Source organism: Roseburia sp. AF20-18LB (assembly GCF_003461185.1).
GTDB classification, from domain to species: domain Bacteria; phylum Bacillota; class Clostridia; order Lachnospirales; family Lachnospiraceae; genus Roseburia_C; species Roseburia_C amylophila.
In genome coordinates this window covers 57,672-115,342 of record NZ_QTWP01000001.1, presented here as the reverse complement: position 1 = coordinate 115,342, position 57,671 = coordinate 57,672, and the positions used below count along the sequence as shown (strand labels likewise).

Here is a 57,671-nt window from a genome sequence, read left to right as displayed (position 1 = left end):
GCCAATATTTTCAGTTCAGCTACTTCTTCTTTTTTCTTCTCTTCTGAAACGTGAGTGTATAAATCGGTTGTCATTGCCAATATTGAGTGACCTAAGAGTTTCTGCACTACCTGTTGGTCTACTCCATTTTCATAACACCTTGTAGCGTATGTATGTCGCAGAGTGTGACAGGTAAACAGTTCAAATATCTTCGGCTCTCTCTTTTCTTCCTTTGCCAGTTCAATCTCTATTAGCGCTATATTGGCTCCACAGGAATACGGCAGAGTTGCTTTCAATATAAAAACCTCTGCCGCATAACCTCTATAGCCAATTTGATTATTAAACAGTGCTCGCTCGATTCTATTTATCCTCGATCCCCCGAATCGTTATCTGCGTAAGATGGCAATCGACGGCTACATCGTCAACACAGATACAACTCCTCTGAAGAAACAGTATGAGGAAATGCACAAGATTGGCATAAATATCAACCAGATTGCAAAAAAGGTAAATACCACCGGAGATCTATATCCGGAAGAAATGCAAGAATTGAAAGAGATGGTGAAAGAACTATGGCATATATTAAGATCTTCCCCATTAAAGTAACAGACAAGAAAGCTCTGGACTATATCACGAATCCAGACAAGACTGATGAAAAACTGCTGGTTTCCAGTTTTGGCTGTTCCCCGGAAACTGCTGATCTCGAATTTTCCATGACTAGAGAAATGGCAAAAAAGAATGGAATGGACAAAGGTGATAACCTGGCATTTCATCTGATCCAGTCATTTAAACCTGGAGAAGTTGATGCCGAAACTGCCCATCGCTTAGGACAGCAATTTGCAGCCGAAGTACTGAAAGGAAAATATGAATACGTGATCAGTACCCATGTTGATAAAAAGCACATTCATAACCATATCATCTTCAACGCTGCAAGCTTTGTTGATCATCACAAGTATGTTTCCAATAAGCGGAGCTACCATAAACTCTGCAGAATCAGTAATCGTATCTGCCTGGAAAATGGACTTGCCACCAGTATGCCAACCGGAGAAAAAGGAAAAAGCTATAAAGAGAACATGGAATATCATCGTGGCACCAGTTGGAAAGCCAAGCTACGTGTTGCAGTTGATAAAGCAATCTGGACTTCCATCAACTATGAGGAATTTCTACAAAAAATGCAGTTAGCTGGATATGAAGTCCGGCAGGGAAAGCATCTTTCTTTCCGTGCACCGGAACAAAAAAATTTCACTTATATGAAATCTCTGGGAAGTTATTATACGGAAGAAAACGTCCGCATCCGCTTAGCTAAAAATCGTAGCAAAGTGAAAACTCCAAAACATCTGTCCAGAGAAGCTCGCCTGTATATCAATATCTCCACGTATGTAACGACTGGCAATCGAGAAGGATTTGAACATTGGGCAAAACTCAATAATCTAAAAGAGGCAGCCCGCACCTTCAACTATCTTTCAGAAAATAACCTACTGAATTATGAGGATTTCAGGTAGCATGTTTCTGATGTTGATGCTTCTGTTAAAGCGGCTGATCAGAGAATAGCACACATCACCAGTGAGCTAAGCACGCAGAAAGTCATTCAGAAACACTGTGATTCTTACCGGCTCTGCCGTAAAGTGATAGAAGATTGCAAATCTGCAAAAAATCCAAAAGAATACCGTTCCAAGCATCTGGCAGAATACCAACTCCACGATTCACTAAAAAAAGAGCTTCAGGATCTCGGTGTTACCAAAATCCCTAGCTCTGAAAAAATCCAGAAGCGGATTGAAAATCTTGAATCTGAACAAGCTGCTACCGTCCGGGAAAAACAGAAATTACAGAAAAAGCAGAAAACACTGGATATCATTCAGCAAAATTTCTCTGTGCTGCTCGATGCTCCTGAAATCAATTCAGACTTACTTCCGGCAAAACGGGAACCTGTTTCTGTCACAAGAGATAAATAAGATTGCACTGACAACTCAATTATTCTCTTCCAAATCTTCCCAAGGTTTCAGACCCATTTCCTCCCAGGTGACACCATACGGTGCACCTCCGGAGGTATAACCGGCAATAACGAAAAATCTGTCATCTTGCAAGATTTCTTCTTTAGCCAGATTATCTCTTGTTTCTTGTTTCCGTCTTGCTCGCCTCTGCTGCTTCTTTTGTTTCGCAACAGCTGCTTTTTCTTCCGGCGTTTTCTTATGTTTTTTTGCCATAAGTGTTTCTATTATAATTCCATTCTGAATGTCTCTCAGGATACGTTCTTCATAACTCTTTTCACGCTTTTCAACAATTTTATAAAATTCTTCATATTCCGTTTTAGGAGCAAGCGATTGAACTGCCGTAAACAAACTTTTGCATATATCATTCATTTCAGTAGCATCCGGCATTCGCTGATTCTCAAGATAAAACTTCAAGTGCATTTTGTATGTTTTATCTGCTATTGCACTCTTCTGTTTTTGTTTTAAGTCTTTATAGCTTCTGTCGTTCCTCTGCATCTACAATTCCTCATCTGCCTTCTTTCTCCCGTGCCATCAAAAGCATTTTTTCAAAAGACTGAGCGAATCTTTCATCATCTTCCTCCGTCCGCTTCTTCGGTCCCTTGACATGACATTTACGGGAACTTCTTCTGGCTTTTTTACTCAGGTGACGTTCCATTAGCATCTGATCAATATTATCATCCGTGTACCATTTACCTGATTGATGAATAGCATAAGCACCTTTTCCCAATGCCATTGCAGCCACACCATAGTCCTGTGATACGACAATATCTCCTTTATGGCAGATACTAATCAGTTTATAATCTACTGCATCTGCTCCTGCACCGACAACAACAACTTTACTATAAGTCGATGACAGAACATGGTTTGTATCACACAACAACATTACCGGAACACTATTATCTTTTGCAATCTTTTCAATGATCGCAACCACTGGGCAGGCATCTGCATCAACAAATATTTGCATCTTTCTATTTCTCCTCTGAACCATTATAAGAATAAGCTCTGCTGTTCGTATTCTGCCTCTCGTTTTAGCTGAACCGGTACCTGATGCAGAATTTGCTCCATTTTCCTGTCATCGAACCAATCTTTCAGCTGTCCTTTTTCCAATATCAGCGGCATACGATCATGTACTTTTATCATAGATTCATTGGCTGCTGTAGTCATAATCACAAATCGTCGTTCATTCTCAAACCAATCACAGAAGCCAGCCATATACAATACTGGTGCATCATATCTGGAAAATGTATTTTTCTCTTTTAACCGATTCCATTCATAGAACCCACTTGCCGGTATCAAAATGCGGTGATAGAGGATTCCATTTCGAAAAGAAGGTTTGTCCATAACAGATTCTGCTCTTGCATTTATAACCAGATTCTTTCCTTGTGACAATGGATATCCCCACTTGCAAACATCCAGTTTCAATCCATGTTCTGATTTTTCAATGATCGGTGCTACATTGGTTGGAAAGATATCTCCTGCAAAATGTTCCTGCCGGATCCGTTGGTCTATATCATGCACTACTTTTTCGATTTCATCTGCCATATCAGAATCAATATAATATCTACCACACATAATACTTCCTTCACTTATAGATTCTATTTCATCAAATATACATCATTTATTTCTAGGCACTTTAAACTCAGTTAATCTATAATTTTGAATCCACCCCATACATTCTTCACCATCTTCATTCTCCCAAATTATCTGTCGCCACTTTTTATATTTATCTATAATTCTAACAACTTTCCCTTCCTCAAGCTTTTCAATTACAATCGAATGGCAGTCATGCTTCAGTCGTACAATAGATTCTCTATTAACGATTCTATATTTAGTCGTATTTAGCTCCTTCGCATCATATCCCATTCCAACGATGTAATAATTATTGACTTGTTGTGTATAATTGTAATTATTTATCGTTGTTGCTGAAGAATTCGTAACTCCCAAAACAACTGATATAATCGTAATAATAAAGTTCAGCCATTCTCGTATTTCTTTAACATCTATCGTTCGTTTTTCTTCTATTGGCAAATTCTGCTTCTCTTTATTTATCGAAAGATTCGTTGCTCTTTCATATTCCGATGCAATAGTTTCTGACACCGTATCAATATCCCATTCTTCGGATTCTGAGAAAACTTGATCGGTAACTCTTCCCAATAAATTTATATGAGGCTTCTGGCATAATGGTGGAAGCCTAACACCATAAATTAACAACACCATATTGAAAAAACACTTGTGTCCTTTAATGTATTAACTGCGAAGAAAAACACAAAAGGAGTATTCACAAGTGGCTTCAGTTAATACATTATGCAAAAGTGTCCTTAATGTCAAGAACACAGTTATAAAAAATTGTAATCTTTACTCTGATAAGAATGGAGTTAAACATATTCGTATCCAAGCAAGACCTAATAAATGGCACGAGAACGACTGCCCATTCTGCCATAAATCATGCCCTGTTTATGATAAACATTCCAGTAGTATAATGCCGAGATATTACGAAGATAACTCGTAGAAAATGCAAAGTCCAGTCGCAAGTTTAGACACGATATTGCTCTTAACAGTCGTATAAAATCAACATTTGCAGGGATTTATCAAATTCCGACATACCGTCTTAGAAAATGAATAATCCCTCGCAATTCATTATGAACTACGAGGGACTGCTTACTGACTGTTAAAGCGGTAGCCGATCTCACGAACACTATCTATGGAAAAGTGAGAGTTTGTATCACAAAGTTTTTTACGAAGATTCCGAATGTGAAAGCCTACGGTATCCTTTTCATTGCCTGCTGATATTTCGCCCCACACCTTATCATAAATCTGCTCGTATGTAAGAACACGACCTTTATTGGCTGCGAGCAAGCAGAGTATATCGTACTCTTTGACGGTCAGTTCAATTTCCTGACCGTTATTGATAACTCTGCGCCGGCTCAAATTGATTTCTAAGCCGGAAAGGGATAATGTCGGCTCATATGAAATCTCTAATTTTTCAAAATCAGGGTGCTGTTTTACAAAAGCCAGCATATCGTCAAAGGCTGTTGAGTCTTGTGCTTTGAACTCCATTATTACGATTCGTCCGATATTATCACCCCCCTTGGTTAGTTTTTTTGTCTTGGACAACATAAGATTTATTGAGTGAGATAATACGATTCATCAATCGTTTTCAGAATAAAATTCACATCGTCATAACGAGAGGAATCGGACTGAGAGCCTAAACTGCATATCAAAAACTCTTTTCCGTGCTGCTGATAAAGCACAATCAAGTTATAGTCGTCAGACAGAGAGCCAGTCTTAATTCCGCATACATTTTCGTTGTAATATTCGGATGTCGGATCAAGGAAGGCGTTTGTATTCTGCCATATTTGTGTACTGCCATCAGGCAGTGTTGCCGTATAAGTGTTTTGAGATACAATTTCTCTAAACCACGAGTATTCCAACAACCGATATACTACTTCTTTCAAATCTAAAGTGGTGGTAAGTGCCTCCATATCAAAACCACTCGGATCATATAAAACTGTGTCTAAGTACCCCTGCTGTTGCAAATGCAGGTTTAAGTTCTCCATGAAAATCCTCACACGCTCTTGACAGCTTTCTGCTTGCGGCGAAAGTAATCCTCCACAATAATCAGCAACCACATAAGCTGCGTCATTCCCTGACGGTACTAACATTGCCGCAAATAGATTGTGTAAAAAGTATTCTTTTTCCTTGATTTGAGCAACAGACGAGCCAGGTTTCGTGAGTGAAATAGCACCATAGTCTGCAACAACGATACTATCAAGGTCTGCTAAAGTTGACGCATACTCAATAACAAACAGCTTGGCTAAACTTGCAGGAATTTGTGGCTCGTTCTCGTTTTTTGAAACAAATATTTCATCATCAGAACAATCCACCAAAATCAGCGATTTTGCATTATAAGAGTCAGGAAAATCTTCTTTGTAGAGAAAACCATTTATTTTATTCTTTACCTCTCTGAAATTTTCCGGCTGCATTGCCCACGGCACAAACATTATACCTATGCCGATACAAACTACAAGCAAAAACAAAAATACTCCAAATCGTTTTTTCTTACGGCGTTTTCTCTGCATATATGTGCTCACCTCCCAACACCAAAACTCCTATGTGCCATTTTTAATCGGCATAATTTGCCTGAATACACTCTGTAAATCCAGACGGATCTCCCAACTTAGCTTTATCAATATTATCACGAAGATATTTGCGTGTGGCGTCATCACAGCGATCTGTTCCCATATAAGGCATATCAAAGGCTTTTTCGAGTTCAGCTAAGGCTTTTGCCGCCCTTTCCGAATCCGTATTGTAAGTATCAAGCCATTCCTGCATCCAAGAATATTCCCAAAGGTTAGATGCTCTTGTATCGCCATATCCTATCTGAAAAGACGCTCCCGTATCTTCGCCTTCCAAAGCATCAGGCGGCGTAAAGCCCTCCGGCCAATTCAAACTCTCAATGGTCGTTAGGTATTCTTCTTCAATGGTAGCAAAGTCCGTGAAACCTCTTGTGTTTGTGTCGGAGTCCGAAGAAGTGGAGCAGCCTGCCAGCATAATCACCAGCAAAGAAATCATAACACACAATAACAGTCTGTACGGTCTTTCGGATTTTGAGATTGTTCGTTTCATTTTGTTTCCTCCTTGAATTGAGTTTTATTATCTAAGAGCCAATGCAGGCTCTAATTTTGCTGCTTTCAATGCTGGTAATAATCCGCCCAATAATGCTGTAAGCACAGACACAGCAACTGCAACAACAGCAACGCTGATTGGATAACTCGGTGTTCCCACCGGGGAATCCACAGGGAGCAACGCTCCAATACAATGCACCAAAATCAGCGAAATCAAAATAGCTGCAAAGCAAACGAATATTGATAAAATCAACTGTGAGCCTAAAACCAATGCCACAATATTTGTTCGTGAAGCACCTATCGCTCTGCGGATCAGCAACTCATGTGTGCGCTGTTCCAATGAAGATAGTCCGATATTGATCTGCCCTAATACGGAAACAAACAGCAACAAAAGCGAAGTAACCAAAAGCCCTAATTGCAGTATGGACAATACCGAATCATAGGTATCTCCAATATCACTCCGCCCAGAACTTTCCCAGTAACCGCCAATGGTATCAGTCAAAATGTCGCCAAGGGCAGAATGTATCTGTTCGATTGTCAGTCCTGTTGTGGGATGCCAATACACATTTGCATTTTGTACTTGCCACATTGCTGGTGCGAAATTGAGGATCGCCGCAGAATCCGCATAGATAGTCGGAAAATCCCTGCCATCGTTTACTACTCCGACAATATTGAATGGGGTTAACGAAAGTGTGCTTTTTACATTTCCTGCAGCATAGGGCGAATCATTAAAATAGTTTTTAGCTTCTTTGTTTATGACCACTTCAAGCGATCCGCCCTCACTCGAAGGCTCTAACCATCTACCGGATGTCATTGGAAGATTATAGACTTGACTATATGCCTCCGTGGTGCAAACTAAATCAAAAGCCATCAGGTTTTGGTAAACATCATTCGGCGGTATTGGCGTTAAATCTTTCATTGGTGCAAATCGAATATCTTCTCCCATAGAAAAAGTAACAGCGGCTACATCATCAATGGCTTCAAATCTCTGGAATAATTGTTCCATTTTATTTCTATCGTGAAAATCGGATTCCGTTATCACGAATGAGTAAGTAGGTGACCAGCCATATACCTGTGCGTTTACGGAAATCAAATACTCCCGTCCAAGCGTACCAACTAATACCGATCCAAGCATTGCGATAATGCCTACAAGCATTGAAACACTTGTCAGAATACTTCTAAGTGGAGACAGACGAAGGTCTTTAAGTATCATTTTTAGCACAAGTTATCCTCCCTCCATCCATTTCAAAAATCGTATCACAGGTATCTGCAATATCAGGATCGTGCGTAACCAACAGCAGCATAATTCCATTTTCTTTTACGACGCTGTGCAACAGTTCCATAATCTGCGTTCCCGTCTTTTTATCCAACGCTCCCGTAGGCTCATCACATAAAATGGCTTCCGGAGATACTGCAAGCGCCCTTGCGATTGCAACTCTTTGTTGTTCACCGCCGGACAAATTGATTGGGTAATCATTTTCCTTGCTTTCTAAGCCGACACTTTTTAGCAAGCCTGTAATTATCTCGTGACGCTGTTTGGCGGTAAACGACTTTTTGGCATAGAGTAGGGGTAATTCGATATTTTCCCATACCCGCAAGTGCTTAATCAGAGAGTAGTTCTGAAATACAAATCCGATATTATTGGCTCGCAGTATAGACAGATCACGGTCTTTCAAAGCAGAAATAGATATACCATCATAAAGGTACTCGCCCTCATATTCCCGATTTAACAAGCCAATAATGGATATAAGGCTTGTTTTGCCTGAGCCGGACTTTCCGACAATGGCATAACTGCGCCCTCGTTGCAATTCCATATTAGCGTTGGTTACTGTTGTCAGCATATCGCCATTATTCAATTTGACGCTTGCTTTCAAATCCTTTATTTTGATTAAAGTCTTTTCGGAAATTCCTTTCATTTTATCAAATCCCCCTCGGATCAAGGTTTGGCGGAGTAGCAGAAACTACATCGCCCTCCTCTAAGCCGGACAGTATTTCTATATTGGCTCCGTCTGTCACACCCAATGTCACTTTTGTTTCCACTCTTTCTCCATTCGGAGTAATTACAGTAACCAATCCCGTCCCTTGTCTACCCGCTATTACCGACAGCGGCAATATAAGGACATCATTTCTCGTTGTCGCCGTTATGACTACCGTTGCACTTTGCCCCGATTTCACATCGACTGTTTGACTGATCAAGCATTGCAGAATGCCCTCTTGCGGCACGATTCCCGTAAACGCATTTTCATCTGCGGCAGGCGACACCACGGCAATCATATCGGTTGGTCCTACACCATCATATACTTGAAATTTTGCTTTCAACTCTGCATACTCCGGTAAGGTACTCAAAAAATTATCTGCCTCTACATTGAGGGCAAATCCTGTATAATGCACTATCGCTACGGGATAATTACTCAGTACGCTTTCATTGGATGGGGCAATAGAGGTAATTGTACCATCCACCGGAGATTTCAATTCTTTGCCGTTCACAGTTCCAATAATTTGCCCGGCAGTGATTTTTTCTTCTAATTCTACCGCTGTATTAAATATGCCATTTTCGGGTGAGAAAATAATAAACGGTACTGCCGGAACAATAGTCGTTTGCGTTGAAACGGTTGGAGTAATTGTCCCTCGTACAACTGATACCGTTTTTTCTGCGGATGTTGCGCTATCTGTAAGATTGTTTTCGTCTGTCTGCCCAATTGCAGAGCAGGCAGATAGCGTAAATACAAGAAACAAAATAGAACATAGCAGCATTTGTTTTCTTAGCAACTTCATCATTCCTCCTTATGCTGTATCACAAAAAATACGAGCCTCTATCTTGATACTTTTATTGTACCAAAACAGAAGCCCGTATTTTCTTGATTGCTCGTAAGATATTCCTCTTTTTTTCTATGCAAATTCTTACAATTTTCCTACGCCAACGGCAAAGTAATTGAAAACTTGTTTTGATCCTCTTGGCTCTCTGCAACGATTGTACCATTGTGTAGTTCAACAATCTGCTTTGCAATCGCCAAACCTAATCCAGCTCCTCCACTGCTTGTACTTCTCGCTGCGTCAAGCCGATAAAACTGCTCGAAAATCCTGTTTAACTTTTCTTCCGGCAGAGTATCGCCGTGGTTACAAAAAATAATGCTGACCGTATCTTCCTGACATTGTGCGCTGATCGTGATATCCGTATTTTCAAAACTGTAGATAACCGCATTTCTCAAAAGGTTATCAAAAACACGCTGAATTTTGTCTGCGTCACATCGAAGCATTATATCATCATCAACACAAAGATTACATTGCAAATTCTTTGATTTGAGCATAGGCTTAAATTCATATACAAGTTGCTCCAGCAGGCGAGTTAAATTGATTTTCGTGTATTGTAATGTAATATCGTATATATTGAATCGTGTTATCTCGAAAAACTCGTTAATCAGATCCTCTAACCGTTCTGCCTTACCAAGAGTGATTGAAAGGTACTTTTCTCGAAGTTCCTTTGAGATTTGCGACTCATCACGCAGTAAAGTAAGATACCCGATTACAGAAGAAAGCGGTGTTTTCAAATCGTGTGCAAGATACATAATCAGGTCATTTTTTCGCTGCTCATTTTCTTTTGCAAGCCTTGCATTACTTTCAGCCTCTTGTTTTAACTGATTGATGTTAGCGGCGATTTCACTCAACTCCGGGGACATTTCAATGTAACTGACATTCTGATCGAACATTTTTCCTGTCGCAGCCTGTACCTCGTACACATAGGCGACTACTTTTTTCAAAAGTAGGTATGTCATGTATATAATACAGCCACCCCACACGATTACAGCCACTATATAAAGATATACTGTTCTGTAATACAAGTAATAATACAAAACATACTTGCGGAGAATTTCCTCTGCCATAATTCCTAAAAGAAAAGTACCGCCAAAAATAAGCACAGAGCAAATCGCACATTGAATTACATACCCTTTGAACAAGGTAGAGAGCAGATAGTTTTTTTCTTTTTTATTCAATTTCATACCCTACCCCCCAAACAGTTTTAATGAACTTCGGATTTTTTGAAGGTTCATTCAATTTTTCCCGAAGCCGCCCAATGTGCGCCATTACCGTATTGTTACTGTTGCGAAGATACTTTTCTTTCCACACGGCTTCAAATAATTCCTCCGAGGCGACAACTTTACCCTGATGTTCGCACAGATACCACAGAATAGAAAACTCCAACGGAGTCAAGGCTATTTCTTTGCCATACAAGTAGCACTTGTGGCTGACTCTGTTTATCAGTAGACCTCTGATGTCATACTCGTCTTTTTCTTCGGATTGGCTCAAATTAGGACTGTTATAGCTCTGATAACGCCTTAATTGCGTCTTTACTCTTGCCACAACCTCTAAAGGATTAAACGGTTTCGTTATATAATCATCCGCACCAATCGTAAGCCCCATAATCTTGTCGCTATCCTCAATTTTGGCGGTAAGCATAATAATAGGGAAGTAAAACTTTTCCCGAATTTTTTGGCAAAGTCGAAAACCATCAATATCCGGCAGCATAATATCAAGTATCGCTAAATCAATCTGCGACTGTTTGATACATTTCATCGCCTCTAACCCATTATAACATTTATATACTGAATAACCATCGTTACTCAAATACACTTCAAGCAGATCAACGATTTCTTTTTCGTCATCCACAATTAAAATCTTCTTGTTCATTGATCCTACACCTCATTTTCGGGTACGGCTTCCATTATGTCGCCAAAATCACACTCTAAGTATTCGCATATATTCAACAGCACGGGAAGGGTAACATTTTCATTTTTTCCGAGTTTCGCAAATGTACTTTTGCTTGCCCCGACCGCTTCTCGTAATTGACTCTTTTTCATTCCCTTGTCAATCAGAAGTTTCCAAAGTTTGTTGTACCGTACTTTCATTTCCGCACCTCCACCCAAATATAGTTTGTATTATAGCACTTTGAGAGTGAAATCGCAATTATTAAGTCTGTATTTTGAGACTTTTAGTTTTCAAACCGGCACAATATCTTTCTGATATGTAATCCAACCGCCTGCAAAATGCAGGCGGCTTGTGTATTTTAATAGGCAGGTGCGCCGTAGCCAAGAATCTCGTAATAACCGATAGAATACTCATTGACTCGGCAACTGTCGCCGGAGTTGCCCTCGACCGTATAAACCTTGCCGTTTTCGACCTTTTGAACAATACCCGTATGGTCGGATAATCCATCCTGACCACTTTCGTCTGCCCAATCGAAGAAAATAATCATTCCGGGGGCAGGCTCGGCGCTGCCATCCAGCCATTGTCCACGATCCTTAAACCATTGTACTCCGTTGACACAGCCTGCATATTTTGGGATAACTCCAGCGTCGATATAGCCGCACTCGTTGGCACACCAAGATACAAAGCAAGCACACCATTCTACACGGGAGTTAAAACCGTACCACGACCAATACGGCTGACCGCCCACATTGCCAACCAGAGAGAGTGCAACGGTCACGATCTGTCCGTCGCCGCCTGTAATGCCGTAAAGCACCTGTGACCAAAGGTAATTGTTTTCATCTGCAAGCAGTTCAGCGAGGTAGCCTTTCTGTTCTTCGTTAAAACCATATTGCGCCGCCATTTCCTCGGCAGTCTTGTGGCTGACGGTAATATACAGATAGGTTTGTGTGACCGTGCTTTCAGTTTCCACGATATTACCGTGTCCGTCATCGGTTTCGGTAATAACTGTTTCGGTCTTGCTCTCTGTTCGGGAAGATATTTGATTCATCTCCCAAAAGATGTCTTTTAAGAGTTGCTTTTTGCCATCGTCCATTGTGGCAACCTCTTGGGGGTTATCTTGATCCGTATTCGTTTTTACAGAGTAAACGGCAAGCACCTCTTTCCAAACGGCTCTGCTGCCACTCATTTCAAGAACATCATAGGATACCGAGTTCTTTTCCTCTTGCAGCTTGGTATCGTATTCGGTATTGATTTCCTGCACAACGGTCTGCATACTCATTCCAGTGCCGGAATCTTCGTCTGAGAAGAAAATGCCAAATACTGAGCCGAGGATCATACCAATCAGGCAAATCACGATAATAACCAAAACCGCCACCCAGCCGCCTGCGGCGATAGCGGCAATCAAGGCTTTCGTTCCGGCAATAATCGCTTTAATGGCAAGTGCGGTCGCTTTGGCAATCGCCTTTACCGTAACCACGGCGGCTTTTGCCGCAGCCCTTGCCGCTTGTGCTGCTCTCTGTGCAGTTTTAACCGTAATGATTGAATCCACCTAAAAATCCTGGATTGCTATGCCCCCGCTTATGCCCCTTGTCATCATAATGGTTTAAACCGCCAAAGAATCCTGGTCGACTCTCACCTACTTTATGCCCGTTATTGTCATAATGATTCATACCACCAAAAAAGGAAGGCGAACTATGTCCGATTTTCTTTCCATTTGCATCATAGTCGTTCATACCACCAAAGAATCCTGGTCTGCTCTCGCCTACTTTTTTCCGTTTGCATCATAATGGTTTATGGATCCAAAGAATCCTGGTCTGCTATATCCTTTTTTATCCAAAGTTCCTTCTTCATCATATTCTTCAGACAGATTTTTTATATGATGTACTTCTACGTATTTTGTTCCATCTTGTTTTTCTATTGGCATTCTTTGCTCATTTGAACATAATTGGCATTCATAATCATATGCTCTTTTTAGTTTATCTATTAACTTATGATTTCGTTCTATCTTATTTTCTGATATTTCTTTTTTTCTGATTTCCTGCTCTTCCAAATCTATAATTTCATCAATTTCCTCTGTTAGTTCTTTTATCGTATTACTTTTTTTAGAACGAACATACCCTAATGACAAAATATACTCATCTATTGACATTTCATTCAACTTTGCTACATTATATATTGTTTGATAAATTTTGTCTTGTGAAGAAAAATATACGATATTGGGTGGCTCTATAATGTATTTACTTAACTCTTTCTTATACTTTATATTCTTATTTTCAGAAACATACTCATCAGCACGCCTTGATTTTTTATATCCATAAAAATCAAGAAATTCATCTAAATGCATTCCACAATGATGTGCATAATTTCGAATCCATTGATTTTCTGGTGATGAACTTAATTGTACAACACCATCAACCATATGTTCCTCAAAAAATTTGATTATTCTAGAATCTCTAATTGAATCCTTTTCTGTTAAACAACTTTCAAATCCAAGAAATTGAGCATATTCTTTTCCTTTCATATTTCTTTTATGAGCCGCTTTTTTAAAAAGCTGTTTAGAATCTCCATTTAGTAAAATACATTCCTTTTTCAAAATGCTATCCCGTTCACTACATTTCAGCACCTCATAGTCCATTTCATTATATATATTCATTTTTTCAACTATTGAAAGAGTTTTTAAATCCTCTGGAACAAATTCATCAAACATACATTTAACACATTTTTCATCAAAATATATTAAACATATTTTTCCATCCCTACTATTTTTAATAAGATACCGTCTTTGCTGTTTCTCATTCCAATAACTGAATTTGTGGTACATTAACATTTTTCTAAAAATTTTCTCATCATCTTCTGATAACATTTCCATAAACCAAGATGTATAATGCTTTATCCCATGAATTAACACTTTATTGACATTTGCTTTTGTACTCCATGTCATATCTGCTATTTCTTGATTTGTCATCTGATACTCGTAATATAATTTCTGTATTGCCTCCGAATCTAATTCCGAAGTAGTACCCCGATATTTTTCTGTATTTTCCATTACAATTTATCTCCCTACATAAACATATAACTATCTGAATAGATTTTACCATAATTGACAAGCAAAGTCACATTTCTATAAAAGGATTATAGCAAACAAGGATATGCAAAAATGCATATCCTTGTTTATTTGAAATATTTACTCCATTTTCTTTCAACTTTTACTCCAAATTTACTCCATTTTAAAAATCTGTTACGATATTATGCGGTATTCTATGATACCTTTTCTTTGAAGAAAAATGTCTGCAAACCTTGATTTTAAGCGAACTTTTCAATATTTCCAAGCACTTTATTCTGTTGTGAGAATTTCTTCTCAATTATTTCATTACAATGTTAATAATTTTGCCCGGTACATAAATCTCTTTGATCACATTGCCGGTAAGCTTATCTGCAATTGCAGCTTTTCCTGCAGCAAGTGCATCCTCTTTGGAAGCATCTTTTGCAATGCTGACAACACCCTTTGTCTTGCCGTTAATCTGTACTGCAATTTCAACTTCATCATCTTCCATTGCATCTTTATCATACTCCGGCCATCTTTCTGCAAATACAGAAGTATCATGACCAAGCTCGCTCCACAGTTCTTCTGCAATATGTGGTGCAAATGGAGCAAGAAGAAGCACATAAGTTTCAAGTGTCTTCTTATCTACGCCGCCCTTCTTGGAAAGGTCGATCAGTTTGTTGTTGTATTCCATGAATCCTGAAATTACAGTATTTAAGCTGAAGCTTTCCAGTCTCTGGGTGATATCATATACCAGTTTATGACGAATCTTGACCAGTTCTTTGGTTTCAGCAACATCTGCATCCTTCTGGCTCATTACAAGATTCCAGAATCTGGTGATGAAACGGTATACACCATCGATTCCACGATCATCCCACTCAGAATCCAATTCCGGTGGTCCAACAAACAGCTCATATAATCTTAAGGAATCACAGCCGTAGTCACGAACCAGATCATCCGGTGAGACGACATTTCCTTTAGATTTACTCATCTTGATACCATTCTTACCGGTAATCATACCCTGATTAAACAGTTTGGTAAATGGCTCATCAAAGTCAATTACTCCGATATCATATAAGAATTTGGTATAGAAACGGGAATACAGAAGATGCAGTACTGCATGCTCTACTCCACCGATATACATATCAACCGGAAGATATTTATCTGCTTTCTCGCGGCTTACTAATTCATCTTTGTTCTTGTTATCTACATAACGTAAGAAATACCAGGATGAACCTGCCCACTGAGGCATGGTATTGGTCTCACGTTTTGCAGGCTTACCACAGCAAGGACATGTGGTATTTACCCACTCCGTAATATCTGCCAACGGTGATTCTCCGGTACCTGTCGGCTGATAAGATTCAACCTCCGGTAACAGTAATGGAAGCTCTTCTTCCGGAACCGGAACTGCTCCACAATGCGGACAGTGTACGATTGGAATTGGCTCGCCCCAGTAACGCTGGCGGGAGAATACCCAGTCTCTTAATTTATAGTTGGTTGTCTTCTTACCAAAGCCCATCTTTTCAATCATTTCCGGAGCTTCTTTCTTAAGAACGGACGACTCCATTCCATTCCAGTCACCAGAATTAATCATAATACCTTTTGCTTCGGTATAAGCTTCGGTCATATTTTCAATTTCCTTACCATCTTTGGCAATAACCTGGATAATTGGAATATTGAATTTCTTTGCAAATTCAAAGTCACGGTCATCATGTGCAGGAACACACATAATTGCTCCGGTACCATAATCAGCTAATACATAATCAGAAAGCCAGATTGGAACCTTTGCACCATTCAACGGATTGATTGCATAAGAACCGGTAAATACACCAGTCTTTTCTTTATCCTGCAAACGATCTACAGAAGATTTCAGGGATGACTGATAGATATAATCCTCTACTGCAGCTCTTGTCTCATCAGTTGCAAGCTCTTTTGCCAAAGCATGCTCCGGTGCAAGTACCATGAAGGTTGCTCCGTGAAGAGTATCCGGTCTTGTGGTATAAACAGTAATCTCTTTATCGCTTCCATCCACCTTAAAGTTGACTTCTGCTCCATTACTCTTACCAATCCAGTCAGTCTGCATTTTCTTAACCTTTTCCGGCCAGTCAAGCTTATCAAGGTCTGCAAGAAGACGGTCAGCATATTTGGTAATCTTAAGCATCCACTGCTTTAAGTTCTTCTTGGTAACATCAGCACCACAACGCTCACATTTACCATTTACAACTTCTTCATTGGCAAGACCAGTCTTACAGGATGGGCACCAGTTAATTGGCATCTCTTTCTCATAAGCAAGTCCGGCTTTAAACATTTTTACAAAAATCCACTGTGTCCATTTGTAGAATTCAGGATCGGTGGTATTTACTTCCATATCCCAGTCATAGATTGCAGCAATTTCCTGAATCTGACGCTTGATATTCCTGATATTTTCAGCGGTAGATTTTTCCGGATGAACACCCATCTTAATTGCGTAGTTCTCTGCCGGAAGACCAAATGCATCCCATCCCATCGGATGAATGACATAATATCCATGCATAAGCTTATAGCGGCTCCATACATCAGATATTACATAGCCTCTCCAGTGACCTACATGGAGTCCGTTTCCGGATGGGTATGGAAACATATCCAGACAATAGTATTTCGGCTTCTTGCCATCATTTACGTTAATTGGCTTATCTTCCCAGACTTTACGCCATTTCTGCTCTACCGCTCTATGATTATACGGTACTGTTGTTTGTGACATCTTCAATTCCTCCTAATTTAAACAGCTTTCGTCCATAAAATAAGGACATGCTGATAGAATGCCTTTTTAGAGACTTATACTCATAAAATTCTATCACATGCCCTCAATTTGTCAAGGAAAAATGGTATTTGTATCAATTGTAAGAATCCGGTCTATCGGACAAATGCTCTTCCCTTTTCCGTCTGTGCCTTCAAAATATTTCGAGCTTGCCGATTCAAACAGCACATAGATATTGCCGTCTGCATAATTAATTTCTTCGGAACATGGTGGCATTTCCACCTTAAGTTCCGGTGTCCGCGGCTTTGTATCCATTGCATCTACATTCTGGTAAATCTTTAAATAGGATGAATTGCTTCTTCCATAGGATGTGCTTAAATACACTCTGTCCTGTTCATCAAAAGCAATTCCCTGCACCTTTTCCGGTATCTGGTAGCGCTGCTGTTCCATCAGTTCTCCATCCTGATATTTATAAGAAATCATAATGGATTTGAATAAGGCATTGTGTGTTGCTACCCAGAGAATTCCATCATGCCAGGTAATGCAGGATGGCATATTCGCTACACGGTATTCTTCAAACATTCCGGTGGCATCCACAAAAATCTTCGGTTTGGACTCTGCAATCTTTTTTATATAACTGTAACTAAGCCGCTCCAAAGACCTTGTGTCCGAATGGCAGATCCAGACATTTCTTCCATCGTAGGTAAGTCCTCCAAGATGGCTGTTCTTTTTCATGCCAAGAGTAACCATATATTCTCCGGTCTCTTTGTCAAAGATATAAAGGGCTCCAAGGCTTTCCGAATCATCCGTATTATATGCTGTAATCATATAATAATCTTCGGTAATGCAGATTCCCTGCGGACACTGGTTGTCCGTGGATGTCATATTCTGTGCATAATCCTGTTCCCTGGTGGATGGCATTCCCGGAATATTTACATCATAGGCAAAGCTGAATCCACAATCCTTTAACATCCGGTCATTTCCGCTCATCTGTGATGCCGTGGAATATGGATACATTTCCACGCTGTAAGAAGAATCAATCTTCTTGGTCCATTTTGCGTATAAAGATACGTCTCCGAAATTATCAATGTTTATCTCTGTAATCTTATTCTGATAACTGCTTTCGGTATACCAGCCAGCGAAATTATATCCCGGTTTTTCCGGTATATCAAGGGTTAGAGGAAGTTCTTCTATAATATAGTTATAAGTCAAATCAGAAGAAGGGATTCCACCATTTAAGTAATAGGTGATATCATAATCTTCCTTTAATACATTGGCATCTTCCGGCTCCATGCTGTAATAAAGAGAGGTAGTGATTGGCAGAGAACGAAGTGCTTTTGCTTCTGAAAACTGCGAATTATCGAAAAACAGCGCAATAATCAAAACAATTGCAAAAAAAGTTCTTTTCTTTCCCATGTCACCACCACCTCTCTTTCGTCATCCGTTTGTCTTAACAGATATTTTTTCTCATTACACTTATCTCACTACACTATTTATCTTCTTCTGAAGCAAGCTTGGATGCCCGTTCTTCCATCTGTACCCTTGCGACTTCCTCCGGTGCCTGTTCGTATCTGGCAAACTGGTAGGAGAAATCTCCGCTTCCCTGTGTCATGGAACGAAGTCTTGTGCCATAACCATATAATTCAATATAAGGAATATCCGCTAAAATCTCGGTGGCTCCTTTGTTATCCGGTGTCATGCCAAGAACTCTTGCCCGCTTCTTATTTAAATCTCCCATTACATCTCCGGTATAAACGTCTGGTAATGTAATCTTAAGGCTGGCAATCGGTTCTAAAAGCACCGGCTTTGCTTCTAAGATTCCTTTCTTTAAGGCTTCTCTTGCAGCAACCTTAAATGCCATTTCCGAAGAATCTACTGCATGATAGGAACCGTCATAAAGCACTGCCTTAATACCAAGTACCGGATATGCCGCCAAAGGTCCTTTCTGCACGCCCTCCTGAAGCCCTTTTTCTACTGCAGGGAAGAAATTCTTCGGAACCGCTCCGCCAACCACTTCCTGCGAGAACTCATAAGCTTCCTCAAGATTTCCCGATGGTGAAAAACGCATCTTTACATGTCCATACTGGCCATGTCCACCAGACTGTTTCTTATATTTATATTCCACATCTGAGGTTCCTCGGATGGTTTCACGGAATGCAACCTTCGGACGGCTCAGTTCAATCTCTACTTTATATTTATTTTTTAAGGTTTCTACCAGAACCTCCAACTGCTGTTCCCCGATACCATAAATCAGTGTCTGGTGATTAGCACTGTCATTTACCGTCTTAATGGTTAAGTCTTCCTGCATGATTTTCTGCAGTGCCTGGGAAATTTTATCTTCATCACCTTTATTCTTTGCTTTATACCTCATGCCGGTATATGGCTCTGAAATACTTGTCCGGATAAAGAGTATCGGATTGGCTTTTGTAGACAGGGAATCGGTTGTCATAGCTCCGGAAAGCTTTGCTAATGCTCCGATATCTCCGGCATGAAGCTCCGGTACTTCCTGTGGTTTGCTGCCGCACATTACATAGAGCTTTCCAATCCTGCCTTCTGTATCCCGATGATGATTAAAAAGCAAATCATCGGTTTTTAACACACCGGAATTTACTTTTATCAGAGAATATTTTCCAATAAACGGGTCTACAATTGTTTTAAAAATATATGCTGATTTTGGCTTTGAGAAATCATAATCTGCAGAATATACTTCATTGCTCTTGGCATTGATTCCGGTACAGGAACGCTTATCCGGGCTTGGGAAGTATTTTATAATGTCATCTAACAAGGTGTACATACCCTGTGCAAGAATACTGGAACCCATGGAAACCGGAACCATGCTGGCATCCGCCACATTCACGCGAAGTGCCTGACGTATTTCGTTTTCTGAGAATTCATCACCATTAAAATACCGCTCCATGAATTCTTCACTGGTTTCTGCTACCGCTTCCATCAGGGCATCGGTACAGATTCCAAGGTTATTCTGGCTGTATTCCGGAATCTCACATTCTACTACTTCACCCTTATCATTCCATCTCTGGGCACTCTTACGAACCACATTGATATAGCCTACAAATTTCTCGTTTTCACGAATCGGCAGATGGAATGGAGCAATCCGCTTGCCATATAACTGCTGTAAATCTTCTACTACCTGCCGGAAGCTTGCATTATCAATATCCATCTCCGTAACAAATATCATTCTCGGAAGATTGTATTTCTCGCAGATGTCCCAGGCTTTCTTCGTACCCACTTCAATTCCGTTCTTGCCGGATACCACGATAATTGCTGCATCTGCGGCACTGACTGCTTCTTCCACTTCACCGACAAAGTCGAAATATCCCGGAGTATCTAAGAAATTAATCTTGGTATTATCCCAGATAACCGGAACAACCGAAGTATGGATGGAAAACTGTCTTTTGATTTCTTCTTTATCAAAATCACTGATAGTATTTCCATCAGAAATCTTTCCCATACGGGTTGTCATGCCGGATAAATATGCCATTGCTTCCACCAGACTGGTCTTTCCCGCTCCACCATGTCCTAAAAGCACGACGTTTCTGATTCTGTCCGTTGTAAATACTTCCATATGTTATTCCTCCTGTACTATAGATTTATGTATATATTTTACTAAATCAAGTTATTTTCTTCAACTATATTATGTATTATACACAACATTTATGAATGAATTGTAAATGTGTAGTAAACATTTTGCACTATTTTTGATAATTTTATTGTGAAATTTTATATTTTCGTACGTTAAACTTTAACGCTTTAAAGTATTGACATTATATTCTGATTCCGTTATAGTATACATGCACCACCGGAGAGATGCGGTTGCATTCCGTTTCTTCTCATATTATAATAGTCCGGTCAGGTGACATTTTTTTAAGTGAGGATTATAAATTATGATTATTGTTATGAAACCATCCGCTCTTCCACAGGATGTAGATAAAATTGTAGATGCAGTGGAAAAAGAAGGATTAAAAACACATCTTTCACATGGTGAAGAAGTTACCATTATCGGAGTTGTCGGCGATAAAACCAAATTAGATATTCAGCGCATTGAAGCCAGCCCTGAAGTAGAAAAGGTAGTTCCAATTACCGAAAGCTACAAGCTTGCCAATAAGAAGTTCCACCCACAGCCAACCAGCTTCAAGGTTAAGGATACCGTAATCGGTCCTGATACCATGACAATTATGGCTGGTCCCTGTGCCGTCGAAACAGAAGAACAGCTTCTTTGCATTGCCCGTGCAGTCAAGAAGGCAGGAGCAACCATTCTTCGTGGTGGTGCTTACAAGCCTCGTACTTCCCCATACTCTTTCCAGGGTCTTGAGGAAGAAGGTTTAAAATATATGAAGACCGCTTCTGATGAAACAGGTCTTGCAACCATTTGTGAAGTAACCAGTGCACATGCCGTAGAATCTGCTGTAAAATATGTCAGCATGCTTCAGGTCGGTGCCAGAAATATGCAGAACTTCGAATTATTAAAAGAAGTTGGCCGTGCCGGTCTTCCTGTCTTATTAAAGAGAGGTCTGTCTGCTACGATTGATGAATGGCTGAATGCAGCAGAATATATTATCTCTTCCGGAAGTCCAAACGTTGCATTATGTGAACGTGGTATCCGTACTTTTGAGACTTCCACCAGAAATACCTTAGACTTAAGTGCAGTATGTGTCTTAAAGGAACGTACCCATCTTCCGGTCATCGTTGACCCAAGCCATGCAACCGGTGTCCGCTCTTTCGTTGAGCCGCTTGCTAAAGCCGGTATTGCCTGCGGTGCCGATGGTCTGATGATTGAAGTACATAATGACCCTGCACATGCACTTTCCGATGGTCCGCAGTCTCTGAACTTCGAACAGTTCGATTCTGTTATGGAACATATCAAACCATATATTTCCTTAAGCGGAAGGAGCTTAATGTAACATGGACTTTAAGAAAATCGGTTTTATTGGTCTTGGTCTTATCGGCGGTTCGATGGCTAAGACCATAAAACGCATTTACCCGGAAACAGAACTGATTGCCACATCCGGTCATCTTTCTACCATAACTGCAGCTTTTGAGGACCATACTATTTCCAATGATACGCTGCTTGCAATGAAAGATTTCTCCGACTGTGATATTATCTTTCTCTGCTGTCCGGTACAGAAAAATATTGAATACATAAAAGAATTAAAGCCCTTTTTGAAAAAGGGCTGTATTCTTTCTGATGTAGGAAGTGTCAAAGGGGATATTCATGAAAGTATTACAGCCCTTGAGTTAGAATCCTTTTTTATTGGCGGACATCCTATGGCAGGTTCTGAAAAGACCGGCTATCAGGCTGCAACCGCCTATTTATTGGAAAATGCTTATTATATTTTAACCCCGACTGCAAAAACTGATACCGCAGTGCTTCATGCGTTCCGGGATTATATTGCATCATTAGGCTCAGTTCCTATGATTATGGATGCGAAAACCCATGACTATGCAACCGCTTCTATCAGTCATCTGCCGCATATTATTGCAGCAAGTCTTGTGAATCTGATTCGTGAAACCGATGATGAGAATGAGACGATGAAGACGATTGCAGCAGGCGGATTTAAAGATATTACAAGAATTGCATCCTCTTCACCTGTAATGTGGCAGCATATCTGTGCCTCTAACCAGGGGCAGATTTTAACACTCATTGACCGCTATACGGAAGAATTAAATACCATGCGTAGTCTGATTGCAGAAAAAAAAGAAAAGGAAATCTATGATTTCTTCTCTCATGCCAAGGATTACCGGGATTCTATCACCATTACTTCTTCCGGTCCATTGCGTAAAGTCTTTGAATGTTATTGTGATCTGATTGATGAAGCCGGTGGAATTGCAACCATTGCTACGATTCTTGCCAGCAACAATATCAGTATTAAAAATATTGGAATTATCCATAACCGTGAATTTGAAAACGGTGTACTTCGTATTGAATTATATGAAGAAGAAGCACTTAACTGTGCCATTGCACTGCTTCACAAATATCATTATACAGTTTATGAACGATAATATTTAGATAAAATATTGACAATATTTCAGAATACATCCAGAAAGGATTTATTATGCAGATCAAAAAAGCCCATGCCTTACATGGAGAAATAAATATTCCGGGAGACAAATCCATTTCCCATCGTGCGATTATGTTTGGTTCTCTTTCCAACGGCACCACCGAAATCACCAATTTCTTAGAAGGTGCTGACTGTCTTTCTACGATTTCCTGCTTTCAGGAAATGGGCATTGAAATTGAACGGGAAAAAAGCCGTGTACTCGTCCATGGAAAAGGATTACACGGTCTAAAGGCTCCACAGCATATCTTAGATGCAGGGAACAGTGGAACTACTACCCGGCTGATTTCCGGTATCTTAGCCGGTAATCCGTTTGTCAGCCAGTTAGATGGCGATGATTCCCTTCGCACCCGTCCCATGAAGCGTATCATGGAACCGCTTCGTCTCATGCAGGCAGATATCGAAAGTTTAAAGGATAACAACTGTGTTCCTTTAAAAATAACCGGACATGAATTACATGCCATTGATTATACTTCAAAGGTTGCATCTGCCCAGGTAAAATCCTGTATTCTTTTAGCTGGCTTATACGCCGACGGAATAACCAGAGTAACGGAACCGGTACTCTCCCGCAACCACACAGAACTAATGCTTCGCTCGTTCGGTGCTAAAGTCATCTCTGAAGGAACAACTGCATCCATTGCACCGGATCCTGTTTTAAACGGACAGAAAGTGGAAGTTCCTGGAGATATTTCTTCGGCAGCCTATTTTATTGCGGCAGCGTTGCTTACTCCTGGTTCCGAAGTCTTAATCCGCAATGTTGGAGTCAATCCCACAAGAGATGGCATCTTAAAAGTTGCCAAAGCAATGGGCGGCTCCATCGAACGGCTGAATCCAAGAACCGCATCCGGTGAGCCGGTCTGCGACCTTCTGGTAAAAGGCAGTTCACTTCATGGTACCGTGGTGGAAGGGGAACTCATCCCGACTTTAATCGATGAAATCCCTGTGATTGCTGTTATGGCAGCCTTTGCAGAAGGAATCACTATTATCCGGGATGCTGCAGAACTTAAGGTAAAGGAAACCGACCGTATTCTTACGGTAACAGAAAACTTAAAGTTATTAGGCTGTGATGTTACCCCAACGGATGATGGCATGATTATTCACGGCGGAAAGGCCTTACACACCGCAGCCATAGATGCAGGACTTGACCACCGGATTGCCATGAGCTTTGCCATTGCTGCGTTAAATATTGACGGTGGCATCGAATTGAAGCATTCCGAAATTGCAGAGGTTTCTTACCCTGATTTCTACAAAGATTTAGAAAAATTATCTATGTAAATCATATGTCAGATTATAAATCCACTTAAAAAAGCACCAAATCTGCTACAGGCAGTTTTGAAAACATCAAACCGCTTTCAGCCCTTTATTTTCAAGGGTTAAAAGCGGTTTTCATCAACACATTTTATTCTGTAACTCAGTTTTTCTTTTAGACATCATTGAAAATCTGATAAATATCAATTTTTAATGCATCGGTATCTGACATTCCAACAAATACACAGCCATATTTATAGGTTCCGTCCCCCTTCGGGTCACATCTGACAATCTCAAGTACCGCATCAATGACCTCTTTCGTCCAAATCTGAATCTTGGTATCATAGTAGGTTCCAACTTTCAAATTCTGGTCAGAAACAAATCCGATTCCGGAACGTGAAATATCGGTAACTACCACATGAATAAATTTTAAAGTAGTAATATCATCCTGATCCAAACGTTCCAGCTGAACAGATACATCTAAATCCAATCGTTTATGTTTTCTTCTCTCGTCCATAGTCCTCTCCTTCTATCAAGATTAAAGCTAATAAAATTATTTTATCCTATATTTCGAATTCTGACAATAAGAAATTATTTTATCAGCATAGCATCCCCAAAACTAAAGAAACGGTATTTTTCTTCTACTGCTTTCTTATAGGCAGCCAGAATATGTTCCCTGCCTGCAAGAGCAGACACCAACATCACAAGGGTAGACTGTGGCAGGTGGAAATTCGTAATCAGAGCATCTATAACTTTAAACTTATAGCCCGGATAGATAAAGATATCCGTCCATCCGCTCTTTTCCCGTAAGGTGCCATCTTCTTCTGCTGCAGACTCTAAAGTTCTTGTACTGGTGGTTCCCACGGCAATTACCCGGTGGCCATTTGCTTTGGCACGATTGATTTTATCGGCTTCCGACTGTTCGATCCGGTAGAATTCCGAATGCATATGGTGCTCTTCGATGGTATCTACTTTTACCGGACGGAAAGTGCCAAGTCCCACATGAAGGGTAACTTCTGCTATATCTATGCCCATATCACGAATCTGCTGTAATAATTCCGGTGTAAAATGAAGTCCCGCTGTTGGGGCAGCGGCAGAACCATCATATTTGGCATATACTGTCTGATAACGGTTCTTATCCTTTAACTGATGGGTAATATAAGGCGGCAATGGCATCTGACCAAGCTGGTCTAAAATTTCTTCAAAGATTCCATCATAGTGAAACTGAATCAGCCGGTTACCATCTTCTACGACCTCTAAGACTTCTCCAGTCAAAAGTCCCTCTCCAAAAGAAATCTTAACACCAGGCTTACATTTCTTTCCCGGTTTTACCAGTGTTTCCCAGATATCATTTTCTTTTCTCTTTAAAAGAAGAATCTCTATTTTGGCTTCCGTTCCCTCTTTGACTCCAAACAGTCTTGCCGGAATTACCTTGGTATTATTTAACACAAGACAGTCTCCCGGCTGCAGATAATCTACTACATCACGGAATATTTTATGTTCAATATCTCCTGTTTTCTTATCTAAGACCATGAGTCTGGAACTGGAACGATCCTCCAGAGGATCCTGCGCAATCAGTTCCTCCGGTAAATCGTAATCAAAATCTTTTACATCCATGTTTCTTTCCTCTATTTCTAAGCTCTCAGTTCAATCTTCATTGCTTCTAATGCTTTTACAATGCGGTTCATTGCTCCGCTTAAATCTGCTTCCTCTAAGTTCTTATCCTTTGCACGGAAGGTCAGTGAATAAGCAATAGATTTATAACCCGGTTTAATCTGGGCTCCTTCATAAATATCGAACAGTGTGTAGCTTTCTAAGTAAGCGCCACCCTTGCTGTCGAATACTTTTTCGATATCTCCTGCAAGAATCTCTTTTGGAACAACCATACTGATATCACGGGTTGCTGCCGGGAATTTGGCAATACCTTCGTATTTACGGTCAAAGGTTGTTTCATCCATAATAGATGGCATATCAATCACTGCAACGTATACTCTGTCTTTGATATTGTAATTAGCCGCTACAATCGGATGAACCTCTCCTAAGTAACCAACTACTTTACCATCATATACAATGTTTGCCTGACGGCCCGGATGCAGATAAGGTCTTCCGGACTTCGGATCATATTCAGCTTTCATCGTCATTCCAACTTTATAGAAGAATTCTTCTACCACGCCCTTCATGGTAAAGAAATCACCTTCACCATACATACCAAGGGTAAACTGCATTCTCTCGTCTGGAAGTTCCGTTACCGGTACACTCTTTGGCAGATAAATGTTGCCTAATTCATAGAGACGTACATCTTTATTTCTTCTGTTGTAGTTGGTTGATAAAGATGTCAGCATTCCATTTAAGGATGTGGTACGCATAATACTGAAATCTTCTCCCAAAGGATTGGAAATTGTTACGGTCTGGCGTAATGGTGAATCTTCCGGAAGTAATAATTTATCAAATACCTTCGGGCTTTCGAAGGAGTAATTCATGCCCTGTGAAAAACCGCAGAACTCTGCAATTTCTCTTGCAATTGCTTCGATTCTTAATTTATAGGATAACATTCCGGTAGTAGCTTCTCCGCTTGGCAGGGTTGTTGGAATGTTTGCATAACCAAAGAATCTTGCTACCTCTTCTGCAAGGTCTGCATCACACTCTAAGTCCTGTCTCCAGGATGGAACTAATACTTCATTGGTTTCTTTATCATAACCTAATTCCAGACGTTTAAAATAGGAAAGCATTTCTTCCGGCTTAATATTGGTTCCTAATAATTTATTGTATTTCTCCGGTTCAAAAGGAATCCGTCTGCCCTCTTTCTTATTCTCGTAAATATCAATGGCTCCGCCAACTACTTCACCGGCACCTAATTCTTCGATTAACTGGCAGGCTCTGTTCATAGCTTCCATAGCAAGGTTCGGATCCAGACCTTTTTCAAATTTGGAAGACGCATCGGTACGAAGCCCGATTTTCTTACCGGAAAGGCGGATATTGGTTCCATCGAAGCATGCAGCTTCAAAAAGCATGGTTTTTACATTGTCTGTAATCATGGAATTCTCGCCACCCATAATACCTGCAATACCGATTGCTTTCCTGCCATCACAAATCATCAGAACGTTTTCATCCAAAGTACGCTCCTGACCATCCAAAGTTGTAAATAATTCGCCTTTTCCGGCACGTCTTACAACAATCTCTTTTCCCTCGATGGTATCCCAGTCATATGCATGCATCGGCTGTCCGTATTCTTCCATAACATAGTTGGTAATGTCCACAATATTATTGATTGGACGGATTCCCTGGGCTGCAAGTCTGCGCTGCATCCACTTTGGTGATGGAGCAATCTTAATATTCTTTACCACACGGGCGGTATAACGAGGACATAATTCTTTGTCTACTACATTTACTTTAATATAGTCATTGACATCCTCATCATTTCCGGTCTCAGTTACAACCGGCGGTACAAATTCTTTCTTAAAGGTTGCTGCTGCTTCTCTGGCAATTCCAAGGATTGAGAAACAGTCTACACGGTTGTTTGTAATCTCATATTCCACAATAGTATCGTCAAGGCCTAATGCTTTAATTGCATCATCACCCGGTTTTACCTCATCCTCTGCGAAGATGTAGATACCATATTCCGGAGCTTCCGGATACATATCACGGGTAGAACCAAGTTCTTCAATGGAGCACATCATTCCATTGGACTCAATTCCTCTTAATTTCCCTTTTTTTATTTTGATGCCGCCTTCTGTCATCTTTCCATCATGTCCACCGGCAACACGTCCGCCATCTAATACAACCGGAACTTTATCTCCTTCTTTTACATTCGGAGCACCGGTTACAATCTGTACGTCCTCACCTGTTCCCACATCTACCTGACAGATAATTAATTTATCAGCATCCGGATGCGGCTCGATTTTCTTAATCTGTCCAACGACGATTTTCTCTAAATCGGCATCCATTTTCTTGTAAAATTCTACTTTTGAACCGGACAGAATCATTGCATCGGTATATTCCTGTGCATCTACATTAAGTCCCGGAACCAAAGCTTCTATCCATTTTAATGATGTATTCATATTGTTTCTCCTTCTATCAACTCTCTACTGTGTTCTTTTCTTTCCGACTACAGGAAGCATGTCCCTTCAACTTCCCTGTTCATTAAAACTGTCTTAAGAAACGGTCATCATTCTCATATAAGAGACGCATATCATCAATTTCATATTTCAATAAAGCAATACGCTCAAGACCAACTCCGAATGCAAATCCTGAATATTCTTCCGGATCAATACCGCTCATACGAAGCACCTTCGGATGAACCATTCCACAGCCTAAGATTTCAATCCATCCCTCTCCCTTACAGAAACGGCATCCTTTACCGCCACATTTAAAGCAGGTGACATCCATCTCTGCACTTGGCTCTGTAAATGGGAAGTGATGCGGACGGAATTTTACTTTAGTTTCCGGTCCGAACAGACGGGCTGCAAACTCCTGCAGCGTTCCCTTTAAATCTGCAAATGTAATATTCTTATCGATTACCATTCCCTCAATCTGGTGGAAAGATGGTGAATGGGTTGCATCTACTTCATCTGCACGGAATACTCTTCCCGGTGCAATCATACGGATTGGAAGCTTGCCTTTTTCCATGACACGGACCTGTACCGGTGAAGTCTGGGTACGAAGCACGATTTTATCATTAATATAGAACGTATCCTGCTCGTCTTTTGCTGGATGATTTGCAGGAATATTTAACGCTTCAAAATTATAATAATCATATTCTACTTCCGGTCCTTCCACTACTTCATAGCCCATACCGGTAAAGATACGCTCTACTTCTTCCAATGCAATGGTATTCGGATGACGATGGCCGACACGGTTCTTTTTAGCCGGAAGTGTAACATCAATTACTTCATGTTTTAATTTCAGTTCCATCTGGGCAGCTTCTAATTTCTGCTTTGTCTCATCTAATTTCTTTTCAATAGCTTCCCTGGTCTCGTTTACCAGCTGTCCTACCAGAGGTCTGTCCTCCGGTGCAACATCCTTCATTCCTTTTAATACTGCGGTGAGTTCACCTTTCTTTCCGAGAAATGCAACTCTGACATCATTCAGTTTGCCAAGTTCGCCGGATGATTCAATCTGATGAATTGCCTCTTCCCTGATTTTCTGCAGCTTTTCTTTCATAATAATATCTCCTTCTGTCATTTTATTTCATTCATAAATAAACTACGAGAAATACGCTTTGCGAATTTTTCACGTAAAAAACGCGAAGCATTTTCTTCCCATAGGGACGAAATTACTCCGCGGTACCACCCTGATTTCTAAATCATTAGACACTTATAAATACTTAACGCGTATCACGTCACAGACTACTAACATTCACCTGTGCAGCTTCCGTGCGAAATTCAATTACTGCCTTACCTTAAGGAAACTTTCAGCCGATGATTTCCTCTCTCTTTAAAAAGTACAATAACCTACTGAACACTTTCATTGCCTTTTACTTTTTCACTAAATGTTATAATACCACAGGGTTTCTAAAACTTCAAGTTATTTTTTATCCCGTTTCCGCTCCTTCTTCTGCTGTATGAATCCTGCAATATATTCGTCGAATACCACATTGAATTCCGCACATAACATCAGGATATACATGCAAAAATACATCCACAACATAATTAATACCAATGTAGTCAGGCTTCCATACATGGAAAATCCATTAAAATAATTCACATAGATAGATAATCCGGCAGAAAACACACACCAGGCAATGGCACAAAGTACTGCACCCGGAAGCTGGGAACGAAAGGTTGCCTTACGGTTTGGTATCAATGTAAAAATCACTACAAAGAGAATGACTAACACCAGTATCATAATAAGGCTTCCACGTTCAAATATGAGGCTTACAATATGTGTCATTATCGGAATATGCTTCACCAGAAGATGTTCTAATGATTTGCCAAATACCAGTAATACCAGCGAGATTACAATAGCAATGACAAATACAACGGTATAAATAATCGCCCAGAAACGGAGAACAAACCAGTTTCTGGTCTCCACAATATCATTTACCACATTCAACCCATTTGCCATATACTGCACACCCTTGGCTGCCGACCACACTGCTGCAATGGCTGCAATCGATACGATTCCAAAGGATTTGGTATAGACTTCATTGATAATATTTACCAGAAACGGCGCAATATATTCAGGCATTGTTTCATTTACAATCTGTAAAATCATCCCTTCCGTTACCGGCGTGTACTGCAAAAGGGAACTGAACACCATAAGAAACGGGATACTGGATAAGAGGATAAAAAATGCTGCCTGTGCTGCAAATGCATTGATATTATCCCGTTTACATTTATCTAAAAATGATTTTACATTTCCAATCAGTTTCCAGAGCAAACTTATGCACTCCCTTCTTCCTTCGTCGTATTTTGTGGCTGATATAACTCAGTCAATTCTGTATCCTGATAAAAATAATTTAATATCCTTTTATAATCAAAGCCCTGCCCGCAAAGCTTTTGTGCCCCATTCTGGCTCATGCCAATGCCATGACCGTAACCACCGCCAAGGACTGCATAAGTTCCATCCCCTTTTTCCTGTATACTGATATAAGCACTGGGCAGAATACTCATTTCCACACTGCTTCCATCCAAAAGGTTAATATTCGTAATACCACAACCCAAAATTGCACGCATATTATATTCAGACTGTACGCTGACTGCACCATTCTGGAAATCAAGTTCCAGTTCTAAAATAACACCACTCTGATTGCGTTTTACCACCTTTATTGCCTGCAATGAGCCAAAGTTGCTGCAACTGTCTGTTGTTTCCGTCTTAGATGTATCTTTATAATAACTAATTGCCTCTGGCTGGTGCTCTTTTCTATCGGCTATCGTATGAAGCAATGTCTCATCTTTTCCCTGGAAATCAAGCACAGTATTCCAACGGAAATATTTCAAATCCGATTCATAGCAGGCACTGTCTACGTTACTGATATAATCCAAGAAGCTTTTTTCATCCGATAAATCAATAGGATTTTCTTCACTGCGCACCCAGACGCCCTGCAAATAACCATAAGCATCTTTATCAAGATTCCAGGCTTCGTAATCTCCGGTATGGCCATAGGATGTGGAATAATAATAAGTCTCTATAATATCACCTTTATAAGAAAGTACCTGACCTTTCGTCTCATCTACCGCAGCTACCGTTTCCGGTGTCTGATTCTGCTTATTATACACCTGAAAATTCACACTGTCATCTACATGTGCTCCATAAGCTTCATATTTATTGTGCATCATCTGGATATAAGCATAGCTTCTGGCACAGACAGCCTGTGCTTTTAAGGCTTCCATTCCATAAGAAGATGGAACCTCACTTGGGATAACGCCCTTTACATAGGATTCTAAATCCACTACATTTACCACGGTATATCCTTCCGGATACATACGAAGCTCCATGCTGCCTGCATAAGCCGGAGATATGCGATTGCCCTGATTGTCAGTAAAATAGAATGGCGATGTGCCATCCTCTGCGACTAATGAAACAGACGATGTTGTCAGTATATTGGCATAACAGGATGCTGTAATCACGCTTCCTGCTTCTAATACAGTTTCCGTTTCTCCATAATAAAGATGCACCGGCACATCCGATACCAATGATACATCAGAACGGAACATATTATCATTGTCTAATAACAAAACACGGATGTTTTCTATTTTAGCAGGCTCTGTCAAAAGAATGGCGCAGATCTGTTTTTCTGCCACTACAAATGTAATTTCCATATTTTCCAGCATCAGCGCATCCATGGAGACTTCCCGGATTCCATCATAAGTTGCATATATTTTCATGGCTTCATCTATCGCAACTTGTCCATATCCCTTAATCTCCATTGCGGTATCTGTTTTTGATATCAGCTTTCCGGTAATGGTATCTTCCTTCCGGCTGATTTTATGTATCTCTTTTTCACTGAAAAAAATATCTGCTACGACATTTGATAATTCTTCATCGGTATCAACCGGCAGCTGGTATTCTGTTCCCTGATAAAGAAATGTAAGATTTCCTTCTATATTTGAAATGAGATAGGCATTTTTCAATGCCACATCTTCTTTATCCTTTGCGGCGACCCCGATTACTTTATCCTCTAACAGATAAACACCATAACTGTGAAGCTTCTGATACCACTTTAGATTGGATGTAATGGCATAAATGCCATCCTGTGTGGTAAGCTGCTTTTTTTCTTTTTTCAATACAAGAATGTCCTTTTTTAAGACAGACGTATCGGTATCAAGATAACTTAAAATTTCATCATATATAGCAAACCAGGCTGCCCGGTCAATGTTTTTTTTCGAATCATCCAAAGGAATATATTCTTTTAAATGAAGCAATTCCAGAATGCCACTTACATCATCATAGGTAAGTGTTCCCTGTTGCGGCAGTTTCTCAGCCCATTCGTCCTTGGAATAATAAGTAAACTGCAGCAGGGAGGGAATCTCATTCCGATAAACACATTGTTCGGAATATCCATTTTTCTCCCCTTTTGTATCCGTTATCAGAACCACCAGTATAAGAACCAGAAGTGCTCCACAAAACAGCAACAGATAATTACTTTTTTTACTTTTCACTTTTCGCATAATAACTCCTTTATTGCCTGTTGCAGAAAAGAAGCTGCTTTTCAGCAGCTTCTTTTTTCTCTTTTGTATTTTCGGTTCTTTTGTAAACATGCTTCTTTGGTATACTATATGTTTATCTTCCGTACCTTATGATTCTTTTGTACACAAAGATTCTTTCGTCTATTCATACCTTATCTTTAGCAAATATACCCAAAATGCCGTTTCCTGTATTTTGACTCCTAGCAAAGCTAGGTGGGTAACCTCAACCAATACTCTGCCTTCCACTGCAAACGGAGGCCTGACATCCTATTGGAGATATTGGAATCCCGTTTAAAGTAAATGTAGGTTCAAAATAACAGGCGTGTCGAACATCCCAGGCATAAAACTATTTGCTTTTTGTAATTGTTATTATACTCTAATATGTGTTGCTTTTCAATGTAAAATTCCTGTCAAATTGTGGAACAATTTATGATTGCAGATCTTTCGGTGAAAAGGATGCCGGAAAAAGCTCTTCTAATTTCATAACTTTGATACCGCCAGCTCCATCTTCCATAATTACCTCAAATGTGCTTCCATCTACAAATTCTGTCAGCACCTGCCGGCAGACACCGCAAGGTGTAAGCGGTTCTTCCCTGTCTCCCACTACAGCAATAGCTAAAAATTCTTTTTTCCCTTCGGATACTGCCTTAAAGACAGCTGTTCGCTCCGCACAGTTCGTGGGCGTAAAGGCTGCATTTTCAATATTACATCCGGTATAGATACTGCCATCCTTACAATAAAGGGCTGCACCTACATGAAAATTGGAATACGGTGCATAGGAATATTTTTTGGCTTCTTTTGCCGCTTCTAATAATTGTCTTTTGTCCGTCTCCATGACACTCACCTTTTCTAAATTATTTCTGTTTTACAAATTTTTTTCATTATCTTATCATTCTTCATTGCTCTTAATATCTGCTATCCCAGAATATCAACGGCAGAACTTGTGCCAAGCCGTGAACAGCCTGCCTTAATATAATTTTCCATATCTTCTTTGGTACGGATTCCTCCGGCCGCCTTAATCTTAACCTCTGCTCCAATGTGTTCTTTCATTAATAATACATCTTCCATGGTAGCACCTGCCGTTCCAAATCCGGTAGATGTCTTGATAAAATCTGCTCCGGCATTGGTTACCGCATGGCACATGGCAATCTTTTCTTCTTTTGTAAGATAACAGGTTTCGATAATAACCTTTAAGATCCTACCTCCTGTTACCTCTTTTAAAAGACGGATTTCCTCTTCTACTTTATGATATGCCCCATTCTTTACATCGCAGATATTAATTACCATATCAATTTCGTCTGCGCCGTCTTCCAATGCTTTCTTTGTCTCTGCCAGCTTTCCTTCAGTGTTCGCATATCCTAACGGAAATCCTACTACGGTACAGATTTTGATTTTATCGCCGTAAGTTTCTTTTACCCGGCTGATGTAACAACTTGGGATACAAACCGATGCGGTATGGTATTTTATTGCTTCTTCACATAATTTTTCTATGTCCTTCCATGTGGTAAAGGCTTTTAACGCAGTATGATCCACATAACGATATAATTCTTCTTTTTCCATTTTGTACCTCCGGTATTTTTTTTAATTGTAATATATATTCTGTAATTTATCCAGCAAAAAACGTTTTATCAGAGAACATTTTTACATTAGTACTATCTTCCTATAATTCTAAATTTTTTAGAAAACAATTTTAAACTTTCTTTAAAATTTACGCTTTTTTCTTGTTTTCTACAACCGAAATATGATAACATATTAAAATAATTAAAAGAGGAGGAACAATATGACAGGACGTTTTTATGAAATCACACCGGAAATAATGGAACTTGCGAATAAATGCTCCGCATCATCCATCATTCCTTCTGAATTATATACGAAATATAATGTTAACCGTGGTCTTCGTGATTTAAATGGAAAGGGTGTTCTGGTAGGACTTACACACATTTCTGATGTATGCTCTACCAAGCTGGTAAATGGAGAATACATTCCATCTGAGGGCGAACTTTATTACCGTGGCTATAATGTAAAAGATTTAGTAAAAGGAATTGCACCGGACAGCCATTTTGGATTTGAGGAATGTGCTTATCTTCTGATGTTTGGTGAGCTTCCAACCAAAGAACAGTTGAAAAACTTCTGTGGACTGCTTTCCGAATACCGTACACTTCCAACCAGCTTTGTACGTGATATTATTATGAAAGCTCCAAGCAAAGATATGATGAATACACTGGCACGAAGTGTGCTTACACTTTATTCCTATGATGACCGTGCCGATGATATTTCACTTCCTAATGTATTGAGACAGTGTTTGCAGCTTATCAGCTTATTCCCACTGCTTTCTGTATATGGTTATCAGGCTTACCGCCATTATCATGATGGTGCCAGCCTTTATATTCATACCCCACAGCCGGAATTATCTACTGCAGAAACAATTCTTCATATTCTGCGGCCAGACAGTAAATATACCCCATTAGAGGCAAAGCTTTTAGATATCGCATTAATCTTACATATGGAGCATGGTGGTGGAAATAACTCTACCTTTACTACCCATCTGGTATCTTCTTCCGGAACCGATACTTATTCTGTTATTGCAGCATCCCTTGGTTCCCTGAAGGGGCCGAAACATGGTGGTGCCAATATCAAAGTAGTTCAGATGTTTGAAGATATGAAACGCACTGTAAAAGACTGGACAGACGAAGACGAAGTAGGTAAATATCTTACTGCACTTCTTCATAAAAAAGCTTTTGACCATGCCGGTCTTATCTATGGAATGGGTCATGCAGTATATTCTCTTTCCGACCCAAGAGCAGTCATCTTCCGCGGTTTTGTGGAAAAGCTTTCCCAGGAAAAGGGATATGAAAAAGAATTTGCACTCTACTCTTTAGTAGAACGTCTTGCACCGGAAATCATCGCCAAAGAGCGTAAAATCTATAAAGGTGTAAGTCCAAACGTAGACTTCTTCAGCGGATTTGTTTATCATATGCTTGACCTTCCGTTAGAACTCTATACACCAATTTTTGCAATTGCAAGAATTGCCGGCTGGAGTGCCCACCGCTTAGAGGAGCTTTCCCAGAACGGAAAAATTATGCGTCCTGCATATCGTAACATCGGTGAACGCAAAGAATATGTTCCGATTGACAAACGTTAAACCGCAAGCTTCTGCCACCTGCAGCTTCTTACGGAATGCTTAGACACAAAAAACTGTAGTTCTTATCCGGTATCTTTTCCAGATATAAACTACAGTTTTTTGTAAATTATTATAAGTAAATATTTTTTATAAATACTTCTCTCTGGCATTCTTTAATGTACTGACCAAAAACAGACAAGATAACACCAGCAGCAGAAGGATTCCTGATTTAATAATAATCGGCAGTTTAAAGATGGTCTCACCCAATGCCGTCACAATGCCATATACTAATGCCAGTGCTCCGCAAAGAAGCATTTTCGGTGTTACTTCTTCTCTTATCTTCTCCGGATGTTTACATTTCTTTAATTCCTCCGGCGTTGCCAGAAGGCTGCTTGTCTTTCCGGTACTTTTCATCCATATGCCATTCATAAGAACATAGATACCTACCAGTGCTACTACAACATCTACTACTAAATTCCAGTTTACTTTCATAATATGTAACCTCTTTTACTCTTTTTTCCTGACTCTGATTTATCTTACCACACTTTACATTGCTATGTGAACATATTTATCATATAACCTTCTATTCTTATTTGTTTTTTATGCAAAACCACGAATTTTATCGAAAAAGCCATTGAAACTTTTGGTCAACTATTGTAGTATATTAATATGTTCTAATTATTCTAGTTGTATTTGGAGGGATTATATATGAAATTAGACGAAGCAAAAATCCTGATTGGAGATGACTCCATTCTTGCAAGAAAACAGTTAAAAGACATTATTGCGCAGTATGGTGGTACAACTTTTGTTGAGGCAGCAAATGGTCAGGAAGCAATTGACAAATTCAAATCCGATAAACCTGATATCGTTTTTCTTGATATTGTTATGCCTGTAAAAGATGGTATTGCCGCTGTAAAAGAAATTAGAGAATCTGACCCGAAAGCGGTTATTATTATCGTATCTTCTGTTGGTACACAGGCTCAGTTAAAGAATGCAATTGAAGCCGGTGCAAAGGACTTTATCCAGAAACCGTTGAATGTTGAACAGATTGAGCGGGTACTGAAGAATTATTTTGAAGGGAGATAATTATGTATACACAGTTTTTTGGTAATTTTCTTTTAAGCAAAAGTGCTGTTCCTGCGGATAAACTGGTAGATGCATTAGAGAGGCAGTCCTCTTCCTATCTGAAATTAGGTACTCTGGCAATTCATGCCGGATTATTAAATGCTTCCCAGGTTGACGCTATTGTATGCCGTCAGACCCATGAAGACAAGAAATTTGGTGAAATTGCAATCGAAGGCGGATATCTTACAAAGGAACAGGTTGACAAATTACTCTCCTCGCAGAAACCAGACTACCTGCTTTTAGGTCAGATTTTGATTGAAGACGGACTGCTTACCAACAGTCAGTTTGAGGAATTACTTGCAGAATATCAGGCAAGTAATGAAATTGATGATTTAAATGTTGCTAACGAACAGAATGATATGGTTGAAAAGCTGATTCATAAATTCTTCCATTTTGATAATTCTGATATGTCAGGAAAGATTGTTGCATACCTTAATCTTCTCTTTAATGATATCGTTCGTTTCATCGGAAAGGATTTTACACCATTAAATCCACTGATGAAATCCGAGTATATGACCAACTATTGTGTTACCCAGAAAGATGAAGGTTTACTTTCTTTCAATTCTGGTGTAGACATGAGTAAATCTGTTGCAATTGCTTTTGCATCCCGTTATGCCAAAGAAGAATTCCATGAATTCGATGAGTATGTAAAAGCTTCTATCGAAGATTTCTTAAATCTTCACAATGGATTATTTAATGTAAATATGTCTAATGAATTTTCCCTGGAATTAAACTTATGTCCTCCGGAAGTTCATGAGGAAGAAACGCTTACAAATGCCACTAAGATTTATGTATTTCCAATTATTTTCCCATTTGGAACCATTCACTTCCTAATGGAAATCTAATCTTAAACCTTTACATTTTATTTACATAAACGAAACCCTGTCAGATTTCTCTGACAGGGTTTTGTTACCTTGTATCCATAAGAAACTGCCGGTAGCAGATTCTCTATGTTTTACATAAGCATTTAGATATTTAAAAATGCTTTTACCGTCTTAGGCATATCTTCTACATCGCATTCTGTCTTATGAAGTACTTCTGCACTGCGGATGTCTTCAATTGCCTGTGGAACTGTTACATTTGCAATCTTGCTTAACTCATCTACCAGTTCAAAATCAGTCATGGAATCATATTTTTCTTTATCAATGGCATCCATTACGCTTCTGGTAAACTTGAACGGGCTTGCTGTTGATGCAATAACAGTCTTGGTATTATCACCGGTCTCTTTTACATATTTATGGTATACACCGGTTGCTACAGCAGTATGTGTATCAATCACATAGCCGGTCTTCTCATAGAGGTCACGGATTACTTCTGCTGTTTCTTCCTCTGTGGTGTAATTGCCATAGAAGTCAGCAAGCTGGGCACGCATCTCATCGGTAATCATATATCTGCCCTCTTCTGTTAATGCACGCATGAATTCAGCATTTTTCTCTGCATCATTTCCGGCAATACGATAAATCAGACGCTCTAAGTTGCTGGAAATCAGGATATCCATGGATGGAGAAGAAGTTAGTACAAATTCACGGTTTCTGTCATAGGTTCCGGTTGAGAAGAAGTCAAATAATACTTTGTTCTCATTGGAAGCACAGATTAATTTTGCAATCGGAAGACCTAAGTTCTTTGCATAGAAAGCTGCTAAGATATTTCCGAAGTTACCGGTTGGAACTACAACATTAATCTTTTCATCTTTTGCAATTGCACCATTTTCATATAATTTTGCATATGCATATACATAATAAACAATCTGAGGAACAAGACGGCCGATATTAATGGAGTTAGCAGAGGAAAACTGATATCCGGCTTTGTCCATCAACTCTGCCAGTTCTTTATCAGAAAACATTTTCTTAACGCCGGTCTGTGCCTGGTCAAAGTTACCATGAATACCAACTACATGTGTATTTGCCCCTTTCTGGGTAACCATCTGCTTCTCCTGAATCGGGCTGACACCATTCTTTGGATAGAATACAATAATCTTAGTACCAGGAACGTCTGCAAATCCTGCTAAAGCAGCTTTTCCGGTATCACCAGAAGTTGCTGTTAAAATAACAATTTCATTCTTTACATGGTTTTTCTTTGCAGCAGTTGTCATAAGGTAAGGCAGAATGGATAATGCCATATCCTTAAATGCTATCGTAGCTCCATGAAAAAGCTCCAGATAATATGCACCGTCTGCATCTACTAACGGAGCAATCTCTTCTGTATCAAATTTAGAATCATATGCACTATTGATACAATGCTTTAATTCTTCTTCTGTAAAGTCTGTTAAGAAAAGCTTCATTACCTCGTAAGCAGTCTCCTGATAGCTCATTTTTGACAGGGTATCCATATCAACGTCAAGCTTTGGTAATGAATCCGGCACAAATAAACCACCGTCTCCTGCAAGACCCTTTAAAATTGCCTGTGAAGCTGTTGCCTTTTCATCTGAGTTTCTTGTACTTGTGTAAATCAAATCCATTTTTTGTCCCTCTTTTGCTCTCTGCATAAAATTTGTTCTGTCTTTCATTATATAAGAACCTGCAGTTTACTGTCAATAACTTATCCCAGAATAATTCCATGTATTCCCACTATCTATGGATTCAAAAAGAATTCCATCGTTTTCACCCATAGCAGATATTACTTTTATTATAAGTTTTCCATCTTTCTGCTGTGGCATCTTGCAATAATCATAGTCTGATATGGAAAATCCATACTCTGCTGCCGTGTCCGGAAGTTCTGTCACTTCATCCATGGAAAGTTCAATCATGGAAAATGTTTTCCCGCCATCCTGTGTCAGATAAAGTGTGGAATAATCACCTGACGCTCCAGCCAATCCGATAACGCCCAGATTTTCATTATAGAATTCTATTCCTTCTGCCACACCAATATTTCCATCAAACGGATCTGCATTTTGCTGATTCCAGCTCTGCCCGCCATCCTTTGTCATTTCAAGCTCATAAAAACGGCTGCCGGCAGCTGCATCCGCCACCAACAGACGATAACCGGTATTGCTGTCCAGGAAAAAGTATACGCTTCCATCTTCCCTGTTTTCCGTCCACGGAGTGCCATTTCCGCTCTCTTCCTCATCATTGCCATCATTGCCGGCTACGGCATTGGTGTCTGCATTCCCGTTGTTATCCGTTGTGTCATTTCCAGCACCGTTTTTTGCTTCATCAATCTGCTCCTGCCGGTTTTGCTGGGCTAACACTGCAGCACTGGTATATTTTGGATTTATGATATAAGTTATAATTTCACCTGTATTTTCTTCGCCACCAGTAGAAAATGTAACTGCAAAACCTGTAACTTCTCCGCCATATTCCAACTGGCTTAAAATTGAATTTTCATTTGTATCTGCATTTCCATCTATATCTTCATTTTCATCTATATCTTCATTTTCATCTATATCTGCATTTTCTGCATTTATCACCTGTAGGCTATCTGCACTGGAAAAGGCTCTTTTCCCAGAATAACTTATTCCAAAGGTATGGCTCTTTGTTTCTTCTGCCCAGCTATCTACACGTTCTTTCACCTTTATATTTCCCAATAGTTCAAATAGCGGTGTCAGGCACATATCTTCTTCATAATCTGTCTTGGCATAATTATTGATGTAAACTGTCATTTTGCTGCTTTTCTTCCGGTTATAGTCCACAAGATAGGTTCTGGTTTCTCCATTCTCATCCTCACCATAGAAAAACGTATCTATTGCAGCAATTTCTCCGGTAGCATAGAAAGTCACATTAAAATGGTTCACCAGATAAATTTTCTTAGGAAGCCCGATTTCATTATCCAGATCCTCCAATATCCCTGCCACACTGTCATCAAAAAAATTATCATGCTTTAATGTTATCTTTACTTCATCACTTTTTTGAAACCGGTCGGATGTCTTGAAAAAATATAACCCTCCAAGACATACCAGCAACAGAATCATCCCTGCTTTTAGCCAGTTTTTTAATTGATATTTCTTTCTTGAATTTTCCCGATTCAACGAATTGCTCCTTTCCACCTGCAATCATACCACTGTTCCAATAATGCTTCCAAATATTCCTGATATTTCTACGAATTTTTATATCCTTACAATTTTCAATATACATTGATATCATAGCATATTTTTTATTTTAAAAGTTTGATATTTTCTTAAGATATTTTCCTGTTTTCATGCTTTCCTAAAAATGTTATACTCAAAGTGATACTTACCGTAAGAACTCGCCACCGGCAGCTTCTTACAGATGATTTGTAACTAAGAATTTTAGAATGTGAGGATTTACCATGCTTTCCGGTGCTTTTTCAGCCAAAACAAAAGATGGGACCATCTACTACCGTTCCAGTCTTACCTATAAAAGAAAACATATCAGTCTTGGAAGCTTTCCAACGGAAGAAGAAGCCCATCTTGCCTATAAAGAGGGGACTTCTCTACTTTCTGAGTCTGAAATCACACTGGAAAATTATACCGCATATATTAAACTTTTAGATTTTGCCAAAGCCATTACACTTTTAAATTTCCGTGACAATGGCGTCTATATCAAGAATCCGATTTATCTGAAGCAGAATTATTTTCTCTATTTTCTCGCACCACAGATGGAATATAAATTTGATATTGATGATTTATTCTTTTATTCCAGCCACAAGATTATGCAGCGTGGTGGCCGGCTTTTTGTAAATGAATACGGCATGCAGACCGGGATTCTCTCCCGCTATGGAGTCCGTAATCATGCGGTACTGGATGCAGATTACACTTTCGCCAATGGTAACCCCTTCGATTACAGCTACGCCAATATTATTGTCATTAACCGCTACCGTGGAGTTGCCCAAACAGAACACAACGGACTCCTCCGTTATCAGGCTTTTATCCATATCAATGGCAATTATTCCATTGGCACTTATTCTTCCGAAGAAAAAGCTGCCATTGCCTACAACAAAGCTGTTGATCTGGCAAAGGCAGCCGGTATTCATAAGAATTTTGAAGAAAACTATATTACAGAGCTATCCGCTAGAGAATATGCAGAAATTTATACTAATCTTAAAATCTCTCCAAAATATATCAATTATCTTTCTACACTTTCTGCTATTTCTGATTGATGTAATTTACGAGTCCCTCGCAATCGATAATCTTCTGCATAAATGGTGGGAATGCCTGACCCTGGAAACTCTTTCCAGTGGTCTTGTCGGTAATGACACCAGTATCAAAATTTACCTCTACCTCATCTCCTGCTTTGATTTCCAAAGCTGCTTCCTTACATTCAATAATCGGAAGTCCGATATTGATTGCATTACGATAGAAAATACGTGCAAAAGTTTCTGCTATGACGCAGCTTACACCAGCGGCTTTAATTGCAATTGGTGCATGCTCTCTGGATGAACCGCATCCAAAGTTCTTCTCCGCTACAATAATATCTCCTGCAGATACTTTATTTACAAATTCCTTATCAATATCTTCCATACAATGTAAGGCAAGTTCCTTAGGGTCGGAAGAATTCAGATATCTTGCCGGTATAATAACATCCGTGTCTACGTTGTCACCGAATTTAAATACTTTTCCTTCTGCTGCTTTCATGTTCTAATCCTCCTATACTTCTTCCGGGCTGGAAATCTTTCCTGTAATTGCACTTGCTGCTGCAACTGCCGGACTTGCCAGATAAATTTCCGAATCCACATGTCCCATACGTCCCACAAAGTTACGGTTGGTTGTAGATACGCATCTTTCATTCTCAGCAAGGATTCCCATATAGCCACCAAGACAAGGTCCGCAGGTCGGTGTGCTGACAATAGCACCTGCTTCAATAAAGGTTCTGATATATCCGGCTTCCATAGCATCCAGATAAATCTGCTGGGTTGCAGGAATTACGATGACACGTAAACCTTTCTTTACTTTCTTTCCTTTCAGGATAGAAGCTGCAATCTTAAGGTCATCTAATCTTCCATTCGTACAGGAACCGATTACTACCTGATCAATAGTAATGTCGCCTACTTCATCAATGGTCTTTGTATTTTCCGGAAGATGTGGAAATGCTACAGTTGGGCGAAGTGTACTAAGGTCAATGGTATACTCCTCATCATATACAGCATCCTCATCTGCTTCATATACTTTATAAGGGCGCTTGGAATGCTCTTTCATATATGCTTCTGCTTTCTCGTCTACCGGGAAGATTCCGTTCTTTCCGCCGGCTTCAATTGCCATATTTGCAATGGTAAAACGGTCATCCATGGAAAGATACCGGATACCATCACCTACGAATTCCATAGACTTATATAATGCTCCATCCACACCAATCATTCCGATGATATGTAAAATAACATCTTTACCGCTAATCCATGGTGCTGGTTTTCCTGTGATGTTGAATTTAATCGCGGATGGTACTTTAAACCATGCTTTTCCGGTTGCCATTCCTGCCGCCATATCAGTACTTCCAACACCGGTGGAAAATGCTCCCAATGCTCCATATGTACAGGTATGTGAATCTGCTCCGATAATAACATCTCCTGCAACAGTCAGTCCTTTTTCCGGAAGAAGTGCATGTTCGATACCCATTTCTCCTACATCAAAGTAGTTGGTGATTTCGTTTTTGCATGCAAACTCTCTGACGCATTTACAATGCTGTGCAGATTTGATGTCTTTATTTGGTACAAAGTGGTCCATAACCAGTGCGATTTTATCCTTATGGAACACTCCGTCTACTTTCATTTTCTCTATCTCATGGATAGCCACCGGTGAAGTGATATCATTTCCCAATACCAAGTCTAAATCTGCTTCAATCAACTGGCCAGCCTGAACAGAATCAAGTCCCGCATGTGCCGCAAGAATCTTCTGTGTCATTGTCATTCCCATTTGAAATTCCTCCTGAAATTAAATCATTTTTTCTATACTGTTGCTATTATAGCACAGCTAGTGGTATAATGGAAATACATATTAAACATATTTATTATGATTTTTAGTTATAAACACGGAGGGATCTATAAATGTTGCAGAGTTTATCCAGTTACCGTATTTTCTATACCGTAGCAAAAACACAGAATATATCAAAGGCAGCCAAAGAGCTTTATATCAGCCAGCCCGCCATCAGTAAATCCATACAGAAACTAGAGGAAAGCCTGGGCTGCGAACTATTCCGCCGAAGTTCCCGCGGCGTATTGCTGACCGAAGAAGGCGAACTTCTTTTTACTCATGTCAGTTCCGCTTTCGAAACCCTGACTTTAGGGGAAGATAAATTAAAGAACTCCTTAGAGCTTGGTGTCGGCCACTTAAAAATCGGTGTCAGCTCCACACTCTGCAAATACATGCTTCTGCCTTATTTAAAGGATTTCACAAAACGTTATCCGCATATTAATATTTCTATCGTATGCCAGTCTACCAACGAATCCTTACAGATGTTAGAAGAAAACAAAATTGATATCGGTCTGATTGCAAGGCCGGAAAACCAGAAGACTTTAAATTTCAGCAATGTGGCTGAAATTGAAGATATTTTTGTTGCAACGGAAGCTTACTTAAACGTATTGAATGCAAGGGGCATTTCTTCCGATGCAATCTTACAGAATTCTACACTGATGCTTCTTGATAAGCACAACATGACCCGTCAGTATATTGATGATTATTTACAGGAAAATAAAATCGAGACCAGAGATTTAATCGAAGTCTCTACGATGGACCTCTTAATTGACTTTGCAAAAACCAACCTGGGTGTTGCCTGCGTCATCCGCCAATTTGTCCAGAACGAACTTGCAAATAAAGAGTTATTAGAGATTCCACTTGGTTTTCCAATTCACAAGCGTGAAATTGGCTTCGCTTATAAAAACACCTTAAAGCCTTCGAAATCCTTGGAATTATTTATTGATTTCTACCAGAATTTTCATCCGGGCGAATAAGATGCCTCACTGCCAGCTTCTTACAAATGCCTGACAGATATGAGAAACATACTTTAAGAGTTTCTCGCGTCAAAAAAAGCTGCCGCAATCGCGACAGCTTTTTTATCATCTTTTTGAAGTATCAGATTAGTTGTTAACCAGCTTATCTTCTTCGTTGTTCCAGCTATACAGCTTACGAATTTCTTCGCCGACTTTCTCTGATGGATGCTCAGAAGCAAGCTTTCTCATAGCTTTGAAGTGTACCTGGCGTCCTGCTGGTGACATATCAAGTAAGAATTCTTTTGCAAAAGTACCATCCTGAATATCTGTTAAAATCTGTTTCATTGCTTTCTTTGTCTCAGCAGTAACAATCTTAGGTCCTGTGATATAATCACCATACTCAGCAGTGTTAGAGATAGAATATCTCATTCCAGCGAATCCTGACTGGTAGATTAAGTCAACAATCAGTTTCATCTCATGGATACACTCGAAGTATGCATTTCTTGGGTCATAACCAGCTTCGCAAAGTGTTTCGAAACCAGCCTGCATAAGCGCACAAACACCGCCACAAAGAACTGCCTGCTCACCGAAGAGGTCTGTCTCTGTCTCTGTACGGAAGGTTGTCTCAAGAAGTCCTGCTCTTGCTCCACCAATTCCAAGACCATATGCTAATGCCAGGTCAAGTGCTTTACCGGTTGCATCCTGCTCTACTGCTACCAGACAAGGAGTTCCTTTTCCAGCCTGATACTCAGAACGTACAGTATGTCCTGGTGCCTTAGGAGCGATCATTGTTACGTCAACATCCTTTGGAGGTTTGATACATCCGAAATGAATGTTAAATCCGTGAGCGAACATTAACATGTTTCCTGGCTCAAGGTTTGGCTCAATATCGTTCTTATACATATCTGCCTGTAACTCGTCATTGATAAGAATCATAATAATATCAGCCTGTTTTGCAGCTTCTGCTGCTGTATATACTTTGAATCCCTGTTTTTCTGCTTTTGCCCAGGATTTGCTACCATTGTAAAGTCCAATAATGACATCACAGCCTGATTCCTTTAAATTTAATGCATGTGCATGTCCCTGGCTACCGTAACCAATGATGGCGATTTTCTTACCATCCAGTAAGGAAAGGTTACAATCTTCCTGATAATAAATTTTTGCTGCCATTTTTTCAGCCTCCTGTTTTAATGATTAATCTAAATATGTAACATCGGCAGACCCTCTGGTCAAACCTGTGATACCGGTTCTAGCGAGCTCTAATATCTCATAGCCCTGTAACAGATCCATAAATGCATCTAATTTATCCTGATGCCCTGTCAGTTCAATTACCATGGAATCGTTAGTGACATCAACCACCTTGCCATGGAAAATATTGGTAACGCTTAAGATTGCCTGACGCTCTGTATCCTTCGCTTTAATCTTAACCAGAATCAGTTCTCTGGTCACTGATGTACCCGGTTCTAATTTTTTAATATCCCGTACATCTTCAAGCTTTGCAAGCTGCTTTTCAATCTGCTCTAAAATCTGCTCGTCACCACTTGCTACTATAGTTATTCTGGTATATCTTGGATCTGCAGTTACACCAGATGAAAAACTATCAATGTTATATCCTCTCCGGCTGAAAAGTCCTGAGATATGACTTAATACGCCTGAGGTATTCTCTACTAAAATAGATAATGCCTGTTTTCTCATGTGAAAACCATCCTTTTTCTTTCATTCACATTACAGTTATTCTAGCATATCAGTTCTGTTTGTCAATACTAAAATGGCTTAAAGTAATAATATTTTTTTGTACAATAACCTATGGTTATATCATTAATAACAATAACAGAAAACTACAAGAAACACATTTTGCAATCTGGCGGGGTGCCTGCATAAATTACGGCTGTGAATCCCTGTATTTCCGGATAATATCAATTGTCTTCTGATAATCCATTCTGACTTCCCTAAATTGCTGCAGCATCTCTTCTCCATATATTTTATAGCGGAGCTGTTCGCACAGAATTATGCTTGATTTGCTCAGCCGTCCCAACCCGAGCGTCATGGTCTCTCCCTTTAAGGTATGTACCAGATCAAAGGCTTTCTCATAATCCCTTTCCTGTAAAGCTTCATCAATCCTCTGTACTTCATCGCTTTCTAAGAATTTTATCAAAAAACGGTGTACCAGCTCTTCCTTCCGGAGTCTGCGCATGACCTCTGCATAATCTCCCTCCAGTTCCTTGTAGCATTGCTCTAAATCCATACTCATATTCCCTTTCTGTTGATTTTCTCATAGCATTATAGTACACCACCGTTTTTTCTTTTTCAAGCAATTCTTCCTTATTGTCTGGTGTTTCCATCCGGCTGCACCGGCAGTTCATTCTGTTGCTTTACACTTTGTTGTCCTTCCGAGAGCATAATAAGCGTCCAGGTTATTTCTTTTCTTGCATATTCCAATGTCTCTTCTCCATCATATACCGTATCAACCTGGTACTTATGAAATACAAGAATATCTGTAACAGCTTCTGCCATGCTTTCTTCGTCTTCTGCATAGAGTAACTTCATAAAAACATCCTCCTTGTTGCATAACCTGCCAGGCATACCATAACTAGCTTCTTACAAGCATTTTGGAACTATAGAAAACACATTTTGCAGGAAAGCAATTTCCTGCAAAATAAAAAAAGCCAGGATAAAATCCTGACTATATTTTCGGGGAGTACCTCCCGAACTCCGAAGAGCCCGAGAGGCATGAGTTATGAAAAATTATATTAGCTTAATAGCTAGTACTTTTATACTATATCTTATAGAAATATGTTTGTCAAGTGTTTCCCTACAATTTTTCTCAGGGCCTTACTTGGGTATATTTCCATTTGAATTTCTACAGTTTTTGATATATTTTTTCTACGTCATAATCCGGCGCCATAGTTGCTGCAATTTCATATATCTTCCTGATATTTTCCGGCTCTTCTTCCAGCATATCAGATGTTTCTTCTACGGAGTTGCCTTTTTGCAGTTTCTTGATTACCTGACGAATTAGTTGCAGTTTTTCGCCCTGCTCCAAGCCTTCTTCCAAACCCTGTTCCAGACCTTGTTTTCGTCCCTGCTGTAATTTATTTTCCAGTTCTTTTTCAATTTCATCTTTCATTAATTCACGCAATGCTTCACACATCTCATTTTGCCTCCTTAACAGACTATATACCTGCTTATTTGCATTTACACTTACTTGAAGTACCGAATCAATATTGCTCCGTTCATTCTTACTTTCCAAATAATGTATCTGTTCCAAAAATAGTTCTGCATCCTGCATCTCTACCTGTGTAGTCAATACCCGCAGGCTGCAATGAGCTTTTCTTTCCAACTGACTTGTTACTACAACTTGTACTGGAAACGGAACTTTTCCTCTTACATAATAAATTCCAGGATACATTTTTTTCAGGATATATCCTTCTTTTTTCAGTTCCTGAAAAAGTGCCTTCGGATAAGCATTCCGAAAAAAGGATACGGTCACCTCAGATGCTGGAATTTTATTGACTGCTATCCCCTGCGCCTTATATAAGCTGGCGTATCCAATTACCTTAAAGAAGGAATCTATCGTCAATTCATCTCCCGGTCCCTTATACTCTAAAATATTGTGTCCCCTCATAATATGACCAATTTCATTTTGTAACGTCCGCTTCCAATCCATCTTTTTAATAATCACAAGATCAATCTGAAGTGGTTTCTTACTTAAATTATACTCCGGAATTAATTCCAGTACATCCAGATCTTGTCGCAGTTCCAGTTCTGTTGCTGCACAAAACGCCGGATGCCATTGTAATTTTTCTGCTTTTCCTGACATTTCTTCTCCTTTCTTTTGTCTTGGAGAGTATACTTTTGCAATGTCACTTAACCGCAACAACCTTTGTCTGAAAGAATTCTCTCCGCTTCATTTAATGTGAAATAAAAGCTTTGAAAATTCCTGTTATCATATCAGGTTATGTGGTGACCCCGGCGAAATGATAGAATACCGGTATACTTCTGACAGGCTATGTGCCATTGAAATGTATATAGAAATATCAAGCTTTGATTGCATTATAACATGATGAAATGAAAATGTCAGTAAAAAAGAAAGCATCTGCCCTCCCTTAATCGGATAAGCAGATGTTTTCCATCTCAATTTCTTTCAACTTCTATTTTTGTATCTGTTACATGCATCTTGCTCCGCACTTGGTACAGAATTTTGCTCCGGGCATAATTTCATTTCCACACTGTGAACAGAACATTTTCCAAGCTTCCTCTACTTTGGCACCGCATTTCGGACAGAATTTTGTGCCGGATGCAAGTTCGGCACCACAATTATTGCAATAACAACCACCTTGTTCCTGTTTATCTCTATACTTCATTTTACTTGTTGCACCAATTGCATCAAGTTCCTGTTTCATTTCTTCTAATACTTCCAAAGAACCTTTTATAAAGAAACCATTTCCAGCTTCAATTTCATCAATACATTCTTTTGCTTCCCTAAGATCTGATCCTGTATATTCTCGAATCAATTTAATCAGCTGAACCTTCTTGTCTCCTGTAGATGTAATAATCAATGCTGCTTCTGTGTCCATTTCTACATACATATCATCTTCATCCACATCTGAATCATTTTCATTCATATCCATTTCATAATCTGCTCCAAGATTATCCAAAACTTTTATTAACTCTTCTACTCTTTCATTTCTGGCTGAAATTTGAAATCCATTATTTTCTGACAAATCATTTAAAAGTTTTAATTCCAAATCTTTTCTATCTAATCCAAGTATCTGATGATATGCTTCGATTACTTTTTCTCCCTGATCTCCTAATGAAAAAATTGCAATAGATGTATTCATTTCTGCATCATCTTCATCTTGCCAATTCTTTTGAATATAAGTAAGTGCACCTGCCTCATCCAATTCCTGTTGCATCTGCTGTAATAATTCTAAAGACTCTAATGTACACACGGTTGACTGTTCATCTAAAATATTGCCATTAATTAAATTGCTTAACTCCGTATAATCTGACTGCAGATATTTTTGAATAATTGATATAATCTGTACCGGGTTAGGACCAACATCTGTAATTACAATTCTATATTCCGGTATCTCCTGCTGTACTCCCTTATTTCCAAATAATGATTTCATGAATCCCATTTTCATTTCTCCTTTTCTACTAGTAGTATTTTCCGGCTTCAATTAATAAAGGAATAATTTCTTCCGGTTTTATCTGCTGCAGTTGTTCTAATCTGCTTCCGATACGATTGATATTCTGTATATTCATTTGTTCCTCATCAAAGCGACGCTGTAAAATCTCATGTCTTTCCTGTAATTTCTGAATCTGTTCATCCATTTTATCAATATTAAGCTGTGCATCATCTTTCTGTGGATTTGCCGTAATGAACCCAAGAATAACAAAGTAAATCAAAATACCCAGAATAATTACACCAACAGACACTGCAACACGGAGAATTGTCCGGACACAGCTCCATAAAATGCGTAAAATTCCTGCAAAAAATCCATAATTCATTGCATTGGCAAATAAATGTCTCACATCAATAATCCAGCGGAACAGGGAAACAGCACACCATACCAGTACTAACGCACAGATAATACCGATTGCAAAAGAAATTGCCTTGCGGACAGGGGAAGTCTGGCTCCAACGCTCTGCAAACTCTTCCTTTTTCCGTGTCAGTGTGTTTTCCTGCAATTTAGACATTTCAGTTACCTGTTGTATTTTAGAACTAATCTCATTCTGCTGTGCATTCCGCTCATTCAATGACTTTCCAAGACTTGCTAAAGCGATCTGTCTGCCGTCATTTAAAATACCTTCCATCTCCTGAAGAATCTCTGGAGTAACATCCTCACAGCGATATATTTGCTGAATATAATCTCCTATCTCCCCCCAATTTATATGTTTCTTCTTTTTTTCACATAAAATCAGTCCATAATAGCCCTTACAGCTCCACATAAAATCATTACGGATTCCTGTAAATTCTGCTTTTGCCGCCGAAATGTTTCCCTGATTTAGTAATGTCATGGCATTTTTATAACGGTTATCCAGACCATCTCTTCCACTTCCTCCAGCAACAGCAGCAGTCAGATTGATATTTTCAATTGTTTTCTTCAAATCCTGATGAATATTTTCAATATGTTCATCTGTTTTCTGAAACTCTTTTGATAAATTATGTACCAGGAAAAGATTATCACATGCCATGCATTCATACTTTTCCTCTGTAATTTTTCTTACTGCACCACTGCCACAACTGGGACATTTTATTTCTTCCATTTTCTAGCCCTGCTCCTTTGTATTTTTTATTTTTCTGATTTCAAGCTGCTTCATGATTGCTCCGCAGATTTCCGCAAAAGCGGCTTCATCTGTTGTTGAAGAAAGCTGCAATATCAACTGTCTGATTGCCTCATTTTCTGTTGCCACTGCAGGTGAACTGACCGGATCACTGTATCGCATCTTTTCCAGCACTTTGTCAATTTCTTTGCGGTTGACCTCATCTGTAATCTGCACTCTGCAAATTTCAAGCTGCTGAATAAGTCCTTTAAACACTTCGATGGAACTCTGTTCCTGTGTCTGAACCTTTGTAATATATTTATTACTTGCTGCCATAGCAATCTCAATGATAATGAAAACTGCTAAAATCGCACTCTGTAACAAATAGGAATACACCTGATAATCCTTCGGAATTTTCAGGCAGACCTTAAAGAAAACAAAAATCTGAATTACAAGATAGACTCCGCTCAGATATACAAGCGGCATCTTTAATGCTGCCTTTTGTTTTTCCTGTTTATGAAATACCAGAAATGCAAAAATTGGCTGCATCAATATTGCAATCAGGCAAAATATGTACTTGAACATTATTTCTCCCTCCTCGTTCCGCATTTCGTACAGAAATTAGCTTCCGGCGGCATTTCATTTCCACAGTTTGCGCAGAAAATCTTCTGTGGAATCACCACTTTTTCACCACACTGGAAACAGAATTTAGCATCCTTCGACAGACTCGTTCCACACTTGACACAGGTAATATTTCCACCTTGCGCCTGCGGCTGTACTGCTGGCTGCGACTGTGTTGCTGCAATATCTGGCTGCATTGCTGCTGTCCCTGTCTGCGCTGCTGTTACCGGCTGTGCCTGAACTGCTGCATCCATATTGTTTTTCATCATGTCACCCATGGAAAACGCCAGTGGAATCTGTGCCATCATATTCGCCGGATTCGCTGCAAAGCCTTCATTCTGTGCAAATGTTCTGCTTACATCAAACTGCTGCTCCTGTTGCCAGGTATATCCCTGCAGTTCTCTCGCTTTGGCAAGTCCTTCTGCTTCAATTACGGTAGCATCACGATTTCCCATTGCTTCAAACCGCTTCTGTGCCATGCTGTTATCTAATTTTTTAAGTTCTTCCAAATCGTCCGGCTTAATGGTAACTGCAGACACAAAGAAATTTAAAATCCGGATGCCATAGCCTTCAAGGTCGCTTTCCACCTGACCGGCAACGTTCTCGGAAATTTCATTCAAATGCTGGTTGAAAACATTGTAGCTATATTTGCTGAGTTCTACTGCAATGCAATTTTTTACTCTTGTAACTAAAAGGTCTTTAAAAAATTTCTGAATATCTTTGGTGGTCATTGCTTTTTCGGTACCAACCAGATTAATCAGAAGCTTTCTTCCATCCTCTATTTTCAGTCCGAAAGAACCACTGGCACCGGCACTGTAACTATAGCCGTAATTCGGATCACGAACTGTCACCTGACTTGGTGTTCCCCATGCGATATCCATCATGGTCGCAAGGTTAATAAAATAAACCTCCACATGGAACGGACTTACTCCGCCCGAAACCAGATTTCTTATTTTGGAAATAAGTGGAATGTTTTTCGTTTCTAAGGTATAACGACCTGCTTTAAAAGAATCCAGTGCCTGTCCGTCACTGAAAAATACTGCCTCCTGCGACTCATGCACAATCAATTGTGACAGCGTATTAAAGTCTTCTGCGGGATGCTTATAAATAAGAGTTGAATTATCCCCTTCATATTTGATCACTTCCTGAATAGCCATCAAACTTTCTCCTTCCGTAAATTTATATAAACTCCTTTCTCGATTATACTACAAAACTTCCATTTTGGATACTTTTTTTCTTCCATTTTGGATATTATTTTCTCAACGAGGTGATACCTATGTCAGAAAGAATTAATCAACACCTGCATCCACTGGTAGGTTCTAACATCCGAAGACTGCGGAAAGAACAGGGTTTGAAAGCCACCGAAGTCATTGCGAAGCTCCAATGTGATGGCATCAATGTAACTACCGGCATATTCAGCAAGGTGGAAAATGGTTATAATAACCCAACGGTAGATATGCTGATTGGATTGACCAAGATTTTTAATTGTGATTTTAATGAATTCTTTAAACAATAATAGGCAGCTAAACGGTGAATGGTTTAGTTGCCTGTTGTTGTTTTGTCATATAAAAGGGGAGCTACCAATATTATTTTTTGAAATATGTTATTTTCTACAATGTTGTCCTGTCGTTGACTTTGCCTGATTCTGACATAATCACACTACACATAACATCAAGTATCTAACACGTTTTTATTATATCATCACCATCTTTTTTTACAATACTAACGCTTATGAAATATACTAATAAAACAAGGTCAGTCTTTCCACACCATGGTGATTCCAAGACTGACCTTAATGTCACTAATTCATATTCTGTTGCAATTCTTTTATGTTGTCCAAATCAGACAAATCCATTCCTTCATATCTCTCAACAAAATCTATCAATGTTGATTTACGAACCTTTAGACTACCTAATCGAAGTGCAGATAATAGTTTTCTGTTAATCAACTCATATACCAGATGCCCATTCACCTCTAATACCGCTGCCGTCTCACGCACATTGTACAAAAGCTTTTCGTCTTTTAAATCCTTTTTATCCATTTTACACCATCCCTCCTAAATATGTTCCTAAAATCGTATTTGCATCAGTTTTGTAAAAATTAATAAATCTAAAAAGCATCTGAATACTCATTCCCTTTGAGCCTTCCTCAATTCGTGCATAATGACATAAACTCATATCCATTTCCTCAGCCGCCTTCATCTGTGTCATTTTTCTTTTTTCACGTAAATCTCTTATATTATTTCCAATCACATATGGATCAAATTTAGTTCTGCTCACTTCTGCCACCTCCATCAATTAACATCCATACTCCTCTGCATGTGATATTTTTCTCTTACTCATAATAAATTATCTCCTTTACGATTTCGTATTGGAGAGCTCCGGCGCCTTCACTCTCGTGACGTGCTCTCTCAAGCACATGTTTATTGTATATTGTCATGGATGAATTACCGACCGTGTTTACGCGACAATTTTGTCGTGTTAACACGACATTTGCATCTGCTTCTAATATACTTAAATATTTTTTACAGATAGGACTTCCGTTCGAAGCAAAAAAAAGAATCCATGCCTTTCCCGCATGAATTCATTTTATCGTTCCTTACGCATCCTTATATTCTATTTTTAATGGTGTATGTGTCTCAAATATCTGTCATATATAAAGTCTGCTATAATTATTTGTCGTATAATTTATCAACCTCGGCTTCATACACCGATTCAGTCTGAGTATCAAACAGCACCCATTCCACCAAATCGAAGCTGTCCGGATTATCTTGCAAGAACCTGTTTACTGTATGTACTGCAATCTTTGCTGCCAACTCAACCGGAAAACCATATGCTCCCGTTGATATGGAAGGAAATGCAATAGACCTTATTCCATTATCCATTGCTAACTTCATAGAATTAAAATAGCAGTTAGCAAGAAGTTCCTCTTCTCTATTTCTTCCACCATTCCATATCGGTCCGACAGTATGTATAACATCATCACATGGCAGATTATATGCCTTAGTGATTTTAGCCTCTCCCGTATCACATCCATGAAGTGTCCTGCACTCCACCAGAAGTTCCGGTCCTGCGGCTCCGTGAATAGCACCATCTACTCCGCCTCCTCCAAGAAGAGAGCTGTTTGCTGCATTCACGATTGCCTGCACATCTGTTATTTTCGTAATATCACCTTTTATCGTCTTGATCAAGTATATTTTCTTCTCCTTTATCTTCAACAATTAATGCTAAATAATATGCAAATGGAATCAATATTTTCGGCTGTACAGAACTCTCATCATACACAATTATCTTCTTTTGAATAGCATTTAAATCTGTGAAATACGCTAAATACAGACTGAACAATTCCCAATATGTTTGATCCCAAATCAAAGCCTTTTCTTCACTCGCTTTTATAATACGTGGAAAAACATAATTTGTAGAAATCATTTTTATAGTTAATCCATAATTATTACAAACAGATTCTATCACCCTATCTATATGATCTGCTGTATATTCAGAAACATTATCACGTACAATACTATTTTCATATATAAAATCATCAATTGTCATTCATATCACTTTTTTCTAAACTCATCAATTATAAGGTCATCACAACTAATTGAATCATTTTTTATTTGTGCTTTTTATTTCCGCTACCAGTTCTTCATACTTACGTTCGTCAATAATATATTTCCGTTTAATCAGTATATAAGCAGCTCCTATAGAAATTACCGGAACAGCTACAATTCCAAGACGCAATATAAATCTTTGTCCGGCATCTGCTGTCTGAATAAATTTATCTGCCTGTACAATTACATTTTCCGAAGTAAGTTCTCCTGTACCAGCTTTTATTTCTAATCCGGATATTTTCTGACTGATTGCATAAATATTGCTTATAATCAGTATTAACGCAACAACCGCCTGATCAACTGCACTTGCCAGCTTTGTTGCAAAAGATCTTACTGCTGAGATAATACTGTCATGTCGTTCATGAAACCGGACTTCATCATACTCTATGGTATTATTTAACATGACAATCATCGTCATATTGAATGCCCCCTGCGAAAAGAAGATTAGAAAACCGATGATATTCAGTAAAACAACACTTTTTGGTACAATGTAGCCTACACTCATAAAAAGCATATACCCAATGACTGTAATGCTGGTAGCTGCAGTTATAATCTGATTTCGTGTGAATTTTGAGGAAAGCCACGCAAAAGATGCCTCTGATATCAGCGTTCCTAATCCATACATAATTGTAAACCAAAATACAAGACTGCCACCTACAGAATATCCAAATTCAAAATAAAAGAAATTCATTCCAATCATAATCAGAAGACCATTTCCGATTTGGAATAATAAACATGCAATTCCAATCACTATCAACTGATCATTTCTCAGGAATATATGAAACATATCTTTTAATGACAGTGTTCTCTTCTTTTCCGGTCGTTTTCTCTCTTTTACTCCAAACACTGTAAGTAGCTGGAAACCAATAAAACAAAAAGCAATCACAATCGCAGCCGTCCGATATGCCATAATCGCATTTCCAGCTACCATATCAGGGAGCAGACCTGCAACAGAAAACTGTCCGATACAGATAAAAATTCCCTGTACGGTTACCAGCCAGTTCCGTTCTCCCGGATCTGATGTAAGACTCGGCAGCATTCCCCAATAGGCAATATCATTCATTGTGTAAGTCATTCCCCATAAAAGATATCCCACTCCAAAAAATGCAACAAATCCCCATCCTTCCGGCCTTACTGTAAACAAGCAGATAATTATCAGGCTGTTTAAAATTACTCCTATAAAAATCCAAGGTTTAAATTTTCCGGCTTTCAAATGCGAATTTTCAATAATAATTCCCATCATTGGATCATTAATGGCATCCCACAGCAGACACACTACCATAATTGCTGATATTACTGCATATTGGGCAACTGTCAGTTTCATCGTATATTGAATATATGTAAGAAGAAACATAGAGACAAGTGCATACGCCATATCTCTTCCGGTTGCTCCTATACAATAGCTCCATTTTGTGCGTTTATCCAATTTATTGTTTTCCATATACGACTTCCCCCTCTCTCTATTTCTTCAGCAGTCTTTTTAAAGCCTGCAGATATTTTTTATTTGCATTGTAAACTAACATATCGATTAACTTCGGAGTTGCAATTCCACCACTGGTTGCAATCAGTCCTTCCAGATTTCCTTCTTCGACTCCCATTTTTACCATTTTAAAGGCCGGGTCCCGCTCTGATTTTCCCCGAAGTATAATCTTAAGTCCAATATGTACGACTCCACGAACAATTTTTCCAAACATTGAGACATTTACCACATCCTGATAGGAATCGTAAACCGTATACTCTCCACGCTTTTTTTCTTTGTCATGTTTCGGTTCACCGCCTAATAGCTGATAAAATTGTTCTGCACTGATTTCCATTCCATGTGGCTGCTCTCTAAAATAATCCGGAAACAGTTCTCTTTCATTTCTAAAATAACTATTTCCTACTACTTCCATATTCGCCTTTAATTGCAAATCATGTACCGATGCTCCGATACAGATCTGATATTTGCCGCTTAACATGGAAAAGGCTTTTTTCTCTACATCATAGACGGAAAAACTTCTTTCATCCAGCTCTAGTATAACTTCTTTTTCTTCTCCCGGATGCAGATATATTTTTTGAAATCCCTTTAGTTCTATATGGCTTCT

59 protein-coding genes, 1 other RNA gene, 1 pseudogene and 1 other annotated feature (2 of these 62 cut by a window edge) are annotated in these 57,671 nt (G+C 39.3%); of the genes and pseudogenes, 12 read left to right on the top strand and 49 right to left on the bottom strand.

The annotated features are described in order from the left end of the window. Window positions 1–275 carry the 5' portion of a tyrosine-type recombinase/integrase gene (locus DWX65_RS00570; protein WP_242997779.1) on the bottom strand. It extends 4 nt beyond the left edge of the window, so the window shows 275 of its 279 coding nt (coding positions 1–275); it begins with the start codon at window positions 273–275; the stop codon falls past the left edge of the window. 61 nt (window positions 276–336) lie between these two features. On the opposite strand from DWX65_RS00570, the gene DWX65_RS00565 reads away from it, so the two are divergent. From DWX65_RS00565 to DWX65_RS15735, 3 genes are all read left to right on the top strand, one after another. Further along, complete coding sequence (locus tag DWX65_RS00565) at window positions 337–582, top strand: MobC family plasmid mobilization relaxosome protein (protein ID WP_442969755.1); 246 nt, start codon at window positions 337–339, stop codon at window positions 580–582. Then, on the top strand, window positions 549–1,478 hold the full coding sequence (locus tag DWX65_RS00560; RefSeq protein ID WP_242997778.1) for a relaxase/mobilization nuclease domain-containing protein: 930 nt from the start codon (window positions 549–551) through the stop codon (window positions 1,476–1,478). The genes DWX65_RS00565 and DWX65_RS00560 overlap by 34 nt, the downstream gene beginning before the upstream one ends. Window positions 1,479–1,601: 123 nt before the next feature. After that, window positions 1,602–1,928, top strand: a complete 327-nt coding sequence (locus tag DWX65_RS15735; RefSeq protein WP_242997777.1) for a hypothetical protein — start codon at window positions 1,602–1,604, stop codon at window positions 1,926–1,928. A 15-nt stretch (window positions 1,929–1,943) separates the two neighbouring features. On the opposite strand, the gene DWX65_RS15270 is transcribed toward DWX65_RS15735, so the two are convergent. The 19 genes and pseudogenes from DWX65_RS15270 to DWX65_RS00465 form a co-directional block, all read right to left on the bottom strand. Then, on the bottom strand, window positions 1,944–2,462 hold the full coding sequence (locus DWX65_RS15270; protein WP_012744275.1) for a hypothetical protein: 519 nt from the start codon (window positions 2,460–2,462) through the stop codon (window positions 1,944–1,946). Window positions 2,463–2,472: 10 nt separating this feature from the next. Then, complete coding sequence (locus DWX65_RS00550) at window positions 2,473–2,931, bottom strand: YaiI/YqxD family protein (RefSeq protein ID WP_015514506.1); 459 nt, start codon at window positions 2,929–2,931, stop codon at window positions 2,473–2,475. Between the two features lie 23 nt (window positions 2,932–2,954). After that, the gene (locus DWX65_RS00545) at window positions 2,955–3,539 is read right to left on the bottom strand and encodes an SOS response-associated peptidase (RefSeq protein WP_012744277.1); all 585 of its coding nucleotides are present in this window, start codon (window positions 3,537–3,539) and stop codon (window positions 2,955–2,957) included. Window positions 3,540–3,581: 42 nt separating this feature from the next. Then, a complete protein-coding gene (locus tag DWX65_RS00540) occupies window positions 3,582–4,184 on the bottom strand; it encodes a hypothetical protein (protein WP_015514507.1) in 603 nt (200 codons plus the stop codon). A gap of 441 nt (window positions 4,185–4,625) precedes the next feature. Then, complete coding sequence (locus DWX65_RS00535) at window positions 4,626–5,084, bottom strand: winged helix-turn-helix domain-containing protein (RefSeq protein ID WP_012744279.1); 459 nt, start codon at window positions 5,082–5,084, stop codon at window positions 4,626–4,628. A gap of 5 nt (window positions 5,085–5,089) precedes the next feature. Next, the gene (locus tag DWX65_RS00530; RefSeq protein WP_012744280.1) at window positions 5,090–6,046 is read right to left on the bottom strand and encodes a D-alanyl-D-alanine carboxypeptidase family protein; all 957 of its coding nucleotides are present in this window, start codon (window positions 6,044–6,046) and stop codon (window positions 5,090–5,092) included. A 43-nt stretch (window positions 6,047–6,089) separates the two neighbouring features. Next, a complete protein-coding gene (locus DWX65_RS00525; RefSeq protein WP_015514509.1) occupies window positions 6,090–6,593 on the bottom strand; it encodes a hypothetical protein in 504 nt (167 codons plus the stop codon). A gap of 27 nt (window positions 6,594–6,620) precedes the next feature. Further along, on the bottom strand, window positions 6,621–7,805 hold the full coding sequence (locus DWX65_RS00520; protein ID WP_118172896.1) for an ABC transporter permease: 1,185 nt from the start codon (window positions 7,803–7,805) through the stop codon (window positions 6,621–6,623). After that, window positions 7,795–8,508, bottom strand: coding sequence for an ABC transporter ATP-binding protein (locus DWX65_RS00515; RefSeq protein ID WP_004853372.1), 714 nt, complete (start codon window positions 8,506–8,508; stop codon window positions 7,795–7,797). Before DWX65_RS00515 ends, DWX65_RS00520 begins: the two co-directional genes overlap by 11 nt. A gap of 4 nt (window positions 8,509–8,512) precedes the next feature. Beyond that, window positions 8,513–9,370 (bottom strand): hypothetical protein, encoded by an 858-nt coding sequence (locus DWX65_RS00510; protein ID WP_118172553.1) that lies wholly within the window; start codon window positions 9,368–9,370, stop codon window positions 8,513–8,515. A 134-nt stretch (window positions 9,371–9,504) separates the two neighbouring features. Beyond that, on the bottom strand, window positions 9,505–10,590 hold the full coding sequence (locus DWX65_RS00505) for a sensor histidine kinase (protein WP_008703821.1): 1,086 nt from the start codon (window positions 10,588–10,590) through the stop codon (window positions 9,505–9,507). Then, window positions 10,577–11,278 carry a VanR-ABDEGLN family response regulator transcription factor gene (gene vanR / locus DWX65_RS00500; RefSeq protein WP_004853366.1) on the bottom strand — a complete coding sequence of 234 codons (702 nt, stop codon included), beginning with the start codon at window positions 11,276–11,278 and terminating at the stop codon, window positions 10,577–10,579. Before vanR ends, DWX65_RS00505 begins: the two co-directional genes overlap by 14 nt. 5 nt (window positions 11,279–11,283) lie before the next feature. After that, entirely contained in the window at window positions 11,284–11,496 is a 213-nt protein-coding gene (locus tag DWX65_RS00495) for a helix-turn-helix domain-containing protein (RefSeq protein ID WP_008703822.1), read from the bottom strand. A gap of 158 nt (window positions 11,497–11,654) precedes the next feature. Beyond that, window positions 11,655–12,092: pseudogene (locus DWX65_RS15730) on the bottom strand (CHAP domain-containing protein); the annotation flags it as partial. A 730-nt stretch (window positions 12,093–12,822) separates the two neighbouring features. Continuing rightward, window positions 12,823–13,029 carry a hypothetical protein gene (locus DWX65_RS00485; RefSeq protein ID WP_012744284.1) on the bottom strand — a complete coding sequence of 69 codons (207 nt, stop codon included), beginning with the start codon at window positions 13,027–13,029 and terminating at the stop codon, window positions 12,823–12,825. Between the two features lie 29 nt (window positions 13,030–13,058). Further along, the gene (locus DWX65_RS00480) at window positions 13,059–14,342 is read right to left on the bottom strand and encodes a hypothetical protein (protein ID WP_118172552.1); all 1,284 of its coding nucleotides are present in this window, start codon (window positions 14,340–14,342) and stop codon (window positions 13,059–13,061) included. A gap of 316 nt (window positions 14,343–14,658) precedes the next feature. Next, window positions 14,659–17,079, bottom strand: a complete 2,421-nt coding sequence (gene leuS, locus DWX65_RS00475; protein ID WP_118172551.1) for a leucine--tRNA ligase — start codon at window positions 17,077–17,079, stop codon at window positions 14,659–14,661. A gap of 111 nt (window positions 17,080–17,190) precedes the next feature. Next, the gene (locus tag DWX65_RS00470; protein WP_118172550.1) at window positions 17,191–18,492 is read right to left on the bottom strand and encodes an InlB B-repeat-containing protein; all 1,302 of its coding nucleotides are present in this window, start codon (window positions 18,490–18,492) and stop codon (window positions 17,191–17,193) included. Window positions 18,493–18,565: 73 nt separating this feature from the next. Continuing rightward, window positions 18,566–20,659 (bottom strand): elongation factor G, encoded by a 2,094-nt coding sequence (locus DWX65_RS00465; protein WP_117698992.1) that lies wholly within the window; start codon window positions 20,657–20,659, stop codon window positions 18,566–18,568. A gap of 319 nt (window positions 20,660–20,978) precedes the next feature. Between DWX65_RS00465 and aroF the strand changes: the two genes are divergently transcribed. The 3 genes from aroF to aroA are packed head-to-tail and all read left to right on the top strand — an operon-like array spanning window position 20,979 to window position 24,425. Then, entirely contained in the window at window positions 20,979–21,995 is a 1,017-nt protein-coding gene (gene aroF / locus DWX65_RS00460) for a 3-deoxy-7-phosphoheptulonate synthase (protein WP_022243873.1), read from the top strand. Between the two features lies 1 nt (window position 21,996). After that, entirely contained in the window at window positions 21,997–23,094 is a 1,098-nt protein-coding gene (locus tag DWX65_RS00455; protein ID WP_118172549.1) for a prephenate dehydrogenase, read from the top strand. 53 nt (window positions 23,095–23,147) lie between these two features. Continuing rightward, entirely contained in the window at window positions 23,148–24,425 is a 1,278-nt protein-coding gene (gene aroA, locus DWX65_RS00450; RefSeq protein ID WP_118172548.1) for a 3-phosphoshikimate 1-carboxyvinyltransferase, read from the top strand. A 148-nt stretch (window positions 24,426–24,573) separates the two neighbouring features. Here aroA and DWX65_RS00445 read toward each other — a convergent pair whose 3' ends face one another. The 9 genes from DWX65_RS00445 to deoC all read right to left on the bottom strand — a co-directional run bounded on the left by DWX65_RS00445 (window position 24,574) and on the right by deoC (window position 34,585). Further along, window positions 24,574–24,915, bottom strand: a complete 342-nt coding sequence (locus tag DWX65_RS00445; RefSeq protein ID WP_022243876.1) for a PilZ domain-containing protein — start codon at window positions 24,913–24,915, stop codon at window positions 24,574–24,576. Window positions 24,916–24,989: 74 nt separating this feature from the next. Beyond that, on the bottom strand, window positions 24,990–26,015 hold the full coding sequence (queA, locus tag DWX65_RS00440) for a tRNA preQ1(34) S-adenosylmethionine ribosyltransferase-isomerase QueA (protein WP_118172547.1): 1,026 nt from the start codon (window positions 26,013–26,015) through the stop codon (window positions 24,990–24,992). 17 nt (window positions 26,016–26,032) lie between these two features. Next, window positions 26,033–28,456: a phenylalanine--tRNA ligase subunit beta gene (gene pheT, locus DWX65_RS00435; RefSeq protein WP_118172546.1), complete on the bottom strand. Its 2,424-nt coding sequence runs from the start codon at window positions 28,454–28,456 to the stop codon at window positions 26,033–26,035. Between the two features lie 82 nt (window positions 28,457–28,538). Next, complete coding sequence (gene pheS / locus DWX65_RS00430; protein WP_117698997.1) at window positions 28,539–29,558, bottom strand: phenylalanine--tRNA ligase subunit alpha; 1,020 nt, start codon at window positions 29,556–29,558, stop codon at window positions 28,539–28,541. A 99-nt stretch (window positions 29,559–29,657) separates the two neighbouring features. Then, window positions 29,658–29,874: a binding site (T-box leader), on the bottom strand. Between the two features lie 47 nt (window positions 29,875–29,921). After that, window positions 29,922–30,776, bottom strand: a complete 855-nt coding sequence (locus DWX65_RS00425; RefSeq protein ID WP_117698998.1) for a YihY/virulence factor BrkB family protein — start codon at window positions 30,774–30,776, stop codon at window positions 29,922–29,924. Window positions 30,777–30,778: 2 nt separating this feature from the next. Beyond that, entirely contained in the window at window positions 30,779–33,007 is a 2,229-nt protein-coding gene (locus tag DWX65_RS00420; protein ID WP_158564672.1) for a SpoIID/LytB domain-containing protein, read from the bottom strand. A 182-nt stretch (window positions 33,008–33,189) separates the two neighbouring features. Next, window positions 33,190–33,369: non-coding RNA, 6S RNA (gene ssrS, locus DWX65_RS00415), on the bottom strand. Window positions 33,370–33,452: 83 nt separating this feature from the next. After that, window positions 33,453–33,860: a cytidine deaminase gene (locus DWX65_RS00410; protein ID WP_117946988.1), complete on the bottom strand. Its 408-nt coding sequence runs from the start codon at window positions 33,858–33,860 to the stop codon at window positions 33,453–33,455. An 80-nt stretch (window positions 33,861–33,940) separates the two neighbouring features. Beyond that, entirely contained in the window at window positions 33,941–34,585 is a 645-nt protein-coding gene (gene deoC / locus DWX65_RS00405; RefSeq protein ID WP_117946989.1) for a deoxyribose-phosphate aldolase, read from the bottom strand. 220 nt (window positions 34,586–34,805) lie between these two features. On the opposite strand from deoC, the gene DWX65_RS00400 reads away from it, so the two are divergent. Further along, complete coding sequence (locus DWX65_RS00400; protein WP_117946990.1) at window positions 34,806–36,167, top strand: citrate/2-methylcitrate synthase; 1,362 nt, start codon at window positions 34,806–34,808, stop codon at window positions 36,165–36,167. 126 nt (window positions 36,168–36,293) lie between these two features. Here DWX65_RS00400 and DWX65_RS00395 read toward each other — a convergent pair whose 3' ends face one another. Further along, window positions 36,294–36,638 carry a hypothetical protein gene (locus DWX65_RS00395; RefSeq protein ID WP_117946991.1) on the bottom strand — a complete coding sequence of 115 codons (345 nt, stop codon included), beginning with the start codon at window positions 36,636–36,638 and terminating at the stop codon, window positions 36,294–36,296. A gap of 216 nt (window positions 36,639–36,854) precedes the next feature. Between DWX65_RS00395 and DWX65_RS00390 the strand changes: the two genes are divergently transcribed. Further along, on the top strand, window positions 36,855–37,232 hold the full coding sequence (locus DWX65_RS00390) for a response regulator (RefSeq protein WP_117698987.1): 378 nt from the start codon (window positions 36,855–36,857) through the stop codon (window positions 37,230–37,232). A gap of 2 nt (window positions 37,233–37,234) precedes the next feature. Then, the gene (locus DWX65_RS00385; protein ID WP_117698986.1) at window positions 37,235–38,116 is read left to right on the top strand and encodes a chemotaxis protein CheX; all 882 of its coding nucleotides are present in this window, start codon (window positions 37,235–37,237) and stop codon (window positions 38,114–38,116) included. 122 nt (window positions 38,117–38,238) lie between these two features. On the opposite strand, the gene thrC is transcribed toward DWX65_RS00385, so the two are convergent. Continuing rightward, entirely contained in the window at window positions 38,239–39,729 is a 1,491-nt protein-coding gene (gene thrC, locus DWX65_RS00380; RefSeq protein WP_117698989.1) for a threonine synthase, read from the bottom strand. A 72-nt stretch (window positions 39,730–39,801) separates the two neighbouring features. Next, window positions 39,802–41,235, bottom strand: a complete 1,434-nt coding sequence (locus DWX65_RS00375) for a WD40/YVTN/BNR-like repeat-containing protein (RefSeq protein WP_118172544.1) — start codon at window positions 41,233–41,235, stop codon at window positions 39,802–39,804. Window positions 41,236–41,516: 281 nt separating this feature from the next. On the opposite strand from DWX65_RS00375, the gene DWX65_RS00370 reads away from it, so the two are divergent. Then, on the top strand, window positions 41,517–42,326 hold the full coding sequence (locus DWX65_RS00370; RefSeq protein WP_118172543.1) for a hypothetical protein: 810 nt from the start codon (window positions 41,517–41,519) through the stop codon (window positions 42,324–42,326). Here DWX65_RS00370 and leuD read toward each other — a convergent pair. Beyond that, on the bottom strand, window positions 42,313–42,801 hold the full coding sequence (leuD, locus tag DWX65_RS00365; protein WP_022243891.1) for a 3-isopropylmalate dehydratase small subunit: 489 nt from the start codon (window positions 42,799–42,801) through the stop codon (window positions 42,313–42,315). The two genes, DWX65_RS00370 and leuD, sit on opposite strands and share 14 nt — an antisense overlap. Window positions 42,802–42,813: 12 nt before the next feature. Continuing rightward, window positions 42,814–44,073 (bottom strand): 3-isopropylmalate dehydratase large subunit, encoded by a 1,260-nt coding sequence (gene leuC, locus DWX65_RS00360; RefSeq protein WP_022243892.1) that lies wholly within the window; start codon window positions 44,071–44,073, stop codon window positions 42,814–42,816. Window positions 44,074–44,204: 131 nt separating this feature from the next. On the opposite strand from leuC, the gene DWX65_RS00355 reads away from it, so the two are divergent. Next, window positions 44,205–45,107, top strand: a complete 903-nt coding sequence (locus DWX65_RS00355) for a LysR family transcriptional regulator (RefSeq protein WP_117841097.1) — start codon at window positions 44,205–44,207, stop codon at window positions 45,105–45,107. 126 nt (window positions 45,108–45,233) lie between these two features. Here the strand turns inward: DWX65_RS00355 and ilvC are convergent, their stop codons facing one another. The 9 genes from ilvC to DWX65_RS00310 all read right to left on the bottom strand — a co-directional run bounded on the left by ilvC (window position 45,234) and on the right by DWX65_RS00310 (window position 53,134). Continuing rightward, a complete protein-coding gene (gene ilvC, locus DWX65_RS00350) occupies window positions 45,234–46,256 on the bottom strand; it encodes a ketol-acid reductoisomerase (protein WP_117698982.1) in 1,023 nt (340 codons plus the stop codon). A gap of 24 nt (window positions 46,257–46,280) precedes the next feature. Next, complete coding sequence (ilvN, locus tag DWX65_RS00345) at window positions 46,281–46,781, bottom strand: acetolactate synthase small subunit (protein ID WP_117946994.1); 501 nt, start codon at window positions 46,779–46,781, stop codon at window positions 46,281–46,283. A gap of 187 nt (window positions 46,782–46,968) precedes the next feature. Next, complete coding sequence (locus DWX65_RS00340; RefSeq protein WP_117946995.1) at window positions 46,969–47,337, bottom strand: Hpt domain-containing protein; 369 nt, start codon at window positions 47,335–47,337, stop codon at window positions 46,969–46,971. Window positions 47,338–47,408: 71 nt separating this feature from the next. Further along, window positions 47,409–47,633 carry a hypothetical protein gene (locus tag DWX65_RS15265; RefSeq protein WP_242997776.1) on the bottom strand — a complete coding sequence of 75 codons (225 nt, stop codon included), beginning with the start codon at window positions 47,631–47,633 and terminating at the stop codon, window positions 47,409–47,411. A gap of 313 nt (window positions 47,634–47,946) precedes the next feature. Then, on the bottom strand, window positions 47,947–48,906 hold the full coding sequence (locus DWX65_RS00330) for a hypothetical protein (RefSeq protein WP_118172542.1): 960 nt from the start codon (window positions 48,904–48,906) through the stop codon (window positions 47,947–47,949). A gap of 346 nt (window positions 48,907–49,252) precedes the next feature. Beyond that, window positions 49,253–50,227, bottom strand: coding sequence for a ribosomal protein L7/L12 (locus DWX65_RS00325; protein WP_158564671.1), 975 nt, complete (start codon window positions 50,225–50,227; stop codon window positions 49,253–49,255). 19 nt (window positions 50,228–50,246) lie between these two features. Continuing rightward, entirely contained in the window at window positions 50,247–51,359 is a 1,113-nt protein-coding gene (locus tag DWX65_RS00320; RefSeq protein WP_118172540.1) for a hypothetical protein, read from the bottom strand. Window positions 51,360–51,362: 3 nt separating this feature from the next. Further along, a complete protein-coding gene (locus DWX65_RS00315) occupies window positions 51,363–51,941 on the bottom strand; it encodes a hypothetical protein (RefSeq protein WP_022242263.1) in 579 nt (192 codons plus the stop codon). After that, window positions 51,941–53,134: an SPFH domain-containing protein gene (locus DWX65_RS00310; protein WP_118172539.1), complete on the bottom strand. Its 1,194-nt coding sequence runs from the start codon at window positions 53,132–53,134 to the stop codon at window positions 51,941–51,943. The genes DWX65_RS00315 and DWX65_RS00310 overlap by 1 nt, the downstream gene beginning before the upstream one ends. 119 nt (window positions 53,135–53,253) lie before the next feature. Here DWX65_RS00310 and DWX65_RS00305 point away from each other — a divergent pair, with 119 nt between their 5' ends. Further along, entirely contained in the window at window positions 53,254–53,493 is a 240-nt protein-coding gene (locus DWX65_RS00305) for a helix-turn-helix domain-containing protein (protein WP_022242261.1), read from the top strand. A 285-nt stretch (window positions 53,494–53,778) separates the two neighbouring features. Here DWX65_RS00305 and DWX65_RS00300 read toward each other — a convergent pair whose 3' ends face one another. The 6 genes from DWX65_RS00300 to DWX65_RS00275 all read right to left on the bottom strand — a co-directional run. Further along, complete coding sequence (locus DWX65_RS00300; protein WP_117698976.1) at window positions 53,779–54,018, bottom strand: DNA-binding protein; 240 nt, start codon at window positions 54,016–54,018, stop codon at window positions 53,779–53,781. A gap of 1 nt (window position 54,019) precedes the next feature. Next, entirely contained in the window at window positions 54,020–54,256 is a 237-nt protein-coding gene (locus DWX65_RS00295; RefSeq protein ID WP_158552122.1) for a helix-turn-helix domain-containing protein, read from the bottom strand. A 392-nt stretch (window positions 54,257–54,648) separates the two neighbouring features. Next, the gene (locus DWX65_RS00290) at window positions 54,649–55,167 is read right to left on the bottom strand and encodes an O-acetyl-ADP-ribose deacetylase (protein WP_330414714.1); all 519 of its coding nucleotides are present in this window, start codon (window positions 55,165–55,167) and stop codon (window positions 54,649–54,651) included. After that, window positions 55,145–55,528, bottom strand: a complete 384-nt coding sequence (locus DWX65_RS00285; RefSeq protein WP_118172538.1) for a hypothetical protein — start codon at window positions 55,526–55,528, stop codon at window positions 55,145–55,147. Before DWX65_RS00285 ends, DWX65_RS00290 begins: the two co-directional genes overlap by 23 nt. Window positions 55,529–55,582: 54 nt before the next feature. Next, window positions 55,583–57,028 (bottom strand): MFS transporter, encoded by a 1,446-nt coding sequence (locus DWX65_RS00280; RefSeq protein WP_118087480.1) that lies wholly within the window; start codon window positions 57,026–57,028, stop codon window positions 55,583–55,585. A 19-nt stretch (window positions 57,029–57,047) separates the two neighbouring features. Continuing rightward, window positions 57,048–57,671, bottom strand: partial view of a glycoside hydrolase family 3 C-terminal domain-containing protein gene (locus DWX65_RS00275; RefSeq protein WP_118172537.1) — the end only. It continues 1,794 nt past the right edge of the window; 624 of the gene's 2,418 nt are visible here — the last part of the coding sequence; its start codon lies beyond the right edge, outside the window; it ends in the stop codon at window positions 57,048–57,050.

Excerpts from the sequence above, each read along its gene's own strand:
- DWX65_RS00560 (WP_242997778.1), top strand. The coding sequence starts at position 549 with ATGGCATATATTAAGATCTTCCCCATTAAAGTAACAGACAAGAAAGCT.
- DWX65_RS15270 (WP_012744275.1), bottom strand. The coding sequence starts at position 2,462 with ATGCAGAGGAACGACAGAAGCTATAAAGACTTAAAACAAAAACAGAAG.
- DWX65_RS00550 (WP_015514506.1), bottom strand. The coding sequence starts at position 2,931 with ATGCAAATATTTGTTGATGCAGATGCCTGCCCAGTGGTTGCGATCATT.
- DWX65_RS00545 (WP_012744277.1), bottom strand. The coding sequence starts at position 3,539 with ATGTGTGGTAGATATTATATTGATTCTGATATGGCAGATGAAATCGAA.
- DWX65_RS00540 (WP_015514507.1), bottom strand. The coding sequence starts at position 4,184 with ATGGTGTTGTTAATTTATGGTGTTAGGCTTCCACCATTATGCCAGAAG.
- DWX65_RS00535 (WP_012744279.1), bottom strand. The coding sequence starts at position 5,084 with ATGTTGTCCAAGACAAAAAAACTAACCAAGGGGGGTGATAATATCGGA.
- DWX65_RS00530 (WP_012744280.1), bottom strand. The coding sequence starts at position 6,046 with ATGCAGAGAAAACGCCGTAAGAAAAAACGATTTGGAGTATTTTTGTTT.
- DWX65_RS00525 (WP_015514509.1), bottom strand. The coding sequence starts at position 6,593 with ATGAAACGAACAATCTCAAAATCCGAAAGACCGTACAGACTGTTATTG.
- DWX65_RS00520 (WP_118172896.1), bottom strand. The coding sequence starts at position 7,805 with ATGATACTTAAAGACCTTCGTCTGTCTCCACTTAGAAGTATTCTGACA.
- DWX65_RS00515 (WP_004853372.1), bottom strand. The coding sequence starts at position 8,508 with ATGAAAGGAATTTCCGAAAAGACTTTAATCAAAATAAAGGATTTGAAA.
- DWX65_RS00510 (WP_118172553.1), bottom strand. The coding sequence starts at position 9,370 with ATGATGAAGTTGCTAAGAAAACAAATGCTGCTATGTTCTATTTTGTTT.
- DWX65_RS00505 (WP_008703821.1), bottom strand. The coding sequence starts at position 10,590 with ATGAAATTGAATAAAAAAGAAAAAAACTATCTGCTCTCTACCTTGTTC.
- vanR (WP_004853366.1), bottom strand. The coding sequence starts at position 11,278 with ATGAACAAGAAGATTTTAATTGTGGATGACGAAAAAGAAATCGTTGAT.
- DWX65_RS00495 (WP_008703822.1), bottom strand. The coding sequence starts at position 11,496 with ATGAAAGTACGGTACAACAAACTTTGGAAACTTCTGATTGACAAGGGA.
- DWX65_RS00485 (WP_012744284.1), bottom strand. The coding sequence starts at position 13,029 with ATGAACGACTATGATGCAAATGGAAAGAAAATCGGACATAGTTCGCCT.
- DWX65_RS00480 (WP_118172552.1), bottom strand. The coding sequence starts at position 14,342 with ATGGAAAATACAGAAAAATATCGGGGTACTACTTCGGAATTAGATTCG.
- leuS (WP_118172551.1), bottom strand. The coding sequence starts at position 17,079 with ATGTCACAAACAACAGTACCGTATAATCATAGAGCGGTAGAGCAGAAA.
- DWX65_RS00470 (WP_118172550.1), bottom strand. The coding sequence starts at position 18,492 with ATGGGAAAGAAAAGAACTTTTTTTGCAATTGTTTTGATTATTGCGCTG.
- DWX65_RS00465 (WP_117698992.1), bottom strand. The coding sequence starts at position 20,659 with ATGGAAGTATTTACAACGGACAGAATCAGAAACGTCGTGCTTTTAGGA.
- aroF (WP_022243873.1), top strand. The coding sequence starts at position 20,979 with ATGATTATTGTTATGAAACCATCCGCTCTTCCACAGGATGTAGATAAA.
- DWX65_RS00455 (WP_118172549.1), top strand. The coding sequence starts at position 21,997 with ATGGACTTTAAGAAAATCGGTTTTATTGGTCTTGGTCTTATCGGCGGT.
- aroA (WP_118172548.1), top strand. The coding sequence starts at position 23,148 with ATGCAGATCAAAAAAGCCCATGCCTTACATGGAGAAATAAATATTCCG.
- DWX65_RS00445 (WP_022243876.1), bottom strand. The coding sequence starts at position 24,915 with ATGGACGAGAGAAGAAAACATAAACGATTGGATTTAGATGTATCTGTT.
- queA (WP_118172547.1), bottom strand. The coding sequence starts at position 26,015 with ATGGATGTAAAAGATTTTGATTACGATTTACCGGAGGAACTGATTGCG.
- pheT (WP_118172546.1), bottom strand. The coding sequence starts at position 28,456 with ATGAATACATCATTAAAATGGATAGAAGCTTTGGTTCCGGGACTTAAT.
- pheS (WP_117698997.1), bottom strand. The coding sequence starts at position 29,558 with ATGAAAGAAAAGCTGCAGAAAATCAGGGAAGAGGCAATTCATCAGATT.
- DWX65_RS00420 (WP_158564672.1), bottom strand. The coding sequence starts at position 33,007 with ATGCGAAAAGTGAAAAGTAAAAAAAGTAATTATCTGTTGCTGTTTTGT.
- DWX65_RS00410 (WP_117946988.1), bottom strand. The coding sequence starts at position 33,860 with ATGGAGACGGACAAAAGACAATTATTAGAAGCGGCAAAAGAAGCCAAA.
- deoC (WP_117946989.1), bottom strand. The coding sequence starts at position 34,585 with ATGGAAAAAGAAGAATTATATCGTTATGTGGATCATACTGCGTTAAAA.
- DWX65_RS00400 (WP_117946990.1), top strand. The coding sequence starts at position 34,806 with ATGACAGGACGTTTTTATGAAATCACACCGGAAATAATGGAACTTGCG.
- DWX65_RS00395 (WP_117946991.1), bottom strand. The coding sequence starts at position 36,638 with ATGAAAGTAAACTGGAATTTAGTAGTAGATGTTGTAGTAGCACTGGTA.
- DWX65_RS00390 (WP_117698987.1), top strand. The coding sequence starts at position 36,855 with ATGAAATTAGACGAAGCAAAAATCCTGATTGGAGATGACTCCATTCTT.
- DWX65_RS00385 (WP_117698986.1), top strand. The coding sequence starts at position 37,235 with ATGTATACACAGTTTTTTGGTAATTTTCTTTTAAGCAAAAGTGCTGTT.
- thrC (WP_117698989.1), bottom strand. The coding sequence starts at position 39,729 with ATGGATTTGATTTACACAAGTACAAGAAACTCAGATGAAAAGGCAACA.
- DWX65_RS00370 (WP_118172543.1), top strand. The coding sequence starts at position 41,517 with ATGCTTTCCGGTGCTTTTTCAGCCAAAACAAAAGATGGGACCATCTAC.
- leuD (WP_022243891.1), bottom strand. The coding sequence starts at position 42,801 with ATGAAAGCAGCAGAAGGAAAAGTATTTAAATTCGGTGACAACGTAGAC.
- leuC (WP_022243892.1), bottom strand. The coding sequence starts at position 44,073 with ATGGGAATGACAATGACACAGAAGATTCTTGCGGCACATGCGGGACTT.
- DWX65_RS00355 (WP_117841097.1), top strand. The coding sequence starts at position 44,205 with ATGTTGCAGAGTTTATCCAGTTACCGTATTTTCTATACCGTAGCAAAA.
- ilvC (WP_117698982.1), bottom strand. The coding sequence starts at position 46,256 with ATGGCAGCAAAAATTTATTATCAGGAAGATTGTAACCTTTCCTTACTG.
- ilvN (WP_117946994.1), bottom strand. The coding sequence starts at position 46,781 with ATGAGAAAACAGGCATTATCTATTTTAGTAGAGAATACCTCAGGCGTA.
- DWX65_RS00340 (WP_117946995.1), bottom strand. The coding sequence starts at position 47,337 with ATGAGTATGGATTTAGAGCAATGCTACAAGGAACTGGAGGGAGATTAT.
- DWX65_RS15265 (WP_242997776.1), bottom strand. The coding sequence starts at position 47,633 with ATGAAGTTACTCTATGCAGAAGACGAAGAAAGCATGGCAGAAGCTGTT.
- DWX65_RS00330 (WP_118172542.1), bottom strand. The coding sequence starts at position 48,906 with ATGTCAGGAAAAGCAGAAAAATTACAATGGCATCCGGCGTTTTGTGCA.
- DWX65_RS00325 (WP_158564671.1), bottom strand. The coding sequence starts at position 50,227 with ATGGGATTCATGAAATCATTATTTGGAAATAAGGGAGTACAGCAGGAG.
- DWX65_RS00320 (WP_118172540.1), bottom strand. The coding sequence starts at position 51,359 with ATGGAAGAAATAAAATGTCCCAGTTGTGGCAGTGGTGCAGTAAGAAAA.
- DWX65_RS00315 (WP_022242263.1), bottom strand. The coding sequence starts at position 51,941 with ATGTTCAAGTACATATTTTGCCTGATTGCAATATTGATGCAGCCAATT.
- DWX65_RS00310 (WP_118172539.1), bottom strand. The coding sequence starts at position 53,134 with ATGGCTATTCAGGAAGTGATCAAATATGAAGGGGATAATTCAACTCTT.
- DWX65_RS00305 (WP_022242261.1), top strand. The coding sequence starts at position 53,254 with ATGTCAGAAAGAATTAATCAACACCTGCATCCACTGGTAGGTTCTAAC.
- DWX65_RS00300 (WP_117698976.1), bottom strand. The coding sequence starts at position 54,018 with ATGGATAAAAAGGATTTAAAAGACGAAAAGCTTTTGTACAATGTGCGT.
- DWX65_RS00285 (WP_118172538.1), bottom strand. The coding sequence starts at position 55,528 with ATGACAATTGATGATTTTATATATGAAAATAGTATTGTACGTGATAAT.
- DWX65_RS00280 (WP_118087480.1), bottom strand. The coding sequence starts at position 57,028 with ATGGAAAACAATAAATTGGATAAACGCACAAAATGGAGCTATTGTATA.